This is a genomic window from Clostridium sp. AM22-11AC, assembly GCF_003473545.1.
Taxonomy (GTDB): domain Bacteria; phylum Bacillota; class Clostridia; order Lachnospirales; family Lachnospiraceae; genus Enterocloster.
This window is the reverse complement of sequence record NZ_QUCM01000003.1, coordinates 1472-59142: the sequence shown is the minus strand read 5'-3', so window position 1 is coordinate 59142 and position 57671 is coordinate 1472. Positions and strand designations below refer to the sequence as shown.

Here is a 57671-nt window from a genome sequence, read left to right as displayed (position 1 = left end):
TACCGGTACCTGCTGCCGCAGTTGTCTGGAAAAATGGCATCACATTCCAAAGGGAAGAGAACTGACAGAAACAGAGCAAAAATATGTGGTAGATGTGATCATGGAGTGGATCAAAAGGCAGATGCAGACCTTATAAGAGAGTTGTATGAAATGGTTACAAATCTGGATGTTTTGCAGCTTTCAGATGGAGAAAAATGCACACTGGCTTTATTTGGAGATATTGCACGACGCTTGGCGATTGCAAATCCGTCATTGGATGATCCACTTCAGGGAGATGGTGTGGTTCTAATCGATGAATTGGAACTTCATATGCACACTTCCTGGCAACGGAAAGTTATTTCCATGTTAAAGAAAACATTTCCTAATATTCAGTTTATCATTACTACTCATTCACCTCAGATCCTGGGGGAGGTAGATCACGATTTTAATGTTTATGCTTTATCCAGGAACGGATCGGATATTCAGGTGGTACAAACAACGGGGATGTTTGGTATGGATTCCAATTCTATTTTGGAAGACAAAATGGAAACAGATTCGGTAAGTGCGATCATTAAACAAAAAACAGAGGAAATGTATTCCTTGCTTGAATTGAAAGACTTTGATGGTGCGGAAAATATTGCAGATGAGATTGACGAATTGACTCAGAACAGAAATATAGATACAGTTCGTGCAAGGGTAATTATCAGAAGAGGTAGATACAAGAATAACGATTTATCTAATCCGTAACGATGAACAGAATATTTCGTTATGCGGGTGTGCATTTTTTATGCGATTTTATAGCTTGTTCATAATATCTAACAGGTGCTGATAGCTGTCCACACTGTCGTAAACCACATCTGCAGAGGAGAAATTGTGAAACAGCTTTCTGGCACAGTCGATTTTCGCTTTTTCAATAGGCTTCAAATTTAATGTTTCCATGGGAGCATACACCCAGCCCTCCGGATTTCAGAGAATCGGAGAGCTTAATATTATTGCGAGCCTGGATACGGTGAATATTATCCAAAAGCTGACCGTAATCGAGCTGTACCTTAGCGTTGGCAAAGCCCATGTACAGTTCTTCATCAGAAGGCATCCAGTTTGTCACATCTCGCTTGATTTCAACATCGCGGCGGTAGGTGAAGTGGTCGTTGAAAGGCTGACCAGCAAATACACCTACCACGCTGTCCACAGCCTCGGTCTGGTAAGGCTGTATGGTAAATTTGAATTTCATCTCAGCCATTACAGCACCTTCCTTTGCGTTCTCGGACTATAGGTTTCAAATATCTGCTCAAAGTTTGTGGCTACGCTGTCACTCGCCATACTGCTGTCACGGAATACGGCATAAACTGGCTGCTTCTGCGCAATGGCTTTGACGGTTTCTTCTGTAACATCCTTGTCAAAGCAGGCAATCAGATAACCATCCGCTACAGAGAACACCTTCTTGCCAGCAATTTCTGTTTCCTGAATGTCAGAGGAGAGCAAAATACCAAGGTCGAGCATTACCTGGAAGAGCAGATCTTCTGGTGTACGATCCGGTTTGATATTGTCAGCGAACAGTTCCATCTGTCCCTGATTGTAATCGGCAGGGCGGTAGTAGACATCTTCCATATTACTGCTGTCTATTTTGAAAACGCGGAAGCCGATATCAAGATTAGTAGTGGTAAGCGGATTTTCTTCCTTGATCTTCTTTCCAGCACGACGGATACGCTCTTCACCAATTTCACAAATATTACTATATTGTGCATTTTGAATAGTTTCTGGTAGTTGAACCATAATAAATTTTCTTGAACTGTTATCGGTTAGGTTCCAGGATTTGCCAACAATAAGTGCTGAACGTGATTTTTATTTGAGTTAGATACATTATTTAAAAAGAATGAGAATCCACAATATGGATGAATGTCATTTTTAGGTTTAAAGAAATTACTGGAAGAGGGAACTTGATAATGGCTAAAATTGCACATTTTCCCAAACAAAATCACCCTTAAAACCCCGCATAAACTCTGATTGTATGCACCAAAAAACAAACATTGTTTTTTCTTTAACACAAGATAAAATTTATCAAAAAATCACTTGCCTTTCTCCGAAAATATGATATCATTCGTGGTGAGTTAAGAAAAACTAACAATCGCGGAATACAAAAACAGGAGGAAGGAAATGTTTAACTACGAACAGTGGGACGGATTTGAAGGTCGTCTCTGGAAAGAAGAGATCAATACAAGAGATTTCATTCAGAAGAACTATACACCATATGACGGTGATGCATCATTCTTAGCAGGACCTACCGAAGCTACGGATAAGCTTTGGGGAATTCTGCAGGGACTTCAGAAGGAAGAGCGCGCTAAGGGCGGCGTTTTAGATATGGATACTGATATCGTATCCGGTATTACTTCTCATGGACCTGGATATATCAGTGAAGAGACCAAGGACTTAGAGCAGATCGTTGGTCTGCAGACAGACAAGCCATTAAAGAGAGCATTCATGCCTTACGGTGGTATCCGTATGGCAGAGGAAGCTTGCAAGAACTATGGCTACGAGCCAAGCCCGGAGCTTCACAAGATCTTCACTGAGTACTGCAGAACCCATAACCAGGGCGTATTTGATGCTTACACTCCAGAGATGAAGAAAGTTCGTCACAACAAGATCATTACCGGACTTCCAGATACTTATGGCCGTGGACGTATCGTAGGTGACTACCGCCGTGTAGCTCTGTACGGTATCGACCGCCTGATGGAAGAGAAGGCAAATGATTTTGCTAACTGCGGTGACGGAACTATGACTGATGACGTGATCCGTTTAAGAGAAGAGATCTCCAGACAGTATCAGGCATTAAAGGATATGAAGAAGATGGCAGCATCTTACGGATACGATATCTCCCAGCCTGCTAAGACTGCTAAGGAAGCTGTTCAGTGGTTATACTTCGGATACTTAGCTGCAGTTAAGACCCAGAACGGTGCTGCAATGAGTGTTGGCCGTATCTCTACTTTCCTTGATATCTACATCAAGAGAGATATGGATAAGGGCATCTTAACTGAGTCCCAGGCTCAGGAGCTGATCGATCACATGGTAATGAAGTTCCGTATGGTTAAGTTTGCAAGAATCCCATCTTACAACCAGCTGTTCTCCGGCGACCCAGTTTGGGCTACTCTGGAAGTTGGCGGTATCGGTGTAGACGGACGTTCTATGGTAACCAAGACAGATTATCGTTTCCTGCACACCTTAGAGAACATGGGACCATCCCCAGAGCCAAACATGACTGTTCTTTATTCTTCTGCACTGCCAGAGAACTTCAAGAAGTATGCAGCTAAGATCTCTATTGATACAAGCTCTGTACAGTATGAGAACGATGACGTAATGAAGCCAGAGTGGGGCGATGATTACTCCATCTGCTGCTGCGTATCTGCTACCCAGACCGGTAAGGAAATGCAGTTCTTCGGTGCCCGCGCAAACCTGGCTAAGTGCTTACTGTACGCTATGAACGGTGGACGTGATATGAAGTCCAAAGAGCAGGTTGGTCCAGAGTACACACCAATTACTTCTGAATACCTTGATTATGATGAAGTGATCCGTAAGTACGAGGTAATGATGGATTGGCTGGTAGGCGTATATGTAAATACCTTAAACCTGATCCAGTATATGCATGACAAGTACTTCTATGAGGCTGCTGAAATGGCTCTGATCGATACCGATGTCAGACGTACATTCGCTACCGGTATTGCTGGTTTCTCTCATGTAGTTGACTCCTTAAGTGCTATTAAGTACGCAAAGGTTAAGACTGTTCGTGATGAGACTGGCCTGATCGTTGACTTCGTAACTGAGGGAGACTTCCCAAGATACGGTAATGACGATGACAGAGCAGATGAGATTGCTGTATGGCTGTTAAAGACCTTCCTTGAGAAGTTAAAGAGACGTCACACCTACAGAAATTCTGAGCCTACAACTTCTATCCTGACCATTACTTCCAATGTAGTATATGGTAAGGCTACCGGAAGCATGCCAGATGGCAGAAGAGCAGGCGAGCCACTGTCCCCAGGTGCAAACCCAAGCTACGGCGCAGAGCAGAACGGCTTACTGGCTTCCTTAAACTCTGTAGCTAAGCTGCCTTACGAGTGGGCTCTGGATGGTATCTCCAATACCCAGACTATCAACCCAGATGCTTTAGGCCACAGCGAAGAAGAAAGAGTAGATAACCTGGTACAGGTATTAGACGGCTACTTCGATCAGGGCGCTCATCACCTGAATGTAAACGTATTTGGTAAGGAGAAGCTGATCGATGCTATGGAGCATCCGGAGAAGGAAGAGTATGCTAACTTCACTATCCGTGTATCTGGATACGCTGTTAAGTTCATCGACTTAACAAGAGAGCAGCAGCTGGACGTTATCTCCAGAACCTGCCATGCAACCATGTAATTTAATACAGGCTGCATTTAATGTAACTGAGAAATAAAATAGCATTCCGCTATTGATCAAAGATCCATATAATGATGTAACGGTTCAGGACATTATGTTCTGGACCGTTATAAATATTTATGGAATGCATTTTCAGAAAATAAGGAGAAGGACGTGGAAGGATTTGTTCATTCTATGGAGACCTTTGGACTGGTTGACGGTCCAGGTGTCCGTTTCGTTGTATTTCTTCAGGGCTGCCGCATGCGGTGCCGTTACTGCCATAACCCGGAGACATGGAAATTAGAGGGAGGTACTCCCTGGACTGCAGATAAATTATTTTCCCATGTATACCGGTATAAGAGCTACTGGAATAAAAAAGGACAGCCAAACGGCGGTATTACCGTCAGCGGAGGAGAACCTCTTCTCCAGATCGACTTTGTTACAGAGTTTTTTAAGAAAGCCAAGGAAAAAGGCGTTCACACAGCTCTGGATACAGCAGGCAATCCTTTTACACTGGAAGAACCATTTATCAGCAAATTTGAAGAACTGATGAAAGTAACGGATCTGGTGATCCTTGATTTTAAAGAGATCGACAACGAAAAACACAAAAAATTAACCGGATGTCCAAATGAAAATATCGTACAGATGGCAAGATGGCTGTCAGACCATGGAAAAGATATGTGGCTGCGCCATGTACTTGTGCCGGATCTGACCGATGATGAAGAAGGACTGATAAAGACCCGTGACCTGATCCGGGAATTAAAGACAGTAAAACGTGTAGAGGTACTTCCGTACCATACACTGGGACTGTTTAAATGGCAGAAACTGGGAATTCCCTATACTTTGGATGGTGTAAGAACGCCTACTGCAGAAGAAGTAAAGAAGGCAGAGGAGATCCTGGAAGTAAGTAAATATCAGTAATATGAAAAAGACAGAGGTAGCTATACAGGACAGACCTGTTGGTGCAGCTGTCTTTTTTATTATGCAGAAGCTCAAGGTTAGTATGTAAAAGAGGCAAACAGGATTTCTGTTTAAAATTTTGTACATGTTCTATATAAATTATTTCTTGGCATTTTAGGGTATTGGTAGTATAATATATGCATGTGATAATAAATTAACAAACTAATAATCTCAAAATAATGTGAAAAACAGGAGGTAATTATTATGGCAAGACTGAGAATGATGCGTGCACCGCAGAAATATGTACAGGGAAAGGATTCTCTGTTTAAATTCCATGAGGAAATGAAAGATCTTGGAAACAAATTCTTGTTTGTCTGTTCAAGAAGTGGATACAAAATGTGCCATGATAAGATTGAGAAGAGTTTTGAAGGAACAGAAGATATCCGCCAGTATGAGATTTTTGGTGGTGTATCCAGTGTTGGTGAGATTGAACGGATGAGAAAAATTGTCCGCGAAAATAGACTGAATGTAGTAGTAGGTGTTGGCGGTGGTTCAGCCATTGATACAGCAAAAGCTACTGCTCATTATGAAAAACTTCCGGTGGTAATTATCCCAACAGTCGTTGCGACAGATGCTCCATGTACAGGACTTTCTGTTATTTACAATGATGATGAGACATTTAACAGCTATTTATTTTATCCAAAGAACCCGGAAGCTGTTATTGTGGACAGTGATGTGATCGCAAAATCGCCTGTTAAATTTTTGGTAGCAGGTATGGGTGATGCTCTTGGAACTTATTTTGAAGCAAGAGCATGTCAGCGTACCGATGCGCCAAGCCTGGAATTTGGTGGTATTACAAGATCTGCAATGGCACTGTGCAAACTTTGCTATGAGACTTTAAAAGAGTATGGCGCAGCTGCAAAACATGCCTGTGAAAATCAGGTGGTTACTCCAGCGTTGGATGCTATCATCGAAGCCAATGTATACCTGTCTGGTGTAGGCGCTGATAATGGCGGTCTGGCTGTTGCCCATTCATTCTATAATGGTCTGACAGCTTTAGGCGGACACAGTGCACCACATGGAAACTGCGTTGCTTATGGTACTCTGGTACAGCTGATATTAGAGGGCGCTCCAAAGGCAGAGTTTAAAGAAGTTCAGGATTTCTGCCGGGAAGTAGGTCTTCCTGTTACTCTGGAAGAAATTGGTGTAACAACCAAGGAACAGGTAAAGGTCATTGCAGAGCATGCCTGTGTAGAAGGCGAATCCATACATAATATGGTAGCAGATGTAACTGCAGATCAGCTTTACGATGCAATCCTTGCTGCTGATTCTCTGGGGAAAGAGGTACTGGGAAAATAGTGCTGTATTTAAGCATTAAAGTATTCCTCAGCAAGCACAGTCTGTATAAAGGCCCGCACCTGAGGGAGTTCAAAATAATGGCTTTTATATAAAATATGAGAAGTACGTATAAAGGGAGATCCGTCCTGAAAGAAAAGGGGCGTGATGCTCCCTTTATAATTTTTTAAACAGATCTCCGGCAAAATAGACCAGCCAATACCATTTTCCACCATTTCCAGGCAGCTGGAAATATCATCGATCCAAAGCTGGGTGCGGCAGTTGGCGCACCCATTTTCCTGTTTCCACTGTTCAATGCGGTCGTAAAAAGGAGAGTCCGTATGACGTCCGATATAAGGGATATCCTTTAAGGAGAGTTCAGCCATTTCCTGATTTCGTACCAGACATACCGGTTCTCTAGAAAGGATAACATCCCCATCCTGCCAGTTAAAATTGCCACGGACCAATGCAATAGAGATCTCATTATCAGCCAGTGCACGGTATAACTGGGTACTTTGCATTGTAGTCACATAAATGTCTACTTTTGGATATTTTTTCATAAATGTTTTCAGTACAGCTGGAAGTTTATACCGGGCAATATTAACAGAAACACCGATCTTTAAAGAACCGCAGATCTCCCCCTGGAGCGAAAGGGCATAGGCCCGTATGTGTTCCATGGACTGGGAGATCTTTTCAATTTCCGGGAAGATCCCCTCAGCAGCGGGTGTAGGGAGAATGCCTTTGCGGGAACGGATAAAAAGCTGGCATCCCAGGTCCTGCTCCATTTTCTGGATTCGTTTGGTGAGAGAAGACTGGGTGGTATAAAGCTTCTTTGCTGTCTTTGTAATATTCTGTGTATCGATCAATGTTTTTAAAAGTTCAATATCCTGTTCATCCATAAATAAACCAACCTCCTGTCAGGCAAATTTCCATAAACATAAACCATTCCATAATGGAATGTAATATAATGAAATTATACAATTTTACAGAATGGATAGCAAGGCCTATAATACAGTTAAACAAAGAAAAACGTATAGAAATCAATATAAAGGAGGACTTGTTTTATGTATATGAAGAAATATCCCTGTGTTTACATGAGAGGCGGTACCAGCAAAGCCGTATTTTTCCATGAGAAGGATCTGCCGGAAGATCAGAGTCTCTGGGATGACATTTTTATGAAAGTCATGGGAACCCCGGATGTAAAACAGATCGATGGAATGGGCGGAACCGTATCATCTACAAGTAAGGTTGCCATTATTTCCAAATCCGACCGCCCGGATGTAGATGTAAATTATACATTCCGCCAGGTAGACATTATCATTCCAAGGGTAGATGGAAGCGCCAACTGCGGAAATATCTCATCTGCTGTAGGTCCATTTGCCATTGATGAGGGCCTGGTTCCGGCTGTAGAGCCAATCACAGTAGTTCGTATTTTAAATACCAATACCAACAAGATCATTGAAGAACATGTACGTGTAAAAGATGACCATGCAGATGTGTATGGGGATGAAGTGATCAAGGGTGTTCCTGGAACAGGTTCCCGTATTGATATGTATTTTGAAGATCCGGCAGGTTCTAAAACAGGAAAGCTCTTCCCCACAGGACAGAAAAAAGAGATTTTTGATGTACCGGGATATGGTCCGGCAGAGGTAACGGTTTTAGACTGCTCCAATCCTATGGTATTTATCAAGGCATCGGATCTGGGAATTAAAGGAACGGAACTGGTGGAATTAAACCAGAATGCAGATGTTATGGAACATATTGAACGGATCCGTGGAATGGCAGCTGTTAAGTGCGGGTTTGTGGAAAAATGGGAAGATGCCAGAACGAAATCTACTTCTGCACCAAAGGTATCCATTGTATCAGCGCCTCAGGATTACACAGATATGGACAAAAATCAAGTAAAGGCCGAAGATATGGATCTGTGTGTAAGAGCAATCTCCGTAGGTGCCCTGCATAAGGCATATCCTATGACAGTAGCTGTAGGAACAGGTGCTGCTGCAAGGATCCCTGGAACCATCGTTTATGAAACATTAAAAGCTCCATTAGAGGGTGATATCATCCGTCTGGGACATTCCAGCGGTATTACCGATGTAGATATTAAGATGGATGGAGAAAAGGTGTTAAAAGGCGGTGTTACAAGAACAGCAAGAAGGATCATGGATGGCTTTGTATACATAAGAGAATGATCTGAAGTAACTTCATAAAAATTAAGATAATTGGGGAAATGTTTTAACATTCAGGAGGAATTACATATGGGATTACAGGTATTGGCATTGGCCTGTCTGGTTGGCGCGATCATATTGGGATTTGTAAGAAAGATGAATGTAGGTATTGTCTGTTTTGGACTGGCACTGATCCTGGGAACTATAGGGGGAATGGCGTCAGGAAAGATCTATGGCGGCTTTCCGTATAAACTGTTTAGCACATTGTTGGGAACCATGTTATTTTTCAGTTTGCTGCAGCAAAACGGAACACTGGAAAAAGTTTCCAAAAAGCTGATCAGCTTCTGCGGAAATAATACATTCCTGGTTCCGGTCATTATTTATCTTGTAAGTTTTATCCTTTCCGCTGCAGGCCCTGGTGCTATCAGCGTACAGTCGGTAACCGTTATGTTTGCTGTATCACTGGCAGTACAGATGGATGCAAGCCCGGTACTTATGGGAGCAATGGCCATCCTTGGAGCAGTAGGAGGCACAGCATCACCTATTGCACTGACCGGTATCATTGTAAATGATCTTTTGGCACAAATGAATATGGAAGGCGTTGGAATGAACATGTTTATTGGAGTTTCCATTGCCAACTTTGCCTGTGCAGTTGTTACTTATATTGTTTTAGGCGGTTATAAACTGAGAAGAAGTGCCGGTGAAGCTGCTGCTGTGAAAGAACATTTTACAAAAGAACAGACCATCAGCCTAGTGGCATTACTGATCATGGTGGTTATGGTAGTTGGATTTTCTTATGATGTAGGACTGATCTGCTTTACTTTATCACTTGTTCTTATCCTTCTTAGAACTGCAGATGAGAAGAAAGCGATCAAGATGATCCCATGGAATGTATTGATTCTGATCGCAGGTGTCAGTGTGTTGATGAACATTACCCAGACAATGGGCGGTATTGAGTTGCTTTCTGATATCCTTGCATCTTTTATGAATTCTACTACAGCAGCGCCGCTTATGGGATTTACAGGCGGTCTGATGTCATGGTTTTCCAGTGCAAATGGAGTTGTATTCCCAACGCTGATCCCTACAGTTCCAGATATTTCAGCACAGGTAGGCGGTGCCTCTGTTATGCAGATGATCGTAGCCATCGTATGCAGCGCTACGGTAGCAGGTATCAGTCCTCTGTCTACAGGCGGAAGCCTGATCATGGCAAGTTACACCCAGGAATCTGGCTGTGATGAGAAAGAACAGCAGAAATTATTTGGACAGTTATTTATGCTTTCTGCTGGAATGGTAGCTTTGGTGTTTGTTTTGACTTTAGCCGGACTGCTTAAATTTCTTGGATAAATTTTAAGAAAACATAATACAGAAGGGAAAGATGAAAATGGAAAAATTTGCATATATTGGCTGCCGTACCACAAAAGAGCGAAAAGCCAGAGGAAAAGGGATCAGTGTATACAAGGTTGATGGAGATAACTGGGAGCTGGTACAGATCCTGGAAGGTCAGGTAAATCCTTCTTATCTCTGTCTGAATAAAGCACAGGACCGTCTGTACAGCATACATGGAGATTTTTGCCAGGTAAGCGCATTTAAGATCCGGGAAAATGGTACCTTAGAGTACCTTAATACAGTAAAAACATATGGGACCAATCCGGTGCATCTTACATTAGACCCAGAAGAAAGATGGCTTTATGTAGCCAATCTCCAGACGGGAAGCGTATCTGTGATCCCAGTCCTTGAAGATGGATCTTTGGGAAAACTTTATGACCTGGAATTTATTTCAGGAAATGGCGGTCCCGGCTATATTTCCCATCCTCACCAGACCATGAAAGACAGAAGCGGACGCTGGCTGGTGGTCCCTTCCCAGGGGCGACTGCAGGGAGTCGGGAAACTGACCGTGTTTGCCATTGACGAAGAACAGGGAAGTCTGAAAGAAACATTTATCCAGAAAGGCCGTACCGGTGCGGAACCAAGACACTGCGTGTTCCATCCGGGAAATAAATACTGTTACTGTGTAAATGAAAAAGACAGTACCGTAGCAGCTTATGATTTTGATGAAAAGACAGGTAAGCTGGCATTAAAACAGCTTCTTACCAGTCTGCCGGAAGATTATGCAGGAGATGGCTGGGCAAGTGCCATTGATATCCATCCGGAAGGTCATACACTGTATGTTTCCAACAGAAAACATGACAGCATTACGGTTTATCATCTGGATGAAGCAACAGGAAATATGACTTATATCCAGAATATCAAAACAGGCGGAGAGCAGCCAAGATTTATTACATTAAACCCGGAAGGCACCAGACTTTTGGCAGCAAATGAGCTTTCTGATACCATTACTGTTTTTGAGATCCTAAAAGATGGAACGTTGAAAGATACAGGAAGGAAGATCGCTACAGAAAGTCCGGTGTGCATTGCATGGAAAACCTGTTAGTACAAGATGTGGGAAAATTTCAGATCAGGACATGTTAATACATATAAATTATAGAAGAAAAGGAGAATGAGTATGGTCACTTTACACAGCGGAAAACAGATCATTATTGATAATAAGAGGATTGCATCAAAAGAAGAAGCAGCAGCTGTCTCACAGGAAGAGGCATTTAAAAATACACTGACTTACCAGGTGTTAAAGAAGCATAACCATTCTGATAATATGGAACATTTACAGATCCAGTTTGACTCCATGGGAGTATATGATAATACTTATGTAGGTATCCTTCAGACTGCTTATGCCAGCGGTTTAAAGGAATTTCCAATGCCCTGTGTATTTACCAACTGCCATAACTGCCTTTGTGCGGTAGGCGGCACTATTAATACCGATGTACATAAATATGCGGAGTCAGCCTGTAAAAAATCCGGCGGCATTTTTGTACCGCCTCATGAAGCGGTGATCCACCAGTATATGCGTGAAATGATCGTGAAGTCCGGGGATATGTCTATTGTATCTGACTCCCATACCCGCTATGGAACACAGGGATCTTTATCCATCGGTGAAGGCGGCCCGGAACTGGCAAAGGCAATGCTTGGAAAGTATTATGAGATCGATTATCCGGAAGTGATCGCTGTATTTTTAACAGGTGCTCCAAAGCCATGGGTAGGACCTATGGATGTAGCCTTAAGCATCATCGGAAAAGTATTCAAGAATAATTTCGTTAAGAATAAAGTCCTGGAATTTGTGGGACCTGGTGTAAGCAGCCTGTCCATGGATTTCAGAAATGGTATTGATACCATGACTACAGAGTCTGCCTGCCTTTCTTCTTTATGGTCCACCGATGAAAAGACAGAAGAGTATTTTAAGATCCATAACCGTCCAGATGATTATAAGAAAATGGTGCCGGGAAATGCAGCCCTTTATGACGGTATCGTAGAGATCGATCTGGATACCATTGTTCCTATGATCGCCCTTCCGTTCCACCCAAGCAATGCATATCCTCTGGCAGATGTGATCGCAGAGCCGGAAAAATACCTGTCTATGGTAGAAGAAGAGGCAAAGCGTGTATTTGAGAACAACCCGGATATCCATTTAGACCTGCTTTCCAAGATCCATGATGGAAAGATCAATGTTGACCAGGGCGCTATTGCCGGCTGTGCAGCAGGATCCTTTGAAAATATCTGTGCAGTAGATACCATTGCAAAGAAATTAAACAAAGGCTTGGGAACATTCCCACTTAATATTTATCCGGCTTCCCAGCCGATCATGTATGAGTTAAATAAAGCAGGTGTATTAAATGACCTGATGACTTACGGTGTAAGAGTGAAAACTGCTTTCTGCGGCCCTTGCTTTGGCGCTTCAGATGCTCCGGGAAATAATGATTTCTGCATCCGCCACAGTACCAGAAACTTCCCCAACCGTGAAGGCTCCAATCCGGCAACTGGCCAGATCGCTTCCGTTGCGCTTATGGACTCCAAGTCCATTGCAGCAACCGCATTTAACGGCGGTTATCTGACTTCCGCAGAAGATGTGCCGGTAGAATATTACACTCCAGAGTATCATTTTAACAGTGATATTTATAAGAATATTGTATACAACGGCTATAAAAATCCAAAGCCCGAGACAGAGATCGTTTATGGTCCTTCCATTAAAGATTGGCCAAAGATGGTTGCCCTTACAGACAACTTATTGCTTCAGGTAGCCAGTGTGATCCGTGATGAAGTAACTACTACTGATGAACTGATCCCTTCTGGTGAAACGGCATCCTATCGCTCTAATCCATATAAGATCTCTGAATTTACACTGATCCGCAAGGATCCTCATTATGTGGGAAATGCAAAAGCCATTCAGGAATATGAAACAGCCAGAAGAAACGGGGATGCAAAAAAGACGGCAGAAGTTTATGAAGTATTAAAAGCAGCAGGAGTAACAGCAGATACAGAGGAGCTGATGAAGACTACAGGAATTGGCTCTGTCCTTTATGCAAAACGCCCAGGTGACGGTTCTGCAAGAGAATATGCAGCCAGCTGCCAGAAGGTTCTTGGAGGACTTGCCAATATCTGTATTGAGTATGCAACCAAGCGTTACCGCAGCAACTGTGTAAACTGGGGCATTCTGCCATTTACCAATCCGGATAAGGAAATTGTTCTGGAACCAGGAGAATATGTATATCTTCCAGGCATCCGCAAAGCAGTAGAAGAAGGAGCCACAAAGGTAACAGCTACGGTGATCGGAACAGATGGAAGCACCAGACCAATGGAACTGGAACTTAAAAATGTAACAGAAGCAGAAAAGAAGGTACTTCTTGCAGGTTCTCTGATCAACTTTTATAAGGAAGAAAAATAATAAGAAGTAAAAGCAAGATGATATCCCAAAAAGATCCAAAGAGTAAGGGAATAGAAGGAGCATTTATGGAGAAAAGTGAGATGCGTAAACTGGCAGAGTTTATAGAAAAACTTAGCTGGGATGACCTGCCGGAAGAAGTAAAAACCACAGTATCTTTCCGGGTCCTGGATCTGATCAGCGCTGCTTTGGGAGCTGTGGATGATCCGCTGGTTAAAAAAGTAAAAGCTTCTTATTTAGAGAGAAATAACGGAACAGGCGGTAAGATCTGGGGAAGCGAAGGAGAAACGGATATTTCTACAGCTGCTTATATAAATGCCATGCTGGCCCATACTCTGGAACTGGATGATGTCCATCCGGCGTCAAAAACACATGGAAGCGCCAGCCTGATCCCGGCTGCATGGAGCTGTGCCCGGTATGTCCATGCTTCTGGAAAAGAATTTCTCACAGCAGTGGTATGTGGCTATGAAACCGTCAGCCGGATCGGTATGGCGTTGGGAGTAACAAGTCACAGAAAAAAGGGCTGGCATGCCACTGCTACCTGCGGAGGTTTTGGCTGCGCAGCTGCCTGCGGAAAGCTTCTGGGGCTGAATGCAGATGAGCTGGTATCGGCTCTTGGGATGGCAGGAACCCAGAGTTTTGGCAGATGGGCCTTTTTAGGGGATGGAAGCACCTGCAAAGTGCTCCACCCGGCCAGAGCGGTTGTAAATGGTCTGGATGCAGCATTTTTAGCAAAAGCCGGAATGACCGGACCGGAGCATATTTTGGAGGCAGAGGATGGCGGCTTACTGGCGGCTATGTCTGATACTGGTGATATAGCAAAAGTCAGTAAAGGTCTTGGTACAGATTGGGAGATCCTTCATATGGATATGAAGCCATATCCCTGCTGCCGCAGTGCCCATTGTGCTATAGATTGCAGTCTGAAATTAAGAGACAGTATTTTGGAAAAAATTGGAAAAGAGTACGATCATAAGACCTTAGAAGAAGAGAGAAAAAGGCTGACAGAAGCTATCAGGGAGATTGAGATCAAGACCTATGAAGTGGGATATAAGCAATGTGCAGTCAGTGATGGCTGTTTACATCCGCAAAATACCATGGATGCAAAGTTTTCCATTCCATTTTGTACAGCGGCAGCGTTCCTTTTTGGAAAAGTGACTATGAGCGAGTTTTCAGATCAGACAGTAGAAGATCCTTCTATGCAATGCCTTATAGAAAAAGTAACGGTGATGCCGGATGAAGCTTTTTCGGCTGTATATCCGGCTCATTGGGGATGTTCTATGAAGGTCATTTTAGAAAATGGTATTGTTCTGGAAACACAGGTATCTGATCCGTCAGGAGGAGAGAATTACCCTCTTACAAAAGCGCAGATACTTAAAAAGACAGAAAATCTTATTAAGATCTGCTATCCGGGAAAAGAAAAACAGATAGCAGAAAAATTGCTGGATCTGGCAGAGGCAGAGAGATTACCTGAATTATAAAACATACCAGGAAGTATAAGAAGTATAAAAAGTATAAGATCCAGTAAGACAGCCTGAAGAAAGTCGTGAAAAACGATGAACTTCAGGCTGTTTGCGTTGTCATGAACTTCATTTTCTGTTACAATAAAAGGTACGGAAACAACCAGAAAATGCAGAAAGCCTAAAATCAGGTGACAGAATTTGAATTATAATACAGATAATAAAACAGATACAATATATCAGCCAACCATCTATCAATATGCAAATATCATCATCGACATATCCCACGAAAGCGTAGATAAGACTTTCCAGTACCGCATCCCGGAGCACCTTTTAGGGCAGATCACTGCGGGACAGCAGGTGTATATTCCTTTTGGCGCAGGCAGCCATAAACGCAAAGGCTATGTGGTGGAGTTGACCAACCAGGCGGAATACGACATATCGAAAATAAAAAAAATCGACTCTCTGGTAGAAGGAAGCATTACCGCCCAGTCCCAGCTGATCCACCTGGCATGGTGGATGAAGGAACGGTATGGTTCTACTATGAACCAGGCATTAAAAACAGTGCTTCCAGTGAAGCAAAAGGTGCGGGAAGCGCCTAAGCGTAAGATCCATCTTCTGGTGGATGCGCTGACTCTGGAAGCTGCGATCCAGACAGCAGAGCGGAAAAAATACAAGGCCCGTCTGCGACTATTATATGCTTTAAAAGAAAATCCGGATCTTCCTTATGAAAATACCCTTCATAAGCTGAACCTGACGGCGGCAGCCATCCGGCCGCTGGAACAGGAGGGACTTCTTGCAGTCCAGGTGGTGAACCAGTACCGCAATCCCTTAGAGGAAATGCGCCGCCTTTTAACAGACGATTCTAAAGCTCAGTGGAAACCGCCTGTTCTAAATAAGGATCAGCAAAGGATCGCAGCTAATATCTGTGAAAAATATGACAATGGGGACCGAAAACCATGTCTTATCCACGGTATCACAGGCAGCGGAAAAACAGAAGTGTACATGGAACTGATCAGTCATGTGATCCGGGCTGGAAAGCAGGTCATCCTTCTGATCCCGGAGATCTCCCTTACCTGGCAGACAGTCATGCGTTTTTATCTTCGTTTCGGGGACCGGGTATCTGTACTAAATTCCCGGATGTCCGCAGGAGAGCGCTTTGACCAGTATGAACGGGCCAGAACCGGGGATATTGATATTATCATAGGTCCAAGATCCGCTCTTTTTGTGCCCTTTGAACGATTGGGAATGTTGATCATTGATGAGGAACATGAAAATTCCTATAAAAGTGAGCTTTCTCCCAGATATGACGCCAGGGAAGTGGCAAGAAAACGGGGAGAAATGGAAGGAGCCATGCTGGTCCTTGGCTCTGCAACGCCTTCTCTGGAAACCTATACCAGAGCAGTAAGAGGGGAATATGACCTTTATAAGCTGACCAGACGTGCCAAAGCAGATGCTGTTCTGCCTACGGTGGAGATCGCCGACCTGCGGGAAGAATTAAAAGCGGGCAACCGGTCTATTTTCAGCGAAAGATTAAAAGAACTGCTGGAGGACCGTCTGGAAAAAGGAGAACAGGCCATGCTGTTTATTAATAGACGGGGCTATGCCACCTTTGTGTCCTGCCGATCCTGTGGGGAAGCGGTAAAATGTCCTCACTGTGATGTGACGCTGACCTATCACAAAGACGGCCGGATGATGTGCCATTACTGCGGTTATACTATCCGTCAGCCGAAAACATGCCCCTCCTGTGGCTCCCCATATATTGCCCCTTTTGGTACGGGAACCCAGAAAATAGAAGAGATGGCCACGAAGATGTTTCCAAAAGCCCGGATCCTGCGCATGGACCTGGATACTACTTCTAAAAAGGGCGGTCATCAGCAGATCTTATCTGCTTTTGCAAGAGGAGAAGCAGATATCCTCATTGGCACCCAGATGATCGTCAAAGGCCACGATTTTCCAAAAGTCACTTTGGTAGGTGCTCTGGCAGCGGATCTTTCCCTCTATGCCAGTGATTACCGCTGCAGTGAGGAGACTTTTGATCTTCTGACTCAGGCAGCAGGAAGAGCAGGACGTGGAAATGCAGCTGGAAATGTGGTGATCCAGACCTACCAGCCGGATCATTACAGCATCCAGACAGCTGCGGCCCAGGACTATGAAGCCTTTTATACCCAGGAGATGAATTTCAGGAAACTTCTTGGATATCCGCCAGCAGTAGGGCTTTTAACCATCCAGATCGCAGATAAAAATGAGGGACGATTAGAACAGGCGGCAGCGTTATTGGAAGAGTGTCTGAAGCAGTGGATCGGGCAAAATGAGGATCTGTCAAAGGATGGAACGATCCAGTTTATAGGCCCTGTAAATGCTCCGGTGTTCAAAGTTAATGATATTTATAGAAAAATTTTATATATAAAGCAGGAAAACTATGATATACTGATACACATCAGGAAAATGGCGGAACAATGCTTAAAAGAAGCGCAAGGGCTTGAAAGTGTTGTTTTCCAGTCTGACCTGACTTAATTACGATATTTAAAGGAGAGATAAAAATGGCAGTTCGTCAGATCCGCGTTATTGGGGATGAAATTTTAAATAAGAAATGTAAACCGGTGAAAGAGATGACCGACCGTACAAAAGAGCTGATCGAAGATATGTTCGAGACAATGTATGAGGCAAACGGTGTAGGTCTTGCAGCACCACAGGTAGGTGTTTTAAAAAGAATTGTAGTAATTGATGTAGAAGACGGATATCAGTATGTACTGATCAACCCGGAAATTATTGAGCAGGACGGGGAGCAGACCGGTTATGAAGGCTGCTTAAGCGTTCCTGGAAAAACAGGCGTTGTTACAAGACCAAACCATGTAGTAGTAAGAGCGTTAGATGAGAACATGGATGAGATCGAAGTAGAAGGCGAAGGCTTACTTGCAAGAGCCATCTGCCATGAATGTGCCCATTTAGACGGTCAGCTTTATACTGAACTGGTAGAGGGCGAACTGATGGATACAGAAACTGAAAGTGAAGAAACGATCACAGAAGAGTAAACGCCGATTTTGAAAGGACTGAGAAATATACATGCGTATTGTATTTATGGGAACGCCGGATTTTTCCGTTCCGGCATTAAAAGCATTAGTTGAAGCGGGGCATCAGGTAACAGCTGTTGTGACCCAGCCGGATAAGCCTAAGGGCAGAGGAAAAGATGTCCAGATGACTCCGGTTAAGATCCAGGCTTTAGAATATGGCATTCCGGTATACCAGCCTGTAAAGGTAAAAACACCGGAATTTGTAGAAGTATTAAAGAAAGAAGCACCAGATGCCATTGTTGTTATCGCTTTTGGTCAGATCTTATCCAAAGAGATCCTGGATCTGCCAAAATATGGCTGTGTAAACATCCATGCATCCTTACTTCCAAAATACCGTGGTGCAGCACCGATCCAGTGGGCTGTGATCGACGGCGAAAAAGAGACCGGTGTTACGACCATGATGATGGATGTTGGCCTGGATACAGGTGACATCTTAGAGACAAAGGTGATCCCCTTAGATCCAAAGGAAACAAGCGGCAGCTTATTTGAGAAGTTAAGTGAAGCAGGCGGTCCATTGATTCTGTCTACCCTTGAAAAACTGGAAAAGGGAACTATTACAAGAACTCCTCAGGGCGAGTCAGGCACCAGCTATGCAAAGATGCTTACAAAGACTTTAGGCGATATCAACTGGACCATGTCAGCCACAGCCATTGAGCGTCTGATCCGCGGCTTAAATCCATGGCCAAGTGCTTATACTTTTTATAATGGAAAGACTTTAAAAATCTGGGATGCGGATGTATTAGAGGAAGCAGTTCCTACAGATGCAGTTCCGGGACAGGTCCTTCAGGCTGACAAACATGGATTTACAGTCGCAGCAGGAGAGGGAATTTTAAAGATCAATGAACTTCAGTTAGAAGGAAAGAAACGTATGGCAGCAGATGCACTGCTGCGTGGCTTTACTATTACACCGGGAGAGATCCTGGGACACCAGGAGTAAAGATCCTGTTGTGGGAAACACAACCATTACTGTATGGAATAGAAAGAGAGTGATCTTATGTACGGCTACATGCCTATGTATTATTTTGACCCAACTTATGTCCTGATCATCATCGGTGTGCTCCTTTCTATGGGAGCATCTGCAAAGTTAAATGCTACCTATGGCCGTTATTCTTCCGTAGCCAGCCGCTGCGGCATGACCGGTGCCCAGGCAGCACAGCGGATTTTACAGTCCCAGGGAATTTATGATGTGACGGTGCGCCATGTATCAGGAAGACTGACGGACCATTATGACCCAAGAAGCAAGACCGTCAACCTGTCTGATACGGTTTATGGTTCTACCTCTATTGCAGCTATTGGTGTGGCAGCCCATGAGTGTGGCCATGCTATTCAGGATGCAAGAGATTATGTGCCCTTAAGACTGCGTGCAGCCTTAGTTCCGGTAGCTAATTTCGGTTCCCAGATCTCATGGCTCCTGATCATCCTTGGTATCGTATTAGGAGGAACCGGACTGATCAATCTTGGCATCCTTATGTTTTCACTGGCTGTTCTGTTCCAGATCGTTACACTGCCTGTAGAGTACAATGCTTCTCACAGAGCAGTAGCGCTCCTTGACTCCATCGGTATTTTAGAGGGCCGGGAAGTAGGACAGACCAGACAGGTATTAAATGCAGCGGCACTGACGTATGTTGCCGCAGCCGCAGCATCCCTGCTGCAGCTTTTAAGACTTATGCTCCTGTTTGGAAACAGACGCAGAAATGACTAGAAAGGGGAACATGATATGGCAAAAGCCATAGACAGAGGCCTGGAAAACCGGGAGATTGTACTGGGTGTCCTGACAGAGGTACTGGATAAGGGCAATTTCGTCCATCTGGTGTTAAATCAGGCTTTAAGCAAATACCAGTATCTGGAAAAACCAGACCGGGCATTTATCACCAGGGTGACAGAAGGAACTCTGGAATATCTGCTTCAGATCGACTATATCATAAACAGTTATTCAAAAACAAAAACAGAAAAAATGAAACCGCTCATCCGTAATATCCTGCGGATGAGCGTCTACCAGCTCCTTTACATGGACCGTGTACCAGACAGTGCTGTTTGCAATGAAGCAGTCAAACTGGCCATACACCACCATTTTCAGGGGCTGAAAGGCTTTGTAAACGGAGTTTTGCGTACCATTGCAAGAAATAAGGAAGATCTGGATCTTTCCAGTCCGTATTTACGTTACAGCCTTCCGCAGTGGATGTATTCCATGTGGGAAAAAGACTGGGGAAAGGAAAATGCAGAAAAGATTGCAGAATCTTTCTTAAAGGAACGCCCTGTATGGGTGCGCTGTAATTTTAATCTGGATTCCAAAGAAGAGATCCTGGCTTCCCTGAAGGCACAGCAGGCTACAGCAAAACCGGTAGAAGGTTTTGAGGCGATGCTTGCATTATCTGATTATGACTATTTAGAAAGCCTGGAAGCTTTTCAGAAAGGCTGGATCCAGGTGCAGGATATCAGCTCTGCTTTAGTAGGAGAACTGGCTGCGCCGAAAAAAGACAGCTATGTTATGGATGTATGTGCAGCTCCTGGTGGAAAAAGCCTTCATATAGCAGATAAATTACAGGGGACCGGCTGTGTGGAAGCAAGGGATCTTACATACCAGAAGGTGGCTCTTATTGAAGAAAATGCCAGCCGTATGGGGGCAGTCAATGTAAAGGCTGTTCAGTGGGATGCAACAGAATATGATCCTGCAAGTGAAAATAAAGCGGACCTTGTGATTGCGGATCTGCCCTGCTCCGGTCTGGGAATTATTGGAAGAAAGCCGGATATTAAATATCACACCACAGAAGAAAACTTAAAAGAACTGGCAAAGCTGCAAAGAGAGATCCTTTCTGTTGTATGGAAATACGTAAAACCAGGCGGCCGTCTGATCTACAGCACCTGTACCATCAATAAAGAGGAAAATGCAGAAAATGCCCGTTGGATCACAGAAAATCTTCCTTTTAAGCCGGAAGATCTGACAGAAGCCTTTCCATTAAAAGGAGAAGCATTTGCGGGCTTGAAAGAGAACACATATCCGGGAGCAGACCTTAAAAATGGTCAGATCCAGATCCTTCCAGGCATTTCTCCTTTTGAAGACTTTGACGGCTTTTTCATCAGTGTTTTCAAGCGTACATTATAAGGAGTATTGAAATATATGTTAGACCTGATCGATACAAAAGGTAAAAAAGATATAAAGTCCATGACACTGGAAGAAGTGACAGCAGAGATGACAGCCCTGGGAGAGAAATCTTTCAGGGCAAAGCAGCTTTATGACTGGCTTCATGTAAAGCTGGCAGAAAGCTTTGATGATATGAGCACACTGTCCAAGGACCTGCGTCAGAAACTGAAGGAAAATTACAGTCTTACCGCTTTACAGGTAGCAGGAGAGCGCATTTCAGCTATTGACGGTACCAGAAAATACCTGTTCCGATTAGAAGATGGCAATGTGATCGAAAGCGTGTGGATGCAGTATCACCACGGGAATTCTGTATGTATTTCTTCCCAGGTGGGCTGTCGTATGGGCTGCCGCTTCTGTGCATCTACTCTGGATGGCATGGAGCGAAATTTACGTCCTTCTGAGATGCTGGACCAGATCTACCGTATCCAGACCATTACAGGAGAGCGGGTGTCCAATATCGTAGTCATGGGTTCCGGAGAACCGATGGATAATTATGATAATGTAGTCCGCTTTATCCGCCTGATCTCAAATGAGAAGGGCTTAAATATCAGCCAGAGAAACTTAACGATCTCAACCTGTGGCATTGTTCCTGGAATTAAAAAATTTGCAGAGGAAGGCCTTCAGGTCACACTGGCACTGTCCTTACATGCCCCAAATGACGAAGTGCGAAAGACATTAATGCCCATCGCAAACAGTTTTAAATTAAAGGATGTACTGGAAGCCTGCCATTATTATTTTGAAAAAACAGGAAGAAGACTTACCTTTGAATACAGTCTTGTAAAAGGGGTAAATGACAACCTGGAAGAGGCCAAGGCTCTTACAGAGCTGATCAAAGACCAGCATGGTCATGTAAATCTGATCCCGGTCAATCCGATCAAGGAACGTGATTATGTTCAGTCTGACCGGAAGGCTATTGAGCAGTTTAAAAATTATCTGGAAAAACATGGCATTAACGCAACGGTGCGCAGGGAAATGGGCCGTGATATCGGCGGTGCCTGCGGCCAGTTAAGAAAGAGCTATCTGGAGGAAGGAGAGATCTGATATGGAAGCATATGCACTGACAGACACAGGAAGAGTCCGTTCCATGAATCAGGATTATATCTACGCTTCCCCTGAAAAAGTAGGCTCCCTGCCGGATCTTTTCCTGGTAGCAGATGGAATGGGCGGTCATAAGGCGGGGGATTATGCTTCCCGTTTCATGGTGGAAAACCTGGTGGTATACTTAACCCACCGTCATGACGGTCCCTGTGTTACCCAGATAAAAGAGGGGATAAAAACAGTCAATAAAGCCCTTTACGATATGTCTTTAGAGAGAGAAGAATTTCAGGGAATGGGATGCACCTTAGTGGCTGCTGTGATCGAAGACGGTGTTCTGTATGCAGCCAATGTAGGAGACAGCCGTTTATATCTGATCCATGACGGCTCTATCCGCCAGATCACCCGGGATCATTCTTATGTAGAAGAAATGGTGGCAATGGGAATGATGCAGAGAGGAAGCGCGGATTACAACCGGAAAAAGAACATTATTACCCGGGCAGCAGGCATCCGTCCTGATATTGTGCCTGATTTCTTTGAGGAAGAACTAGAACGGGGGGATTATATCCTTCTGTGTTCCGATGGACTGAGCAATATGGTAGACAACGATACCCTGTGTTCCATTATCCTTTCTGAAGGGTCTTTAAAAGAAAAAGCGCAGCGTCTCATCGCTGAGGCCAATGAAAGAGGGGGAACAGATAACATAGCAGTTGTACTGGTAAAACCTGAGGAAGGAGGGATGGGATCATGTTAAATCCTGGAACCTATCTTCAGGACCGTTATGAGATATTGGGACGGATCGGTTCCGGTGGTATGTCTGTGGTTTATAAGGCAAAATGTCATACCTTAGACCGCCTGGTGGCCATTAAAGTGTTAAAAGAAGAGTTTGCCTCTGATGAAAATTTTGTCAGTAAATTTAAAATGGAAGCACAGGCAGCAGCCAGGCTGTCCCATCCCAATATTGTTAATGTTTATGATGTAGTGGACGAAGGTGACCTTCATTATATCGTCATGGAGCTGATCGAGGGTATTACCTTAAAGAACTATATCGAAAAGAAAGGTTTTCTTGAAAATAAAGAGGCCATTGGTATTGCCATCCAGGTGGCACAGGGAATTGCCGCTGCACATGAGCAGCATATCATCCATCGTGATATCAAGCCTCAGAATATGATCATTTCAAAAGATGGAACGGTCAAGGTAGCAGACTTTGGCATTGCAAGGGCTGTATCCAGCCAGACGATGAATGCGACAGCGGTAGGTTCTGTCCATTATATTTCGCCGGAGCAGGCAAGAGGCGGATACTGTGATGAGCGAAGTGATATTTATTCCTTTGGCATCACTCTTTATGAAATGGTCACCGGCAGAGTACCATTTGAAGGAGACAATACAGTTGCTGTTGCTCTTGCTCACTTAGAGGAGGCAGTTACACCTCCTTCCCGGTTAAATCCAATGGTAAGCCGCGGTTTAGAGGAGATCATTTTAAAATGTACCCAGAAAAAGCCGGATAGACGTTATCCTTCTATTGGGGATGTGATCACAGATCTTCGTCATGTAATGGTAGATCCGGATTATGATATTTATGGATCCGGACTGGAGACAGATGAGGAAAATGATCCGTCCATAACCCGGCCTATTTCCAGGGAAGAACTGGCACAGATCCAGGGACGGCGCAGAAGCCGCGTGGAAGAAGCAGCAGTGCAGGAAGTGGAACCGGAAGAAGATGAAACAGAAGAACCTGAGGATTTTTCGGATGAAGATGAATATGAGGAAAAATCTCAGCCAGAACAGCCTACGCACAAAAAGAGAACTGTAAAGAAAAAGGAAAAAGATGTAAGTACCCAGTTTGAACGGATCATTATGGTCATGGGAATTGTGGCGGCTATTTTAGTGGCAGTTGTGGTCATTTTTGTATTTTCCAGACTGACCGGGCTTTTCTGGTCCAAGACAGATCAGAACAAGGAAACAGAAGTGGTCACCAGCGAAGAACCAACAGAAAGTATCAATGTTTCCCTGGCAGATGACCAGACTTATATGCCAAATGTCCTGGGACTTCCAAAGGATATGGCAGAAGCAAAATTAAAAGAATACAACCTGGTGATGAGTGTGGAAGCAGAAGATTATTCTGATAATTACAAACCGGACCAGGTAATGCGCCAGGATGTTGCAGAAGGCGAAGTGGTTGAGAAGTGGAGCACCGTAGGCGTGACCATCAGCAAGGGCAGCGACAAGGTAGATCTTACATCTTTGGGATTGGAACAGCTTTCCGGTGAAGATGCCCAGAAGCTTCTTATAGAGAAAGAATTAAAAGTAACCTTAAAAGAAGAGTCAAATGATGGCGTTGATACAGGAAAGGTCATCCGCTACAGCCCGGAACAGGCCAAAGTGGGTGATACAGTAGAACTGGTAGTCAGCACAGGTCCAAAAACAGCCCAGGGCCAGGTGCCAAGATTATTAGGCAAAGATGAAGTAACTGCAGATGCCCTTTTAAAGGCAGCTGGCTTAAAAACAGGTACTGTGACCTATGATTATGATGCAGGAAAGCCGGAAGGTACAGTTCTGACCCAGTCTGCCCTTCCTGGAACAGTTCTTGAGCCTTCTTCCACGGTTGATTATGTGATCAATAAAATGGAAGAAGAGGGAAGCACCCAGGCACAGGCAGAAGAGAACCATTATTACATTGGTTCCATTGATACCACCTGCTCTTTAAGCAATTATATCGGACCTGCTTCCCAGACAAGCAGTGTAAAAATTTCTATCCGGTTAAAGCAGAAGGACGCAAGCGGGGCAGAAGTTTATACCCCTCTGATCAGTCCGAGACTGGTGGTAGGTTCCCAGGACATTCCTATTGTATTCCCAAGGATCCGTGGGGCATATGGTGTGGAAAATGGTACTGTAGAAGTGGTAGATGTAGAGAAGGATGCAGTGATCGCCTCTTATCCGGTCTCTTTCTTCCCGGTAGGTTAGGGTAATGTCCTCTCAGAGTTTTTCATGCACCTGCTTTTGCGGCCGATTTTCCGCCAGTCGCACTCGAATTTCATCAACGTACGCACCGCGTACGCCTCAGAAATTTGGGCACAACTGACAAAAAATCTTCTCACAAAATCAGACACAGAAAGACTCCGAGAGAACATTTAAGGTAAAAATTGCGAGGAGAAAGATAATGACAGGAAAGATAATCAAGGGAATTGCAGGATTTTATTACGTAAATAACGGTGAAAATAAAGTATACCAGTGCAAGGCAAAAGGTGTATTCAGAAACCGTAAGATCAAACCTCTGGTAGGGGATGATGTGGAGTTTTCCGTGCTGGATGAAGAGACAATGGAAGGAAATATTGATGAGATCCTTCCAAGAAAGAATGAGCTGATCCGTCCGGCAGCAGCCAATGTAGATCAGGCATTAGTCCTGTTTGCGCTGACCCATCCGGCACCGAACTTAAATTTACTGGACCGGTTTCTGGTCATGATGTCTATGGAAGATATCCCGGTAAAACTGTGTTTTAATAAGCAGGATCTGGGAGATGAGGCACTGATGGACCAGTACCGCAGTATTTATGAGGCTGCAGGTTATCCTGTATATTTTATCAGTGCCAGGGAAGAAACCGGTATTGAGCAGGTGAGAAGCCTTCTTCGCGGAAAGACCACTGTATTAGCAGGTCCTTCGGGCGTGGGAAAATCTTCTCTTACCAACCGGATCCAGCCGGAAGCGGATATGGAAACAGGAGATATCAGCCGCAAGATCGAGCGTGGAAAACATACCACCCGCCATTCACAGCTGTTTTTTGTGGAAAAAGATACTTATATGATGGACACACCGGGCTTCAGCTCCATGTTCACACCGGATATAGAGGCAAATGAGTTAAAGGATTATTTTCCGGAATTTGCCCAGTATGAAGATGACTGCAAGTTTTTAGGCTGTGTCCACATAGGAGAAAAAGTATGCGGCGTAAAAGACGCAGTGGCAGAGGGAAAGATCAGCAAAAGCCGCTATGACAATTACCGCCTGATGTATGAAGAACTGAAACAGAAAAGGAGATATTAACAATGGAGTACAAAGTAGCACCGTCATTACTGGCGGCAGATTTTACCAGACTGGGAGAACAGGTCCATGAAATCGAAGAAGCAGGAGCACCTTATCTGCACCTGGATGTAATGGATGGAGCCTTTGTCCCAAGTATTTCTTTTGGAATGCCTGTCCTTAAAAGCTTAAGAAAAGTTACCAATATGACTTTTGATGTTCATATGATGGTGGAAGAGCCGGGACGCTATGTAGAAGATATTAAAAAAGCAGGCGCAGACATCATTACTGTACACGCAGAAGCATGTACCCATTTGGACCGCGTTGTAAACCAGATCAAAGAAGCAGGCTGCAAGGCAGGCGTTGCTTTAAATCCTGCAACTCCTGTATCTGTTCTGGAATGTATCTTAGGACAGGTGGATATGGTTTTGATCATGACTGTAAACCCAGGTTTTGGCGGCCAGAAATTTATCCCATATACATTGGAAAAAGTAAAACAGGTACGTGCTATGTGTGATGCAAAAGGCCTTAATACCGATATCCAGGTAGATGGCGGCGTCAGCGCAGCTAACGTAAGAGAGGTACTGGAAGCAGGTGCCAATGTATTTGTAGCAGGTTCTGCTGTATTTGGTTCTGAACCGGCAGCAAGAGTAAAAGAATTTAATGAGATCTTTAAGGAATACGAGAAATGAAACGTTGTCTGATCTTAACCGGCGGGAAGCTTTCCCTTGCTTTCGCCGGTTCTTTTTTAAAAGAGCATAAATTTGAAAAGGTAGTGGCCGTAGACGGTGGTCTGGAGGCTGCAAAAGAGCTGGATATCATCCCGGATGTGATCGTAGGGGATTTTGATACGGTCCACCCGGAGATACTGGCCTATTACCGGAAAATGGAACACATCGTATGGGAAGTACATCAGCCGGAAAAGGATGATACAGACACAGAACTTGCCATTAAGCGGGCTCTTGCCATGAACTGCAGCCATATTACGTTATTAGGAGCTACAGGAGGAAGGTTAGATCATATGGTCGGAAATATCCATCTGCTGTTTCCGTGCCTGCAAAAAGGTACTTATGCAGAGATCGTAGACTCCCAGAACCGTCTGTATCTGATCGACGGGGAGCATACCTTCCGAAAGGGAGAGACCTGGGGAAAGTATATCTCTTTCCTGCCCCTTACAGAAGAAGTAAAGGGGATCACGTTAAGAGGCTTTAAATATCCATTAACGGACCGGGATATCTCCATAGGCACCAGCCTCTGCATCAGCAATGAACTGGTGGAAGAGGAGGGGACGATCACTTTTTCAGATGGTGTATTGATCACCGTGGAGTCTCATGACTGATAAGCTGTTGTAAACTGGACTGGTTTAAAATATACAAACTGGATATTTAACCCCATCCAGCAAAGTGCTAGTATACCTTCTAATGAAATGACCGGATAAATTTTTAACAGAAAACCGGTCTGAGGAGGAAAGTTATGAATACAGCACAGGCAGTACAGGAAAAACCAGAGGCAAAGAGCAATAAAGTTTATAAGATCGCTCTTACCGGACTTTTTGCGGCATTATCTTATGTCGTATTTACATTTTTACAGTTTAAGATCTATCTTCCAGGCGGAGATGCAACTTCCATCCATCTGGGAAATGCAGTCTGCGTTTTAGGCGCATTGCTTTTAGGCGGTTTTTACGGTGGTTTAGGCGGCGCCATTGGTATGACCATCGGCGATCTTTTTGATCCTAAGTATGTGTTTTATGCACCAAAGACCTTTGTCTTAAAGCTTTGCATCGGTCTGATCACCGGTCTGGTAGCACATCACATCGGACATATCAACGAAACAAAAGACAGCAGGAAAGTATTAAAATTTGCGATTGCTGCAGCAGTCAGCGGCCTGTTATTTAATGTGATCTTTGATCCGTTAGTAGGTTATTACTACAAATTATGGATCATGGGAAAACCTGCAGCAGAGTTGACACTTGCATGGAATGTAGCAGCAACTTCTATTAACGCAGTTACATCTACCATTGCATCTGTTGTGATCTATATGCCGGTAAGAACGGCTCTGATCCGTTCCGGATTGTTTGAAAAATTAAAATAAATATATCCTGGTGATACTGGGATATATAAGATCCAGGAGTATACAATGACACAATACCACCAGAAAAAAATCGCAATGATCAATGATCTTTCAGGTTACGGCCGCTGTTCTATTACAGCGGCTCTGCCTGTTTTAGCGGCACTGAAGATCCAGTGCTGTCCGGTACCTACCTCTGTGCTGTCCAATCACACAGGTTTTCCGGTTTATTTCTTTGATGATTATACGGATAAAATGGAACCTTATGTTGAAAAATGGAAAGAACTGGGATTATCTTTTGACGGCATTGTCTCCGGCTTTTTAGGCTCTGAACGTCAGATCCAGATCGTCAAAAACATGATCACGGAATTTAAGGGACCGGAAACAAAGGTGATCGTAGACCCGATCATGGGAGATCACGGGGAAGCCTATGCTACCTATACAGAAGCCATGTGCCGGAAAATGAAGGAACTGGCAGAAATGGCAGATGTTTTAACGCCAAATCTTACAGAAGCCTGTATTTTAACAGACCGTCCTTATAAAAAAGAAGGCTGGACCCGGAAAGAGATAGAAGAACTTGCGAAAGAACTTCTTGCTATGGGACCTTGTGGTGTTGTGATCACCGGTATGAGAGAAGGACAGTATCTGGTCAATGCAGTGGCTGAAAAAGGAAAAGCAATGACTTACATCCGCCGTAAAAAGATCGGTACAGAACGTCCTGGCACAGGGGATGTATTTTCTTCTGTTGTGGCAGGTGTGTGCGTCAGGGGCGGAAGCCTGACAGAAGGGGTTGCCCTTGCAGCAGACTTTGTAAAGGATTGTATCCGCCGTTCCGAGGAACTTCAGATCCCTGTTGAAAATGGAGTCTGTTTTGAAGAACTGATGGGGCAGCTGGTGCGTTATAAGGGAAAATAGAGCTTTTCAATGCTTTTAAACGTAAAAAAGGTCTTTTCAATCGTGACAAAATGTTATATACTCAATAACAGTTGGCGAAGAATGGAATATATTCCATATAAACGATCGCTATATAATAAGGAAATGAAGATCCAGGAGGAGCATCATGTTAGATTTAAAGTTTGTCAGAGAAAATCCAGACATCGTAAAGCAGAACATTAAGAATAAATTCCAGGACAGCAAGCTGCCGCTGGTAGATGAGGTTATTGCATTAGATGCAGAGAACCGCACCACCCAGAAGGAAGCAGATGATTTAAGAGCAAGCAGAAACAAATTGTCCAAGCAGATCGGTGCTCTTATGGGACAGGGCAAGAAGGAAGAAGCCGAAGAAGTTAAGAAGCAGGTTAGCGCTAACTCTGCAAGACTGACTGAATTAGAAGCAAAAGAAGCAGAACTTTCCGAGAAGATCTTAAAGATCATGATGACCATTCCTAACATCATCGATTCAAGCGTACCGATCGGTAAAGATGACAGCCAGAACGTAGAAATTGAGCGTTTCGGTGAGCCTGTAGTACCTGATTTTGAGATCCCATATCATACAGATATTATGGAAAGCTTCAACGGTATCGACTTAGATGCAGCAAGAAGAGTAGCAGGAAACGGTTTCTACTACTTAATGGGCGATATCGCAAGACTGCACTCCGCAGTGATCGCATATGCAAGAGATTTCATGATCAACCGTGGATTTACTTACTGCGTACCTCCTTTCATGATCCGCAGCAACGTAGTAACCGGCGTTATGAGCTTTGCTGAAATGGACGCTATGATGTACAAGATCGAAGGAGAGGACCTGTATCTGATCGGTACCAGCGAGCACTCCATGATCGGTAAGTTTATCGATACCATTACTCCGGAAACACAGCTGCCTCTGACACTGACCAGCTATTCTCCATGCTTCCGTAAGGAGAAAGGTGCTCACGGAATTGAGGAAAGAGGTGTATACCGTATCCATCAGTTTGAGAAGCAGGAAATGATCGTTGTCTGCAAGCCGGAAGAAAGCCCAATGTGGTATGACAAGCTGTGGCAGAACACGGTAGATCTGTTCCGTTCCATGGATATCCCGGTAAGAACCTTAGAGTGCTGCTCCGGTGACTTAGCTGACTTAAAGGTTAAGTCCTGCGACGTAGAAGCGTGGTCTCCAAGACAGAAGAAGTACTTTGAAGTAGGTAGCTGCTCCAACTTAGGTGATGCTCAGGCACGCCGCTTAAAGATCCGTGTTCAGGGTGAAGATGGTTCCAAGTATTTGGCTCACACCTTAAACAACACCGTAGTTGCTCCTCCACGTATGCTGATCGCATTCTTAGAGAACAACCTGCAGGCTGACGGTTCTGTACGTATCCCAGAGGTATTAAGACCTTACATGGGCGGTATGGAAGCTATGGTTCCAAAGAAGAATAAATAATAAGATGACATTACAAGTATATCCCCTGCATTTACAGGGGATATACTTATAAATACAGAAAGGTGTATGTTCAATGATCAAGTTTAATCACTTTAATTTTAATGTATTGGATCTTAATAAGAGCCTTGCTTTTTATAAAGAAGCATTAGGGTTAGAACCGGTAAGGGAAAAGGACGCTTCTGACGGCTCTTTTAAGCTGGTTTATTTAGGAGATGGAGTTTCCGACTTTACACTGGAACTGACCTGGTTAAAAGACCGTACAGAGCCTTATAACCTGGGTGAATGCGAGTTCCACCTGGCTTTTCATGTAGATGACTACGAAGGCATCCACAAAAAGCATGAAGAAATGGGCTGCATCTGCTACGAAAATCCGGCTATGGGCATTTATTTCATCACAGACCCGGACGGATACTGGATCGAGATCGTGCCAGAGCATAAATAAGGAAATGAAATAAGAGAGAAGATATGTAAAAAAGACCAGACGTTTTATCCTGATAAAAGGGATAAAACGTCTGGTCTTTTTTGTATAATAAAACAGAGTCACGCGCGTCAACGGCTGGGTGACATAAAAAATCCCCCACCGACAGGTGGGGGCAATTATATACCTTATTTGAAATCGCTGTACTTTTCTTCACAGTACTGGCAGCGGTATGTCTCTGTCTTCTCATCGCTGAGATAGAAGATATGAGGCAGTTCCTGCTCAATAGAGGTAATGCAGCGAGGATTTTTGCAGTGGATCACATTGGTGATCTTCTTAGGAAGCTTTAATGCTTTCTTTTCTGCAATGTGGTCATCCTTGATGATATTAACAGTGATAGTATGATCAATGTATCCTAAGATATCCAGATCAACCTTATCCAGTCCGCCTTCGATCTTGATGATGTCCTTGCGGCCCATTTTATTGCTTCGTGCATTCTTGATGATAGCTACCTGACAGTCTAATTTGTCAAGACCTAAGTGGTAGTAGATATCAAGGCTCTTTCCAGCCTCAATATGGTCAAGTACGATTCCTTCTTTTAATCCGCTGATATTTAACATGGCTTTTCTACCTCCAGTAATGTCATGATCAGAGCCATACGAACGTATACGCCGTACTGTGCCTGTCTGAAGTAAGCAGCTCTCGGGTCGTCATCTACTTCTACAGAGATCTCGTTTACTCTTGGAAGTGGATGGAGAACAAACATATCATCCTTTGCCATTGCCATTCTCTTCTTATCTAAGATATAGCAGTCTTTTAAGCGGATGTAATCTTCTTCGTTGAAGAAACGCTCTTTCTGTACACGGGTCATGTACAGGATATCCAGAGTACCGATGGAATCATCCAGGCTTCCGATCTCTTCAAATGGAATGTTGTTAGCGATCAGAACGTCCTCACGGATGCTGTCAGGGATACGAAGTTCAGGCGGGGAGATGAGAACAAATTTTACACCCGGATAACGTACCATAGCGTTGATCAGGGAGTGAACAGTACGGCCAAACTTTAAGTCGCCGCACAGGCCAATGGTTAAGTTGTCCAGACGACCCTTTAAGGAACGGATGGTCATAAGGTCGGTCAGAGTCTGTGTTGGATGCTGATGTCCGCCGTCACCTGCGTTGATAACAGGAATACGTGCCTTCTGTGCAGCTACATAAGCAGCACCTTCTTTTGGATGACGCATAGCGCAGATATCTGCATAGCAGGAAATCATGCGAATGGTATCAGCAACGCTTTCGCCCTTTGATGCAGAACTGGAATTAGCAGATGAAAAACCTAAAACATTACCGCCAAGGTTTAACATAGCAGCTTCAAAGCTTAAACGTGTACGGGTACTTGGCTCATAAAATAATGTAGCCAGTTTCTTGCCGTCGCAGACATGGGCATATTTTGGAAGGTTGCTTTCAATGTCCCTTGCCAGCGCCAGAAGATCATCAATCTCCTCCACAGAGAAGTCTAAGGGATTCAATAAGTGTCTCATGTGATTCTCCTTTGCCTTTTATATTCAATTACATGATTTTGGGAAATACTTCAGCACTGAACCAGTGCGACAGCTGATCTTAGCCAGAATGGCACTGATTTTGTGCCTCGACATATTCTTACACAAAACTCCTAGGAAGTCAAGCACAATTATGGAAAAATGTAAAATTTTATGAAATTGTCCCTGCGCATATGGTGCAGTACCCGGGCAATTACAGAGTAAGAAATATTTAAGGAACTTTCAAGGAAAAACAGAGAGCCTGAACGGGGATACTATGGTATAATGTGATGAGCAAAGGAGAAAAACAAGCGGCTGCGAAGGTTCCGCCTGCTGCCGCAGAAAGGAGTCTTTTCTTTCGTGAACACAGAACCCCCAAAAGAGCCGTCTGCGGTCATCCGCGTAAAAGACCTCTATAAGATATACCGCGTAGGCGAAACCAAAGTCCGGGCATTAAACGGAGTCAGTTTTGAGATCCCAAAAGGTGAATTTGTAGCTATCGTAGGAACCTCAGGTTCCGGTAAATCTACCCTTTTAAATATGCTTGCAGGACTGGAAAAGCCCACCAAAGGTGAGATCCTTATTGGAAATGTACATATAGAAAAATTGACAGAGAAACAGCTGGTAGCTTTCAGGCGGGAGAAGGTAGGTTTTATCTTTCAGTCCTACAACCTTTTAAATACCATGAATGCCATAGAAAATGTGGCACTTCCCCTGGCATTTCGAGGTGTCCCAAAGAAAGAACGGCTGAAAAAAGCAAGAGAGTACATGGAATTAGTAGGAGTAGACAAACAGGAAAAGCATATGCCAAACCAGATGTCCGGTGGACAGCAGCAGAGAGTGGGGATTGCCAGAGCCTTAGTGGTAAAGCCTCAGATCATCTTTGCGGACGAGCCTACAGGAAACCTGGACTCAAAAACAACCATGGAAGTATTGCAGTTGATGCAAAAAATTGTAAGGGAGCAAAATCAGACCCTTGTTATGGTCACACATGACAATAACCTGGCTTCCTATGCGGACCGCCGGATACGGATCGTAGACGGCAAGATCGTAAATATAGAAGTGGGTCAGAGGAGAGAGTGAGAATGAGAAACAGTGTATGGAAAAAAATGGCGCTTTTAGCCTTTATATGGGTATTTGCTGCCGCCAGCTGCCTGAGTGCCTATGCCGGTGATTTTAAGCTGGGGTATAACACCAATGCCAGCAGCAATGATTACATATTCACCACAAAGGCACCAAAGGGAAATATTGGTAAATCCATGAGCATCCCTTTCCGCATCCGTGCTACAGATGAGGATATGAACAACCTGCGTGTCAGTCTTCTTGAGACCAGTGATTTCCAGCAGATCGAAAGCAGCGGAGAAAATGATTATACCATTGACTATTATCCGTTTGAGATCATGGAGACTACATTTACTGCCAAACATGTGGGAAATATTAAGGCAGGAAATGTAAAAAGTGTTTCCCTTTCTGCCAGAGTACGCCGTGACGCAGGACAGGGCTATTACAGCATTCCCATCCAGTTGGAGTGGGATGGCGGTTCCGATGTAGATTACATTAATATCTGGATCTCCACCAGTGCTTCTTCCTCAGCAGATGATGAAGAAGACAAAAAAGAGGGAAATTATTTTGTAGTAGGCGAAAACCAGTCTACTCCAAGAGGTGTTTATCCCAATGTCCTTGATTTTGATGTAAATTTCCGCAACAAGCGTGAAACTACCGCCCAGGATATCACTATATCCATGGGCTTATCGGAAGATAATACCAAGTTCCCCTTTGAAATCAACGATGGCAACTATGACCGCACCTACGACCGGATCCAGCCGGGAGAAAGCGTTTCTGCCCACTACAGCATGGCTATCCGAAAAGACTCTTATACCGGGTATTATCCTATTAAATTTACCATTACTTTCCGCTTAAGTTCTGAAGGTGATCTTCACACAGAAGAAAATACATTTTTCGTCCATGTGGTATCCAAGGACAAAGAAGATGATCTCCGTGACTTTGATGCCAATGACCGTACCAAAGCCCGTGTGATCGTAGACAGCTACCGCACAGAACCGGCGGATGTGTATGCAGGAGAAGAATTCGACCTTATTTTAAGCATGAAAAATGCCTCCTCTGCAGTACCTGCCAGCAATATTTTATTTAATCTGGAGTCAGAAAAGGTTTCTGACAGCGCTGTATTTACCACAGAAAGCGGAACTGCTTCCAAAGTAGTCAATTCCCTGGCACCAGGAGAAAGTACAGAGGTCCGGGCCCGTTTTACAGCCAAAGCAGGTGTTGACCAGCGTTCCTATGGCATTACAGTAAAAGAAAAATATGACAGCCCGGAATTTAAGAACGCAGAAGAGAGCATTATCGTGGATATCCCGGTAAAGCAGTATGCAAGACTGAGCACCAGCAATATGGATGTAATGCCTGACTCCATGACCGTAGGTTCTGAGTCCAATGTTATGTTCGGCATTAACAATACAGGAAAAGTAGTCCTTTATAATGTGACTGTCAATTTTGAAGCTGACTCCATTAAACCGACCGATTATTATGTAGGAAATATCAAACCAGGTGAAACAGGAAATGTAGATACCATGCTTTCCGGTATCGCCGCAACGGCAGATGATGGTACAGTCCATGTGATCATCAACTATGAAGATGAAAATGGACAGCCTGCAGAGCCGGTGGAAAAAGAGCTGACTCTTCTGGTAGAGGAAGAGGTCCAGGAAGACTGGAATATGGATGTGCCGGAAGATATGGATGTTTCCGGACAGCCTGCTTCCGGGGCAAACAATAAGCTTCTTTTAGCGGGAGGCGGTGTGGCTTTTGTGGCTGTCATTGCAGCAATCGTATTTGCAGTGAAGTTCATCAAAAAGCGCAAAGAAGCAAAACAGCAAAAGGATGATGAAAATGAGATTTCCTGATCTTCTGATGATGAGCGTCAATAACCTGCGCAGACGAAAATTAAGGACATTTCTTACAGTTTTAGGTGTTATTATAGGAACGGCTTCGATCGTAGTCATGGTTTCCCTGGGAATTGGTTTAAATGAGATGACCATGGAACAGATCGCTTCCTGGGGCAGTCTGACTACCGTAGAGGTGTATGCAAATGATAATGGAAACTCTGTAAGGATCCTGGGAGGTTCCGGCTCTTCATCCTCATCTAAAAGCAGTGAGCCATCTTATATTACGGATGATGTGATTGATGAGTTTTCCAGGATCCCCTATGTAACAGGTGTATCTCCGGTCCTGGAAATGAATGTGCTGATGCGCCAGGGGGCTTATGAGGCTCAGTATATCAGCCTTACCGGTGTCAGCCAGTCCTATTTAAAGCAGCTGAATTTAGGAGAAGGCCGTATCCCGGCACCCGGTGAAATGGGAATGGTCTTTGGAAATGGTGTTCTCCAGCGTTTTACCAACGCGAAAACAGGAAAAGGCTACTGGGATACGGGAGAACTGCCGGATGTGGATCTTATGGGAAAGCCGATCTTTGTGGTTTTTGATATGGATGCTTATTATCAAAGCCAGGGAGGCGGCACGGGAGATGATGGAAACAGTGTGAAACCGCCGAAGAAATATATGATCCCTGTAACAGGACTGATCGCAGGCGGCATCGATGACTGGAATAATTATTCCTGGTCTGTATATACAGATATTGACGGCTTAAAAGAACAGCTGAAAAAGGCTTTTAAAAAGGGAACCGTGATCCCGGGACAGCCTACGAATAAAAAAGGAAAGCCATTAAATTATATTGTATACAACAGTGCAGAAGTCTTTGCAGATGATATGGAACATGTGGCCCAGGTGCAGAAGATCCTGGCAGATAAGGGCTATCAGGTCAACAGCCAGATGGACTGGCTGGAAAGCTCCAGACAGCAGTCCAATATGGTACAGGCAGTTCTTGGGGGCATTGGAGCTGTGTCTCTGTTTGTAGCAGCTATCGGTATTGCAAACACCATGATGATGTCCATTTATGAGAGGACCAAAGAGATCGGTGTTATGAAGGTTTTAGGCTGTGATATGGGAAATATCCGCAGTATGTTTTTGATCGAGTCCGGTTTCATCGGTTTTATGGGCGGCGTGCTGGGAGCACTGTTAAGCTATGGTGTGTCCATTATCGTCAACCGTTTTGTAAGCATGTCTGATATGATGGGGATGAGCGGAAATTTATCCAGGATCCCTTTATGGCTGGCATTTGCAGCTATAGGCTTTGCTATTTTTGTGGGAATGGCAGCCGGTTTCATGCCTGCTATGCGTGCTATGAAATTAAGCCCCTTAGCTGCGATCCGCAATGAATAAATTATAAGAAAAACTAATAAGTAAAACTTCTAAAAAGCACTTGCATTATTAGTAAAAACCATATATATTAAAAACAGTTAGAAAGCACAGCGTGTGACTGGCGGAAAGTGGATCAACCACAGGGAGCACGCAGGAAGTGAGAGCCGTCCGCCTGGGCACGAAATAGTTTATTCGTGTGCAGGTGGGCGGTTTTTTGAATGCTATAGCTGATCTGTTTCCTGCTTTGGCGGGAATACATACACCTTACACCTTATAGAAATCAGGAGGATCATACCATGTATATGAAAAATCTGGAACAGGAATTAAAAGAGAATGCATACCCGGGCCGTGGAATTGTCATTGGCGAAAGCAGGGACGGCAAGACAGCAGTTACCGCTTATTTTATCATGGGACGCAGCTCCAACAGCCGCAACCGTGTATTTGTAGAAGATGGAAACGGGATCCGCACCCAGGCATTTGATCCTGCAAAGTTAGAGGATCCAAGCCTGATCATCTACGCTCCGGTGCGTGTACTGGGAAATAAGACCATTGTTACAAACGGTGACCAGACGGATACCATTTATGAGGGAATGGATCATCAGCTTACCTTTGAGCAGTCCCTGCGCAGCCGTGAATTTGAACCGGATGCACCAAACTACACACCACGTATTTCCGGCGTTCTCCATGTGGAAAATCAGAAATACAGCTATGCCATGTCCATTTTAAAGAGCAACCAGGGAAATCCTGACTCCTGCCTGCGTTTTACCTTCGCATATGAGAATCCGGTTCCTGGAATGGGCCATTTCATCCATACTTATATGCACGACGGCAATCCCCTTCCAAGTTTTGAAGGTGAGCCAAAGCCTGTAGAGATCGAGGGCAATATTGATGAATTTACAGATAAGGTATGGAACAGTTTAAACGAGGACAATAAGGTATCTCTGTTTGTCCGTTTTATTGATATTGAAACCGGAAAATGGGAGTCCCGTATTGTAAACAAGAATAAGTAAAGCTCAATACAGATCAGTAGATTTAGAAAGAACCTGCAAAAAAGACTTTGAAAATACATTTGGTATAAAAAGGAGAATTTCACATGAAAGAACTGGAATTAAAATACGGATGCAATCCAAATCAGAAACCTGCAAAGATCTTCATGAATGACAATAAAGACCTGCCAGTCACCGTTTTAAGCGGCCGCCCAGGCTATATCAACTTCTTAGACGCATTAAACGGCTGGCAGCTGGTAAAAGAATTAAAAGAAGCAACCGGACTTGCGGCAGCAACTTCTTTTAAACATGTATCACCTGCAGGTGCAGCAGTAGGTCTGCCACTTGACGATGTTTTACGCAAGATCTACTGGGTAGACGATCAGGGAGAACTTTCCCCGCTGGCAAGTGCCTATGCAAGAGCCAGAGGAGCAGACCGTATGTCTTCTTTTGGAGATTTTATCTCATTATCGGATGTGTGTGACGTTGCTACTGCAAAGCTGATCAAGCGTGAGGTTTCCGATGGCGTGATCGCTCCCGGATATGAACCGGAAGCACTGGAGATCTTAAAATCCAAGAAGAATGGCAACTACAATGTGATCCAGATCGATCCTGACTATGTACCGGAAGAATTAGAGCGTAAGCAGGTATTTGGTGTTGTATTTGAGCAGGGCCATAATAATTTAAAGATCGACAAAGAAATGCTTAAAAATATTGTTACAGAAAATAAGGATCTGACCGAAGAAGCAGCTATGGATCTGGTGATTTCTCTGATCACTTTAAAATACACCCAGTCCAACTCCGTATGCTTTGTAAAGGGTGGACAGGCTATTGGTATCGGTGCAGGACAGCAGTCCAGAGTACATTGTACCAGACTGGCAGGCAGCAAGGCAGATAACTGGTATTTACGTCAGAACCCAAAGGTATTAAACCTGCCATTTATTGACGGCATCCGCAGAGCAGACCGTGACAATGCCATTGACTTATACATTGGTGAAGATTATATGGATGTTCTGGCTGACGGAAGATGGGAGAAGATCTTTAAGGAAAAACCGGAAGTATTTACAAGAGAAGAAAAGAGAGCATGGTTAGACGGCCTTACAGACGTAGCTTTAGGTTCTGATGCCTTCTTCCCATTTGGAGATAACATTGACAGAGCACATAAAAGCGGTGTAAAATATGTGGCACAGCCAGGCGGCTCCGTAAGAGATGATCAGGTTATTGATACCTGCAACCAGTACGGCATGGTAATGGCATTTACCGGTATCCGTCTGTTCCATCACTAGAAACTGCTTTGATCAGGATGATCAGAAACTGACCACAGGCAGAAATACCCCTGGCTGAGATCAAGGGGGACGAATACTTATGATGAAAGATCTTACCAGAGAGCATCCGGATAAAATTTTATGGCGCTTTCTGCTGCCTATGTTAGTCAGCGTAATGTTTCAGCAGATCTATAATATTGCGGACAGCTGTATTGCCGGCCGCTTTGCAGGAGAGGACGCCCTGGCTGCAGTCGGGGCGTCTTATCCCATTACAGTTATATTTATGGCGTTTGCCGTAGGGACCAACCTGGGAGCCTCTGTTGTGGTTTCCAGGCTTTTTGGCGCTAAGGATATGGCAAGGATGAAATCCGCGGTAAGTACGGCTTTTGTTGCCTGCGCTTTTATGAGCTTTTTCCTCACACTCATCGGCTATTTCTTCTGCGGCAGTATGATGAGGGCTGTCCACACACCGGAAAATATCTTTGCAGACGGACAGTTATACTTAAAGATTTATGTTTACGGCATCACATTTTTACTTCTGTATAATGTATGTACCGGTATTTTCACAGCATTGGGAGACTCAAAAACACCCCTGTATTTCCTGATCGGTTCATCTGTGGGAAATATCATCCTGGATTATTATTTTGTAGCCTGTGTAGGACTGGGGGTAGCAGGTGTTGCCTGGGCTACTTTTATTGCCCAGGGTATTTCTGCTATTTTAGCACTTACATTTCTGGCAATGCGCCTGAAAAAGATAAACTGTGAGGGAACTTTTCAGTGGCTGGACCTTGTACTGTTAGCCCAGATCGCTGCCATTGCCATTCCAAGCATTATGCAGCAAAGCGTTTTATCCATTGGAAATATGTTTGTCCAGGAGATCGTAAACCGCTATGGTTCCGCGGTGATCGCAGGTTATTCCGGTGCTATCAAGTTAAATACTTTTGCTATCAATTCATTTATGGCTCTTGGAAGCTGTCTTTCCAGCTATACGGCCCAGAACCTGGGAGCAGGAAAGAAAGAACGGCTGCCTTTGGGATTTCGTACCGGTATCCGTTTATCAGTAATTGCTTCCCTTCCTTTTATAGTCCTTTATTTCTTTGCCAGCAGACAGATGATGGGGCTGTTTTTAAATGACTCCAGTATCGATGCCATCAATGCAGGACAGAAATTTTTACATATTGTAAGTCCTATGTATTTTATGATATCTATTAAGTTAATGACAGACGGCATTATCCGCGGGGCAGGGGCCATGCATTATTTTGTAATGGCTACAGTACCGGATCTGATCCTGCGTATCCTGGTAGCATTGCTTTTGACACAGTATTTTGGAAGTACAGGCATCTGGATGGCATGGCCTTTTGGATGGATCGCAGCAACGGTCCTGACGATCATTTTCTACAGACGCATTATCACAGGCAAGTATGTGATACGCCTGTAGCAGCTTTGCCATATAGTACCCGGTTGTAATAGGATTGGACAGATCCGTTCAGATTGATTCTTGAAAGTGGTTACAAACTGTGTTAAAATTTTTAATAGTATGCAAAAAAGTATGCGAGAAATGATATCCCAGATAAGTGGCGATACAGGAAGAGAAGGATAGACGCCGGTGGCAGAAGAGACAAGAAATTCAGAGAATACAACTGCAGAGAGTACAACCACAAAAGAAGAAACCGTAAAAAAAGAAAATATCATCTGGAAACTATGTAAATATATGATAAAAGGCACAGGCTATCTGTGTCTTTTTCTTGTTCCCTGTTTATCTTATTATCTATTTGAGTATGTAACGGGAAATCTGGAAAATATTTCCATTTTTATGGCGGCTTTGAATATATGCTGGGCTTATGTATTGTACCTTGTACTTACCGGTATTACAGGAACCACAAGGATATCTGTGCCGGTCGTGTCCATTGCTCTGCTGATCCTTTCTTTTGCGGAAACCTTTGTAGTAGATTTTCGTGACCGGCCGATCATGATCTGGGATGTGCTGGCAGTTCGCACTGCCATGACTGTGTCGGGAAATTATGAATTTGATGTTACAAAGCAGATGATACAGGCAGCCAAAGCTGTGATCGGAGCCAATATGATCCTCTGGTTCTTCCCGGTCCACGTAAAAGGCCTCAAAAAACGGCTGGTCTTTGGCGGCACCTGTATAGGAACAGCAGCAGCTTTTGTATTTGGCTTCTTTCACAGTGTAGTTCCTGCCCATCAGATGGGGATCAATATGTGGGCGGTCAACGACACCTATGACTCCTGCGGTTATATTTTATCTACGGCTATGTCCCTTCAGTATGTGGTGAAAAAACCTCCTGTAGAATACAGCCATGGAAAACTGGAAGCCATTTATAAAGAATTAACGGAGAAAGAAGAGCAGGAAAAGGAAACAAAGGCCGAAGGCACACAGAAAACGGGAGCCGGGGAAGAGACGGTGCAGCCTGTAAATCTGATCTGTATTATGAATGAAAGCCTTTCTGACCTGCGGGTGGTTGGAGATTTTTCCACAAACCAGGAATATTTTCCTTTTATCAACAGCCTGACAGAAAATACAGTAAAGGGCAGTCTTTGTATGCCTGTGTTTGGTTCTATGACCAGCAATTCTGAATTCGAGTTTTTAACGGGGGATTCTGTTGCTATGCTTCCGTCTAACTCCATTGCTTATCAGTTTAATGTAAAACCAGATGCATGGACTATGGTAAGTACAGTGAAGGATCAGGGATACCGTACAGTAGCCATGCATCCATATCCGGGAGAAAACTGGAACAGAAATACCTGTTATACCAATATGGGATTTGATGAGTTTTTAGATGGTGATTATTATGAGGGCAGCGAACAGCTGCGTTACTATACCAGTGACCAGGCAGATTTTGAAAAGCTGATCCAGGTAGTAGAAGAGAAAAAGGATCCACAGGAAAAACTGTTCTTATTTAATGTTACCATGCAAAATCACGGTGGTTATGAGGGAACGTTTGATGAGTTTGACCAGACAGTATGGCTGACGGGAGATATGGAAGGGAAGTATCCAAAAGCAGATCAGTATCTGTCTCTAGTAAAGCGTTCCGATGATGCATTTGCCTATTTACTGGATTATTTCAGTCACAGCGATGAACCGACTATGATTGTTATGTTCGGTGATCACCAGCCAAGTGTGGAAGATGAGTTCTTTGATGAAGTATACGGCACGCCAAGTTATGAGGTGCCGGTAAAAGACAGGTTGATGTGGTATGAGACTCCATTTATTATCTGGACCAATTATGAACAGCCGTCTGAAGATATGGGAAAGCTGGGGGCAGTGTATCTGTCTTCTTATGTATTAAAACTGGCAGGTCTTGATATGACACCCTATAACCGTTTTCTGTTAGAATTGTCTGAGACTTATCCGGTCCTTCATTTCCTGGGATTTTATGATAATGAGGGAAATTATCAGTCCTGGGCAGAAACAGAGAATGAGGAAAATCCTCATAGAAAACAGGTTTTAGACTACGAGGCCATGGCTTATAACCACAGCATAGACAGCCGCAAATACGAGCCTTTGTTTACATTAGGAGAAGAAAATAACGCAGCTGAAGAATGAGATAGATGAGATACGTATGGGATCCAGGCTGTTCATGACAATTTTTACATTGACAGTGAGATCATGTTCCAAAAACCGGATCTTATGGACAACCTGTGGCTTGGAAGCAACCGCTTTGGACTGGTGTTCATTGAAAATGTAAGACCAGGTGAATATGATGCGATCCTTATGGATATCCAGATGCCTCATATGAACGGTTATGAAGCTACAAAAGCGATCCGCAGGAGTAAAATCTGCTGGGACGTACCATACCGATCATTGCAATGATTGCCAATGCTTTCTCCGATGATGTGCAGAACAGTCTTGCAGCCGGTATGAATGCCCATGTGTCAAAGCCTATTTGGACCAGATGAGGATGAATAGAAAAATAGCACCGGGCAAGCCGCCTTCGCATAATATGTTAGTAAGAACATGCGGGGTGGCTTTTTTTGAAGACTTTTCCGAAACCACTATCCCACGGAGAAGAAAAGCTGTACCTGAAACGCTGCAAAGAAGGCGACCAGACCGCCAGAAATATGCTGATCGAACATAACATGCGCCTGGTGGCTCATGTGGTAAAAAAATATCAATGTCAGGACTATGATACAGAAGATCTCCTTTCTGCGGGAACCATCGGACTGATCAAGGCAGTAAATACATTTGATGTAGATAAAGGTTCCAGACTGGCTACTTATGCGGCCAGATGTGTGGAAAATGAGATTCTCATGCTCCTTCGGGCAGGAAAAAAGCGGGCAAAAGAAGTATCTTTATTTGAACCGATCGGCACAGATAAAGATGGGGAAACAGTCAGCCTGGTGGATGTGATCGAAATGGAAAATCCAAAGACCATTGATCAGCTGATCCTGGATCAGGATATAAAAGAACTGTATCAGGCCTTTGACCAGAAACTTACGGAAAATGAAAAACAGGTCATCTCCATGCGCTATGGACTGTTTAAGGGAAAAGAGCACACCCAGCGGGAAGTAGCAGGAGTTTTAGGCATTTCCAGGTCCTATGTAAGCCGGATCGAAAAAAAGGCAATTGGGAAATTGAGGGAAGAATTTGAAAAAATCCAATAAAAACACATAAAAAAGAGAAAAAATATGCATTGTTATTATTGAGGTTTCAGGCTATACTATTACAAAAGGACAAAATTTGTTCCTGGGAAGAAAGAGATAAGAAACGAGGAGGATAATACGATGGCTATTTTAGTAACCGGAGGTGCCGGATATATAGGCAGTCATACCTGTGTGGAGTTGTTAAATGCAGGATATGATGTAGTAGTAGCAGATAATCTTTATAACTCCAGCAAAAAGGCAGTGGACAGAGTAGAACAGATCACAGGAAAGAAACTGAAATTCTATGAAGTTGATCTTTTAGACCAGCCAAAAGTAAAAGAAATTTTTGATAAAGAAGAGATCGAGGCAGTGATCCATTTTGCAGGCTTAAAGGCAGTTGGGGAATCTGTACATAAACCTCTTGAATATTATAACAACAATATTACCGGAACTTTGATCCTCTGTGATGAAATGAGAAAACACGGAGTTAAAAATATTGTATTCAGTTCTTCTGCAACTGTTTACGGTGATCCGGCACAGATCCCGATCACAGAAAAGTGCCCGAAGGGAGAGATCACCAATCCTTACGGACGCACCAAGGGAATGTTAGAGCAGATCCTTACTGACCTGCATACAGCAGATCCTGAATGGAATGTAATGCTGCTGCGTTACTTTAACCCAATCGGCGCTCATGAAAGCGGACTGATCGGTGAAGATCCTAAGGGTATTCCAAACAACCTGGTACCTTATATCGCACAGGTTGCCATTGGAAAACTGGATCATTTGAATGTATTCGGAAATGATTATGATACTCCGGACGGAACCGGTGTAAGAGATTATATCCATGTAGTAGACCTGGCAAAGGGTCATGTAAAAGCCATGAAGAAGCTGGAAGCAAAAGAAGGTGTCAGCATCTACAACCTGGGAACCGGTGTTGGATACAGCGTTTTAGATGTACTCCATGCCTATGAAAAGGCTTGCGGAAAGACCTTAAAATATGAGATCCAGCCTCGCAGAGACGGAGATATCGCTACCTGCTATTCTGACTGTACAAAGGCAAAGGAAGAACTTGGCTGGGTAGCAGAAAAGGGAATTGAAGAAATGTGTGCAGATTCCTGGAGATGGCAGAGTATGAATCCAAACGGCTACAGAGATTAGTTTTAAGCATTCATAGATCGTAGCACTTTATATGGCAGTACAGAGAAACTTTTCTGTGCTGCTATATTTTTACCTAAAAGCAGGAACAAATGTTCGGTTTTTCCATTGCATTTCTCTGACCCATGTGATAAAATAAGAAAACAAACAAATGTTCGGGCGGTGATGAGAAGTTGATCATACAGGAAAATCTTACAATACAGGAAAAACTGAAAATACTGACAGATGCGGCAAAATATGACGTGGCATGTACATCCAGTGGTGTACAGCGCCGTGGAAAGAAAGGTCATCTGGGAAATTCTTCTGAGGCAGGTATCTGTCACAGTTTCGCAGCAGACGGACGCTGTATTTCCCTGCTGAAGATCCTTTTTACCAATCAGTGTATTTATGACTGTAAATACTGTGTAAACCGCTGTACCAATGATACAGTGCGTACTGCATTTACTCCAGATGAAGTCTGCCAGCTGACGATGGAATTTTACAGAAGAAATTATATTGAAGGACTGTTTTTAAGTTCCGGTATCCTTTCTACTGCAGATCATACCATGGAGCTGATCTATGAGACCCTTTATAAGCTGCGCAATATTTACTGTTTTAATGGATATATCCACGTAAAATCCATTCCCGGAGCTTCCAGGGAACTGGTAGAGAAAACCGGATTTCTGGCAGACCGTATGAGTATCAATCTGGAACTGCCTACAGCTGCAGGATTAAGAGAACTGGCACCTGGAAAAACAAGGGAAAAGATACTTGCACCTATGCGTCAGGTACAGCAGGGGATTGCTTTGTCCGGACGTCTGTTAGGGTATGACAGGGGATACAGGAAAATGTTCCCTTCTGACAGGGCTGGTTTTGCAGGAGGAGCATCTCTGATACAGCCTGAATTAACAGGGAAAGATCTTCTTATGCCTTTTGGCAAAGCAGACAGTCCGGCACTGGCATTAAAAGAGCGCCATTATGGGACAAAAGCCTTTGTGCCTGCAGGACAGAGTACACAGATGATCGTAGGCGCTACACCGGAAAATGATTTTCAGATGCTTTCCGTGACACAGGCCCTTTATCACAATTTTGGACTAAAGCGTGTTTTTTATTCTGCCTATGTTCCGGTTAATGAAGACAGCCATCTGCCGTCTCTTCCGGGGGGACCGCCCCTTTTGAGGGAGCACAGGCTTTATCAGGCTGACTGGCTTTTACGTTTTTACGGATTTAAGGCAGAGGAACTTCTTTCCGAGAAGAAACCGAATTTTAACCTGTTACTGGATCCAAAATGCGACTGGGCGCTGCAAAATCTGAAAGAGTTCCCGGTAGAAGTAAACAAAGCTTCTTATGAACAGCTTCTTCGCGTGCCGGGAGTGGGCGTAAAATCAGCCAGACGGATCATTGCTGCCAGAAAACAGGGAAAACTGGATTTTGATGGCTTAAAACGGATCGGTGTGGTTTTAAAAAGAGCCCGTTATTTTATCACCTGTTCCGGGAAAATGGAAGTCTCCTGCAGCCTGGATGAAGATCATATAACCAGTGCCCTTATAGGAGATGAAAGACGGAAGATATGGGACATTGAAAACAGGAACAGCTACAGGCAGCTTTCCCTGTTTGATGATATGCATCTGGAAGAAGAGAAAAACTCTCTTTTAAAGGATCAGCTGGTAAAGGAAGCAGCGGGAAGTGCTGCCTTTGGACAGTTATGAGAAAATACAGGAGAAACGAACATGACGATCTTTTTGTGCGAACCTGGTTATACAGGGATCTTAAGTGGTATCTATGATGCGGGAATCAGTAAGATACCACAGGATGAACTGCGGCTGGAGATAAAAAACAGTGGGCAAAATGTAGAGCTTTTTGCTGTATACAGGGAATGCAGTCCATCAGAAGAAAAAGGGAAAAAGGTATTGGAGACAGTACGTCAGCGATTGAATTCCCATATTCAGGAGCAGTTATATGTGGCCAGTCTCAGCGAGGATGTTTTGCGGGCGGATAAAATGTACCGGTATCTGAAAGTGCTGTTTTTGCGGGGGGCATCGGCCGCAGACCAGCTGCAGATCCCTGCAGTCCATGAGATATTTAAGCTGTGTCGCAGTGTGTATAATGAAAAACATCAGTTTATTGAATTTTTGCGGTTTTCGCAGATGGAGGGAGGCTTTCTTGCCGGAAAGATACAGCCGAAAAATGATGTGTTAGAACTGATCGCACCTTATTTTGCAGACCGGCTGGGAGAAGAAAACTGGCTGATCTGTGATATAGGAAGAAAAAAGGCAGTAATACATGAAAGAGGGAGAAAATGGCTTTTGGCTGAACTTTCATCTGATGAGATGGAACGCCTGCAAAGGGAAGGAACAGAGGAAAACTGGGTCAAACTTTGGAAGACTTTTTTTACAGCGATCGCTATTGAAGAGAGAAAAAATCCAAACTGCCAGAGAAATCACCTGCCTTTACGGTTCAGGGATCTTATGACGGAGTTTCAGTGATAAATTTGTTGCAGATTTGTTGCAGTTCGTAAAAATAGGCTTGCAATTTCTTCTTTTGTTGGATACACTGGTGATGTCACCCTCAGGTGATATATACGTCTGGTATCTTTAATTATTCTAAAGTATCTATTATTTTTACTTTTACTAATTCTATTTTAATCCCAAAATAAACAGGGAAGGGCAGGGGAAAGTGTATCCATTTGTCGAAAAAACAAAAGAAGGGAGCGTTGCGCATGTTTACACAGATAAGCAGTGCCGGGATCCGGGGAATGGAAGGATTTCTGGTATCTGTAGAAGCAGATGTATCCAATGGACTGCCTGGGTTTTCTATTTCCGGGCAGCTGGCACTGGAAGTAAGAGAGGCTCAGGAACGGGTGAGGACGGCGCTGAAAAATTCAGATTTTCAGCTTCCGGCAAAGAAAATAACGGTAAATCTGTCACCGGCCGGAAGACGAAAGGAGGGAACAGTCTTTGATCTTCCTATTGCAGCCGCTGTTTTAGGGGCGTTTGAACTGTTATCAGCAGAAAAACTAAAAGATGCCCTGCTGATCGGGGAGCTAGGATTAGACGGCAGTGTCAAACCTGTAAGGGGTGTGCTGGTCCTGGTATCGGCTGCAAAAAAGATGGGATTTAGGCGGTGCCTTTTACCGGTGGCGAATGTATCAGAGGGAACTCTGGTAGAAGGGATACAGATCATAGGGATACAGTCCCTTCGTCATTTACAGGAAGTTTTATCACAGGATAACTGGGAAGATATGGATCTGGAAATATCTGGGAATATAAACAGACGGACTTTTAAACCAGAGTATCTATTTGATTTTAAAGAAATATGTGGTCAGAGTGTTTTGCGCCGGGCTGCAGAAGTAGCAGCAGCCGGAAGACATGGGCTTTTGATGTGCGGAAGCGCAGGAACAGGAAAATCCATGGTGGCAAAGCGTATTCCTACGATCCTGCCAGCTCTTTCCTGGGAAGAAAATATAGAAATATCAAAGATTTACAGTCTTTGCGGATTACTTCCCAAGGGACAGCCATTGCTTTCCCAAAGACCTTTCCGCTGTCCACATCATACGATTTCACCCCAGGGCCTTACAGGCGGCGGAAAAGTGCCTAAACCAGGGGAATTATCCCTTGCTTCCGGAGGTGTGCTGTTTTTAGATGAACTGCCTCATTTCAGCAAAGGGGCCATAGAGGCTTTAAGAGAACCTTTGGAAGATCACCGTATTACAGTAAGCCGTGTAGCAGGAAGCTACGAATTCCCGGCAGACTTTCTGATCCTTGGAGCCATGAATCCCTGTCCCTGCGGGTTCTTTCCAGACAGAAGCAGGTGCAGTTGTACACCGATGCAGATACAAAATTATTTAAACCGGCTTTCAAGACCGATCTTAGAACGCTTTGATATCTGTGTGGAAGCAGCGCCGGTTTCATTTTTGGAATTGGAAGACCAGACCATGGCAAATGAAGACTCCGCTACGATCCGCAGCCGGGTGGAAAAGGCAGTGAAGATACAAAATTATCGCTTCCAGGGAACGGATATCCACAGCAACAGCCGCATGGGCCAGAAGGAGATCCAGCGTTTTTGTCAGTTAAAAGAAGCAGAGCGCCGGTTTGCAAGAAAAGTATATGAGGCAAGGGGGATAAGTGCCAGAGGATACCACAGGGTATTAAAAACAGCCAGGACCATTGCAGATCTGGCAGGAGAAGAATGGATACAGAAAGAACATTTATCAGAAGCCTTTGGCTATCGTGCATTGGAGGAACGGATATGGGGGCAGAAGCATTAGAAAAAGTATCTTTGTACTGGCTTTGTCATCTGCCGGAAGCAGGGGCTTTGCAGATACGTCGGATCGGAGAGCTGGCAGGCAGTTTCAGAGAAGCATATTATATAGAAGGAACACAATTATGGAAAAAAGGAATTTTAAAAAAAGAAGAAAATGCCTATCGTTTTGATAACTGGAAAAGAGAATTTTCCAGACTGGAAGAGGAATATTACAGGCTAAGTGAAAAGGGGATCCGTTTTATTACACCTTTAGATGCAGACTATCCTAAAAGACTGTATTCTGTATACGACTATCCCATGGGGCTTTATATAAAAGGAGAACTTCCCGCAGAGGACAGGGCTACAGCGGCTGTGATCGGGGCCAGAAACTGTACTGCCTATGGAAGAGAGACTGCTGACTATATGGGACGGGAACTGGCAGCTGCCGGTGTGCAGGTCATCAGCGGTATGGCACTGGGAATTGACGGCGCAGGTCATGAGGGTGCTTTAGCTGGGGGAGGTAAGACTTATGCAGTCCTTGGCTGTGGTGTAGATCAGTGCTATCCCAGAAGTAACTATGAACTGTATGAGAGCATTCCTTTTCATGGAGGACTGATCTCAGAGTACAGTTTAAAAACTCCTCCTGTTCCCAGAAACTTTCCTGTTCGCAACCGGATCATCAGTGGATTGTCAGATGTTATTCTGGTGATAGAAGCAAAAGAAAAAAGTGGATCCCTTATTACTGCTCAGGCAGGTTTAGAGCAGGGAAAGGAGATCTATGCACTTCCGGGACGGATCACAGACGCTTTAAGTACAGGCTGTAATCAGTTGATCTCAGAAGGGGCCCAGGTCCTTTTTTCGCCGGAAACGGTACTGGAAAATCTGGGAATTTTTGTAAAAGAAAAAGAAAAGCTTTCTGAAAAAAAGCAGAAGGGACTTGCAAAGAAAGAAAAAATGGTGTATAGTTGCTTGGATTTCGAACCGCGTCATATAGAGGAAATAGCATTGAGGACAGGATTGTCAGTAAGTCAGTCCATGGATGCACTTTTGGAATTAGAACTGGGTGGATATGCTGTGAGGACAGCAGGACTTTATTATACAAAAAGATTATTTTAAAGGACTGTCACGGTTTCCGGATGCATATCTGTCTAATAGGACACTCCCGTGAAAGCTTCCGGGAGGATTTGATGATTGGGGATATGGCGCATAAATATAGGAACAGGAATAAGGAGTTTACAATGGCGAATCATCTGGTAATCGTAGAGTCACCTGCAAAAGTGAAGACTATAAAAAAATTTTTGGGAAGCAATTATGAAGTAGATGCATCCGGCGGTCATGTAAGAGACCTTCCAAAGAGCCAGCTGGGCTTTGATCCGGAACACGACTATGAACCAAAATATATTACGATCAGAGGAAAGGGAGATGTGCTTGCAAAGCTTCGCAAAGAAGTAAAAAAGGCAGATAAGATCTATCTGGCAACGGACCCTGACCGTGAGGGAGAGGCAATCTCCTGGCATCTGATGAAAGCCCTGAAACTGGATGAGCTTAAAAATAAACAGGTATATCGTATCAGTTTTAATGAAATCACAAAAAATGCTGTAAAAGCGTCTTTAAAGTCTCCAAGAGATCTGGATATCAATCTGGTCAATGCACAGCAGACCAGACGTATGTTAGACCGTATGGTTGGTTACCGTATCAGTCCGCTTCTCTGGGCAAAAGTAAAAAGAGGTTTAAGTGCAGGCCGTGTCCAGTCTGTAGCCCTTCGTATGATCTGTGACAGAGAAGATGAGATCAATGCATTTATCCCGGAGGAATACTGGAATCTGGATGCTATGTTAAATGTAGCAGGAAGCAAAAAGCCTCTGGATGCCAAGTACTACGGCCTGGCAAATGAGGAAGGCGCAAAGGGAAGCAAGTCTGCGATCCACAGTAAAGAAGAACTGGATGTGATCTTAAAAGATTTGGAAGGTGTCAGCTATGTGGCAGACGAGGTAAAGAAGGGAGAGCGTATCAAAAAGGCGCCCATCCCATTTACAACCAGTACCTTACAGCAGGAAGCTTCCAAGGCATTAAACTTCTCTACCCAGAAGACCATGCGTATTGCCCAGCAGCTGTATGAAGGTGTTGAGGTAAAGGGTCATGGAACCATCGGTCTGATCACCTATCTGCGTACAGATTCTACCCGTGTAGCAGATGAGGCAGATGCAGCAGCACGTTCTTTTGTGAAAGAACATTATGGCGAAAATTACGCAGCAGCAGGAGAAGCTTCTGCAAAGAATACAGGAAAGATCCAGGATGCACATGAAGCCATCCGTCCTACTGACATTACACTGACACCGGTTATGGTAAAGGAGTCTCTTCCAAGAGATCTTTTCCGTCTGTATCAGCTGATCTGGAAGCGTTTTACAGCCAGCCGTATGGCTCCTGCTGTATATGAGACTACTTCTGTAAAGATCCGTGCCGGAAAACATATGTTTACAACTTCTGCATCCCGTCTTTCCTTTGACGGTTTCATGTCTGTTTATGTAGCTTCTGATGATGAAGAAGAGAAAAAACAGGTGATCGGAGCCATTGAAAGCGGAATGGAGTTAAAACTGGCAGATCTTCAGCCAAGCCAGCACTTTACACAGCCACCTGCACATTATACAGAGGCATCTTTAGTAAAGGCAATGGAAGAGCAGGGGATCGGACGTCCAAGTACCTATGCACCTACGATCACTACCATTATTGCAAGACGTTATGTGGCAAAGGAAAATAAAAACCTTTATGTAACAGAACTGGGAGAGGTCGTAAACCGTATTATGAAAAAGTCCTTCCCAAGTATCGTGGACTTAAGTTTTACTGCAAACATGGAAACACTGTTAGACCGTGTTGCAGATGGTACAGTTGCATGGAAGACTATTATCCGTAACTTCTATCCGGATCTGGATGAGGCAGTAAATATTGCCCAGAAGGAACTGGAGTCTGTAAAGATCGAAGATGAGGTGACAGATGAGGTATGTGATCTGTGTGGCCGCAACATGGTAGTAAAATACGGTCCTCATGGAAAATTCCTTGCATGCCCCGGATTTCCGGAATGCAAAAACACAAAACCATATCTGGAAAAGATTGGTGTACCTTGTCCTAAATGCGGAAAAGAAGTAGTGCGCAAGAAGACCAAGAAAGGTCGTCTGTACTATGGCTGCGAGGCAAATCCGGACTGTGATTTTATGTCCTGGCAGAAGCCTTCCACTGAAAAGTGTCCGAAGTGCGGTTCTTATATGGTAGAGAAGGGAAATAAGCTTCTCTGTGCAAATGAAACCTGCGGATACCGTATGGATAAACCGGCGGAAGAGCAGAAATAAATTTTTTCTTCTTGTTTTCGGAAAAACATGAAATCTTCAAAAAACTATTGTTATTGGACAAAAATTGTGCTAAAATTCAATTATTAGTAAAGCATATTTGTGGAACGTACATTAGAGATAAGGAGGGTTTCAGTCATGAGCGTTCAGTTGTTGGACAAAACAAGAAAAATCAACAAGCTATTGCATAACAACAATTCCCATAAAGTTGTTTTCAATGACATCTGCAAAGTGTTAAGTGAAATTTTGTTATCCAATATCCTTGTTATCAGCAAGAAGGGCAAAGTACTTGGTGTAAGTATCTGGCCTGGGGTGGATGAGATTGAGGAGCTGATCGAAGATCAGGTGGGCGGTTATGTAGATAAAATGTTGAATGAACGTCTGCTCAGTGTATTGTCTACAAAGGAAAATGTAAACCTGGCAACTCTTGGATTTGCAGAAGAGAATGTTAAAAAATACCAGGCGATCATTACACCTATCGACATTGCAGGTGAGAGACTGGGAACATTATTTATTTACAAATCAGACAGCCAGTATGATATCGATGACATTATCTTAAGTGAATATGGTACTACAGTTGTAGGCCTGGAGATGATGCGTTCTGTAAATGAAGAGAATGCAGAAGAGACACGTAAGGTACAGATCGTTAAATCTGCTATCAGCACACTTTCTTTCTCTGAACTGGAAGCCATCATCCATATTTTTGAAGAACTGGATGGAAATGAGGGCATCCTGGTTGCAAGCAAGATTGCTGACCGTGTAGGGATTACCCGCTCCGTTATTGTCAATGCACTGCGCAAATTTGAAAGCGCAGGTGTTATTGAGTCACGTTCTTCCGGTATGAAGGGAACCTACATTAAGGTTCTGAATGACGTGGTATTTGACGAATTAAAGGCGATCAAGGCTTCTAATTCCAATTTGAAATAAGTTAAAAATATTTCAGATCAGTAAAAACAGAATAATCAGAATAAAATATAAGGATAGTTTGCAAAAAACACTTGCAGACTGTCCTTTTTTATGTTATAGTTACACAGTTGATAAAAAACACGTCTGTGGATTCTACGGAAAGGTGCCTGTAAAACAGGTCTTCCGGGAAGCATGAGAAGCAGGCGGATGCGACCGGTTTAAGCTCAATAAACCGGCTAAAAACCAAACGGAGGTAAAGAACATGAGCGTTATTTCAATGAAGCAGTTACTGGAAGCTGGTGTACACTTCGGTCACCAGACAAGAAGATGGAACCCTAAGATGGCTCCATACATCTACACAGAGAGAAATGGCATCTACATCATCGACTTACAGAAGTCTGTAGGTAAAGTAGATGAGGCTTACAAGGCTGTATCTGACATCGCAGCTGAGGGCGGAAACATTCTGTTCGTAGGTACCAAGAAGCAGGCTCAGGAAGCTATCAAGACTGAAGCAGAGCGTTGCGGTATGTACTATGTAAACGAGAGATGGTTAGGTGGTATGCTGACCAACTTCAAGACCATCCAGAGCCGTATTGCAAGACTGAAAGAGATCGAGGCTATGTCTCAGGACGGTACTTTCGATGTTCTTCCTAAGAAGGAAGTTATCGAGTTAAAGAAAGAATGGGATAAGTTAGAGAAGAACCTGGGCGGTATCAAGGATATGAAGAAGCTCCCAGACGCAATCTTCATCGTAGATCCTAAGAAAGAGCACATCTGCGTACAGGAAGCTCATACTCTGGGCATTCCGCTGATCGGTATCGTAGATACCAACTGTGATCCAGAAGAACTTGATTATGTGATCCCAGGCAACGATGACGCTATCAGAGCCGTTAAGCTGATCGTTTCCAAGATGGCTGACGCTGTTATCGAAGCAAAGCAGGGTGAAGTTTTAGAAGGCGCAATGGAGATCGAAGTTCCAGCTGATTTCGCAGCAGAGAGCACAGAAGCGTAATCAAAAAACTTTAAATTAATATTTGGAGGATGACAAAATGGCAGTAACCGCAGCAATGGTAAAAGAGTTAAGAGAAACAACCGGTGCCGGAATGATGGACTGCAAGAAGGCTCTTGCAGCTACTGACGGTGATATGGAAAAGGCTGTAGAGTTCTTAAGAGAAAAAGGACTTGCAGGTGCAGCTAAGAAGGCTGGACGTATTGCAGCTGAGGGTATCGTTGATACTGCAATGTCCGCTGATGAGAAGACTGCTGTAGTAGTAGAAGTAAATGCTGAAACAGACTTCGTTGCTAAGAACGCTAAGTTCCAGGCATACGTAGCAGATGTAGCTGCTCAGGCACTGGCTTCTTCTGCAGCTGATATGGACAGCTTCATGGCTGAAAAGTGGGCAAAAGACACTACTCTGACTGTAAAAGAGGCTCTGTCTTCCCAGATCTCTATCATCGGTGAGAACATGAACATCCGCCGTTTTGAGAAAGTAACAGAAGAGAATGGTTTTGTTGCTTCCTACATCCATGCAGGCGGAAAGATCGGTGTTTTAGTTGACGTTGAAACTGATGTTATCAATGACGCTGTTAAGGAAATGGCTAGAAACGTAGCAATGCAGGCAGCTGCATTAAAGCCAACCTTTACAAACCGTGACGAAGTTAGCCCGGAATTCATCGAGCATGAGAAAGCAATCCTGATCGCTCAGATCCAGAACGATCCTAAGGAAGCTTCCAAGCCAGAGAAAGTTATCCAGGGCATGATTCAGGGACGTATTAACAAAGAATTAAAAGAATTCTGTCTGATGGATCAGGTTTACGTTAAGGCAGAAGATGGCAAGCAGAGCGTATCCCAGTACGTTGCTTCCGTAGCTAAGGCTAACAACGCAAACATCACAATCAAGAAGTTCGTTCGTTTCGAGACCGGCGAAGGCATGGAGAAAAAAGAAGAGAACTTTGCAGAAGAAGTTGCAAAGCAAATGGGTAAATAATCTGACAGTTGCATGAAACTTCTTTTAAAAATTGACATCATGGTATAGACTGATAATGAATGATATAAGTCCGAAAACTGCGCAGGAATGCGGGTTTCCGGACTTTTTCTTTGTTTATTCTATTGTTATATGTGTTATAGATTAAATATCACAAGTTAGCAGGGAATATTGCGGGTAAATATTTGAAATTGTGTATTGGTTGTGTAGAAGTTGTGTAGTGGTTTTGAAGGTGAGTTTTTCGATTTCTTCTCTTGTCACTGACCTGCTCTTGTTATTGTCTTCCATCTGTTACTGGAAGCCGGGGCACATGCCCCGGCCAGAACCTACCCGTTGATGAGTTCATGATCTGCAACATATTTCACCATGTAATCATCAATCAGGCGGTTTTGCTTTTGAAAAGCATACATGAGCGTCTTTTCGCAAACACGGTTGATCATTCTTGGGATACCGGTTGAAATGCGATAGATCTCATCAAGTGCTTTCTCAGTAAATATCGTTTGCGAACATCCTGCATACTCCAGATGGCTGTTTACGTACTGTTCTGTTTCACCGCCTGTACTTTGTATTCATGGTCATATTGTCTGTTTCCTGCCATTTTGTCCACTCTCCTTATCCTCTTGATTATATCTCAAATCCTTGAGAATGGGGTGTCATCTTTTTTTATACCACATCAGATTATATTTGGGAGTAAATCCGCACAAAAAGTAAGCGGACTGTTAAAGAAATATGAGATAAAAAAATGTCTGCTTGTTACAGGACATCACGTTGTCAGACATTCTATTACCCAAAATGTAATAAAAGCTCTTTCTGTTGAGGGTATTCACTGTGATGTATGCCTGCGGCTGCAACAGTATGTGGTGGAATAGATGCTTTAGCACATACAATAGAAATTCTTGTAGGAACTGCTAATAATGAATATACAAATCAGATTCTGTTTCTTTGCTTGAATAAAATATGGAGATGGCTGCCTGTCGCAGTAAAAGAACCTGAGAATCTGGAAGCAAGAGAACAAATGTCATGGGCTGCACACAATGCACTGGCGAATGGCGGAGTTCCAAATGGACATGCGGTTGCCCATGCAATTGGTTCTTTATATCATATTACACATGGAAATGCCTGTGCGATGGTGCTTCCTACAGTGGTTCGTCATTTTGCACTTTATGCTCAGAAAAATATTCAAAAAATGGCAGAAATCATGGGAATAAATGTTACCGGAGATGCACTAAAAGATGCTGATGCAGTTGCAAATGCAATTCATGTATTTTGTCAGGAACTTGGTTTGGATACATTGCAGAAAATATTTGCAGAAAAAGGATATTGCGATAATTGTCGGGAATTTACTGAAAAAATGCTTCCACTGGTTATGGATGATTTTAAATCACGGGAATAGATGCCTCCAATTCATACGGGGAACTATAAAGAAAAAATAGGAAAAATATGTGAAGCAATATATGCAGAAAAATAGTCAGGATGTATAAGTTAAAAAAATGAGAAAAAAGATTTTAGGAACAGACCTGAAAGTTTCCGCAATAGGACTTGGATGCATGGGAATGAACCATGCGTATGGTGCATCGGTAGATAAGACGGAAATGATAAATCTGATTGCACAGGCAGTGGATATAGTCTGCCCGGTAACAGCAATACAAAACCGCTATTCCATGATGGCGAGATGGCATGAAAAATTATTCCCGGTACTGGAAGAATTAAATATAGGATTTGTGGCGTTTTCACCACTGGCAAATGGATTTTTGTCTGGTAAATACAATGCACAATCTGTTTTTGAGAAAAATATAGACTACCGTTCAATTATGCCGCAATTCCAAAAAGATTCTTACGAGAAAAATCAGGAGTTTTTAGCGTGGATACAGGCATTTGCAGAAGAAAAGAATGCGACAGTTGCCCAGATTTCTCTGGCATGGTTGGTTGATAAAAAGCCATATCTTGTTCCGATTCCGGGGACAAGAAAACTGGAACGTTTGAAAGAAAATGCGGGTGCATCTGATATTTTATTGACACCAGAAGAAGTGAAAAAAACAGATGATATGCTTGAAAGAATTCCTATGTCGGAGGTGTTCGGCGGAACTAAGGTTACAAAGTAGAGGCTAATATTAGCAGCGTGAATCTTCTGCATCTACCCACATCTGTAAATTCCCATCAAGATATAATTTTACATATTCAAGTGGTTCATCGACAGCAAGAGACGTTAATGCACATTCTGATCCGGGAGTAGTTATTAAATTCTTTCAGCGAGAGTATGAGAAAATCTCTGTAAATAAGATTCTTCTATGATAATTAAGA

Annotated in this window: 50 protein-coding genes, 2 pseudogenes and 1 riboswitch (1 of these 53 cut by a window edge); of the genes and pseudogenes, 45 read left to right on the top strand and 7 right to left on the bottom strand. The window is 43.7% G+C overall.

From position 1 onward, the window contains the following. Both DW251_RS04235 and DW251_RS04230 read left to right on the top strand, forming a co-directional pair. Positions 1–136, top strand: the end of a protein-coding gene (locus tag DW251_RS04235; protein ID WP_118300342.1) for an ATP-dependent RecD-like DNA helicase. The gene continues 2519 nt to the left of window position 1, outside the view; only the last 136 of its 2655 coding nucleotides appear in the window; the start codon falls outside the window, past its left edge; it ends in the stop codon at positions 134–136. Further along, positions 34–726 (top strand): AAA family ATPase, encoded by a 693-nt coding sequence (locus tag DW251_RS04230; protein ID WP_118300341.1) that lies wholly within the window; start codon positions 34–36, stop codon positions 724–726. Before DW251_RS04235 ends, DW251_RS04230 begins: the two co-directional genes overlap by 103 nt. Positions 727–774: 48 nt before the next feature. Here DW251_RS04230 and DW251_RS17870 read toward each other — a convergent pair whose 3' ends face one another. The 3 genes from DW251_RS17870 to DW251_RS04220 are packed head-to-tail and all read right to left on the bottom strand — an operon-like array spanning position 775 to position 1752. Further along, positions 775–918 (bottom strand): hypothetical protein, encoded by a 144-nt coding sequence (locus tag DW251_RS17870; protein WP_182433574.1) that lies wholly within the window; start codon positions 916–918, stop codon positions 775–777. After that, positions 890–1219 carry a hypothetical protein gene (locus DW251_RS04225; protein ID WP_021870719.1) on the bottom strand — a complete coding sequence of 110 codons (330 nt, stop codon included), beginning with the start codon at positions 1217–1219 and terminating at the stop codon, positions 890–892. The genes DW251_RS17870 and DW251_RS04225 overlap by 29 nt, the downstream gene beginning before the upstream one ends. Next, complete coding sequence (locus tag DW251_RS04220) at positions 1219–1752, bottom strand: hypothetical protein (RefSeq protein WP_243034878.1); 534 nt, start codon at positions 1750–1752, stop codon at positions 1219–1221. The genes DW251_RS04225 and DW251_RS04220 overlap by 1 nt, the downstream gene beginning before the upstream one ends. Positions 1753–2133: 381 nt before the next feature. Between DW251_RS04220 and pflB the strand changes: the two genes are divergently transcribed. The 3 genes from pflB to DW251_RS04205 all read left to right on the top strand — a co-directional run bounded on the left by pflB (position 2134) and on the right by DW251_RS04205 (position 6624). After that, complete coding sequence (gene pflB / locus DW251_RS04215; RefSeq protein ID WP_118300340.1) at positions 2134–4386, top strand: formate C-acetyltransferase; 2253 nt, start codon at positions 2134–2136, stop codon at positions 4384–4386. 174 nt (positions 4387–4560) lie between these two features. Next, entirely contained in the window at positions 4561–5286 is a 726-nt protein-coding gene (gene pflA / locus DW251_RS04210) for a pyruvate formate-lyase-activating protein (RefSeq protein ID WP_118300413.1), read from the top strand. A gap of 243 nt (positions 5287–5529) precedes the next feature. Beyond that, positions 5530–6624: a glycerol dehydrogenase gene (locus tag DW251_RS04205; protein ID WP_021870715.1), complete on the top strand. Its 1095-nt coding sequence runs from the start codon at positions 5530–5532 to the stop codon at positions 6622–6624. 8 nt (positions 6625–6632) lie between these two features. On the opposite strand, the gene DW251_RS04200 is transcribed toward DW251_RS04205, so the two are convergent. Then, positions 6633–7499, bottom strand: coding sequence for a LysR family transcriptional regulator (locus tag DW251_RS04200; protein ID WP_118300339.1), 867 nt, complete (start codon positions 7497–7499; stop codon positions 6633–6635). A 165-nt stretch (positions 7500–7664) separates the two neighbouring features. Here DW251_RS04200 and DW251_RS04195 point away from each other — a divergent pair, with 165 nt between their 5' ends. The 20 genes from DW251_RS04195 to DW251_RS04095 all read left to right on the top strand — a co-directional run bounded on the left by DW251_RS04195 (position 7665) and on the right by DW251_RS04095 (position 31124). Beyond that, positions 7665–8789 (top strand): PrpF domain-containing protein, encoded by a 1125-nt coding sequence (locus DW251_RS04195; protein WP_118300338.1) that lies wholly within the window; start codon positions 7665–7667, stop codon positions 8787–8789. A 66-nt stretch (positions 8790–8855) separates the two neighbouring features. Next, complete coding sequence (locus DW251_RS04190) at positions 8856–10109, top strand: SLC13 family permease (RefSeq protein WP_118300337.1); 1254 nt, start codon at positions 8856–8858, stop codon at positions 10107–10109. A gap of 37 nt (positions 10110–10146) precedes the next feature. Continuing rightward, complete coding sequence (locus tag DW251_RS04185; protein WP_118300412.1) at positions 10147–11196, top strand: lactonase family protein; 1050 nt, start codon at positions 10147–10149, stop codon at positions 11194–11196. Positions 11197–11268: 72 nt separating this feature from the next. Beyond that, the gene (locus DW251_RS04180; RefSeq protein WP_118300336.1) at positions 11269–13539 is read left to right on the top strand and encodes a hydratase; all 2271 of its coding nucleotides are present in this window, start codon (positions 11269–11271) and stop codon (positions 13537–13539) included. Between the two features lie 65 nt (positions 13540–13604). After that, positions 13605–15014, top strand: a complete 1410-nt coding sequence (locus tag DW251_RS04175; protein ID WP_118300411.1) for an MmgE/PrpD family protein — start codon at positions 13605–13607, stop codon at positions 15012–15014. Positions 15015–15194: 180 nt separating this feature from the next. Then, the gene (priA, locus tag DW251_RS04170; protein WP_243034876.1) at positions 15195–17510 is read left to right on the top strand and encodes a primosomal protein N'; all 2316 of its coding nucleotides are present in this window, start codon (positions 15195–15197) and stop codon (positions 17508–17510) included. Between the two features lie 26 nt (positions 17511–17536). Continuing rightward, positions 17537–18028 carry a peptide deformylase gene (gene def / locus DW251_RS04165; protein ID WP_118300335.1) on the top strand — a complete coding sequence of 164 codons (492 nt, stop codon included), beginning with the start codon at positions 17537–17539 and terminating at the stop codon, positions 18026–18028. A 31-nt stretch (positions 18029–18059) separates the two neighbouring features. Continuing rightward, positions 18060–19004, top strand: coding sequence for a methionyl-tRNA formyltransferase (fmt, locus tag DW251_RS04160; protein WP_118300334.1), 945 nt, complete (start codon positions 18060–18062; stop codon positions 19002–19004). Between the two features lie 57 nt (positions 19005–19061). Then, positions 19062–19769 carry a zinc metallopeptidase gene (locus tag DW251_RS04155; RefSeq protein ID WP_021870705.1) on the top strand — a complete coding sequence of 236 codons (708 nt, stop codon included), beginning with the start codon at positions 19062–19064 and terminating at the stop codon, positions 19767–19769. A 15-nt stretch (positions 19770–19784) separates the two neighbouring features. After that, entirely contained in the window at positions 19785–21170 is a 1386-nt protein-coding gene (rsmB, locus tag DW251_RS04150) for a 16S rRNA (cytosine(967)-C(5))-methyltransferase RsmB (protein ID WP_118300333.1), read from the top strand. A 15-nt stretch (positions 21171–21185) separates the two neighbouring features. Beyond that, complete coding sequence (rlmN, locus tag DW251_RS04145) at positions 21186–22250, top strand: 23S rRNA (adenine(2503)-C(2))-methyltransferase RlmN (RefSeq protein WP_021870703.1); 1065 nt, start codon at positions 21186–21188, stop codon at positions 22248–22250. 1 nt (position 22251) lies between these two features. Beyond that, a complete protein-coding gene (locus DW251_RS04140) occupies positions 22252–22998 on the top strand; it encodes a Stp1/IreP family PP2C-type Ser/Thr phosphatase (RefSeq protein ID WP_021870702.1) in 747 nt (248 codons plus the stop codon). After that, positions 22992–25208, top strand: coding sequence for a Stk1 family PASTA domain-containing Ser/Thr kinase (gene pknB / locus DW251_RS04135; protein WP_118300332.1), 2217 nt, complete (start codon positions 22992–22994; stop codon positions 25206–25208). The genes DW251_RS04140 and pknB overlap by 7 nt, the downstream gene beginning before the upstream one ends. Positions 25209–25404: 196 nt before the next feature. Next, positions 25405–26283 carry a ribosome small subunit-dependent GTPase A gene (gene rsgA / locus DW251_RS04125; protein WP_021870700.1) on the top strand — a complete coding sequence of 293 codons (879 nt, stop codon included), beginning with the start codon at positions 25405–25407 and terminating at the stop codon, positions 26281–26283. A gap of 2 nt (positions 26284–26285) precedes the next feature. Further along, complete coding sequence (rpe, locus tag DW251_RS04120; protein WP_118300331.1) at positions 26286–26951, top strand: ribulose-phosphate 3-epimerase; 666 nt, start codon at positions 26286–26288, stop codon at positions 26949–26951. Beyond that, a complete protein-coding gene (locus DW251_RS04115) occupies positions 26948–27598 on the top strand; it encodes a thiamine diphosphokinase (protein WP_118300330.1) in 651 nt (216 codons plus the stop codon). Before rpe ends, DW251_RS04115 begins: the two co-directional genes overlap by 4 nt. 134 nt (positions 27599–27732) lie before the next feature. Beyond that, positions 27733–28350, top strand: coding sequence for an ECF transporter S component (locus DW251_RS04110; protein ID WP_118300329.1), 618 nt, complete (start codon positions 27733–27735; stop codon positions 28348–28350). Positions 28351–28395: 45 nt separating this feature from the next. Next, positions 28396–29241, top strand: coding sequence for a pyridoxamine kinase (locus tag DW251_RS04105; RefSeq protein WP_021870696.1), 846 nt, complete (start codon positions 28396–28398; stop codon positions 29239–29241). A 145-nt stretch (positions 29242–29386) separates the two neighbouring features. After that, positions 29387–30682, top strand: coding sequence for a serine--tRNA ligase (gene serS, locus DW251_RS04100; RefSeq protein ID WP_118300328.1), 1296 nt, complete (start codon positions 29387–29389; stop codon positions 30680–30682). A 73-nt stretch (positions 30683–30755) separates the two neighbouring features. Continuing rightward, positions 30756–31124, top strand: coding sequence for a VOC family protein (locus DW251_RS04095; protein ID WP_021870694.1), 369 nt, complete (start codon positions 30756–30758; stop codon positions 31122–31124). Between the two features lie 164 nt (positions 31125–31288). Here DW251_RS04095 and DW251_RS04090 read toward each other — a convergent pair whose 3' ends face one another. Together DW251_RS04090 and pyrB are read right to left on the bottom strand one after the other, a co-directional pair. Then, a complete protein-coding gene (locus DW251_RS04090) occupies positions 31289–31720 on the bottom strand; it encodes an aspartate carbamoyltransferase regulatory subunit (RefSeq protein WP_021870693.1) in 432 nt (143 codons plus the stop codon). Then, positions 31714–32637: an aspartate carbamoyltransferase gene (gene pyrB / locus DW251_RS04085; RefSeq protein ID WP_021870692.1), complete on the bottom strand. Its 924-nt coding sequence runs from the start codon at positions 32635–32637 to the stop codon at positions 31714–31716. The genes DW251_RS04090 and pyrB overlap by 7 nt, the downstream gene beginning before the upstream one ends. 357 nt (positions 32638–32994) lie before the next feature. Between pyrB and DW251_RS04080 the strand changes: the two genes are divergently transcribed. From DW251_RS04080 to DW251_RS03980, 20 genes and pseudogenes are all read left to right on the top strand, one after another. Next, positions 32995–33717 carry an ABC transporter ATP-binding protein gene (locus tag DW251_RS04080; RefSeq protein WP_021870691.1) on the top strand — a complete coding sequence of 241 codons (723 nt, stop codon included), beginning with the start codon at positions 32995–32997 and terminating at the stop codon, positions 33715–33717. Between the two features lie 2 nt (positions 33718–33719). Continuing rightward, the gene (locus tag DW251_RS04075) at positions 33720–35552 is read left to right on the top strand and encodes a CARDB domain-containing protein (protein WP_118300326.1); all 1833 of its coding nucleotides are present in this window, start codon (positions 33720–33722) and stop codon (positions 35550–35552) included. Then, complete coding sequence (locus tag DW251_RS04070; RefSeq protein ID WP_118300325.1) at positions 35539–36927, top strand: ABC transporter permease; 1389 nt, start codon at positions 35539–35541, stop codon at positions 36925–36927. The genes DW251_RS04075 and DW251_RS04070 overlap by 14 nt, the downstream gene beginning before the upstream one ends. 83 nt (positions 36928–37010) lie before the next feature. Next, a riboswitch (ZMP/ZTP riboswitch) is annotated at positions 37011–37091 on the top strand. Between the two features lie 111 nt (positions 37092–37202). Beyond that, positions 37203–37916 (top strand): IMP cyclohydrolase, encoded by a 714-nt coding sequence (locus DW251_RS04065; RefSeq protein WP_021870688.1) that lies wholly within the window; start codon positions 37203–37205, stop codon positions 37914–37916. 83 nt (positions 37917–37999) lie between these two features. Beyond that, positions 38000–39178, top strand: a complete 1179-nt coding sequence (locus tag DW251_RS04060; protein WP_021870687.1) for a phosphoribosylaminoimidazolecarboxamide formyltransferase — start codon at positions 38000–38002, stop codon at positions 39176–39178. A gap of 79 nt (positions 39179–39257) precedes the next feature. After that, positions 39258–40595 carry an MATE family efflux transporter gene (locus tag DW251_RS04055; RefSeq protein ID WP_021870686.1) on the top strand — a complete coding sequence of 446 codons (1338 nt, stop codon included), beginning with the start codon at positions 39258–39260 and terminating at the stop codon, positions 40593–40595. A 168-nt stretch (positions 40596–40763) separates the two neighbouring features. Next, positions 40764–42725 carry an LTA synthase family protein gene (locus DW251_RS04050; protein WP_347474617.1) on the top strand — a complete coding sequence of 654 codons (1962 nt, stop codon included), beginning with the start codon at positions 40764–40766 and terminating at the stop codon, positions 42723–42725. Positions 42726–42872: 147 nt separating this feature from the next. Further along, positions 42873–43078: pseudogene (locus DW251_RS04045) on the top strand (response regulator); the annotation flags it as partial. 75 nt (positions 43079–43153) lie between these two features. After that, positions 43154–43783, top strand: a complete 630-nt coding sequence (gene sigK, locus DW251_RS04040) for an RNA polymerase sporulation sigma factor SigK (RefSeq protein WP_021870684.1) — start codon at positions 43154–43156, stop codon at positions 43781–43783. 120 nt (positions 43784–43903) lie between these two features. Then, positions 43904–44920: a UDP-glucose 4-epimerase GalE gene (galE, locus tag DW251_RS04035; RefSeq protein ID WP_021870683.1), complete on the top strand. Its 1017-nt coding sequence runs from the start codon at positions 43904–43906 to the stop codon at positions 44918–44920. 170 nt (positions 44921–45090) lie between these two features. Continuing rightward, the gene (locus DW251_RS04030; protein WP_118300324.1) at positions 45091–46605 is read left to right on the top strand and encodes a putative DNA modification/repair radical SAM protein; all 1515 of its coding nucleotides are present in this window, start codon (positions 45091–45093) and stop codon (positions 46603–46605) included. A 21-nt stretch (positions 46606–46626) separates the two neighbouring features. Continuing rightward, positions 46627–47382 (top strand): TIGR03915 family putative DNA repair protein, encoded by a 756-nt coding sequence (locus DW251_RS04025; protein WP_118300323.1) that lies wholly within the window; start codon positions 46627–46629, stop codon positions 47380–47382. A 233-nt stretch (positions 47383–47615) separates the two neighbouring features. Further along, a complete protein-coding gene (locus tag DW251_RS04020; RefSeq protein ID WP_118300322.1) occupies positions 47616–49163 on the top strand; it encodes a YifB family Mg chelatase-like AAA ATPase in 1548 nt (515 codons plus the stop codon). Further along, positions 49145–50254 carry a DNA-processing protein DprA gene (gene dprA / locus DW251_RS04015; protein ID WP_118300321.1) on the top strand — a complete coding sequence of 370 codons (1110 nt, stop codon included), beginning with the start codon at positions 49145–49147 and terminating at the stop codon, positions 50252–50254. Before DW251_RS04020 ends, dprA begins: the two co-directional genes overlap by 19 nt. A 122-nt stretch (positions 50255–50376) precedes the next feature. Beyond that, complete coding sequence (gene topA / locus DW251_RS04010) at positions 50377–52482, top strand: type I DNA topoisomerase (RefSeq protein ID WP_118300320.1); 2106 nt, start codon at positions 50377–50379, stop codon at positions 52480–52482. A 135-nt stretch (positions 52483–52617) separates the two neighbouring features. After that, positions 52618–53406, top strand: a complete 789-nt coding sequence (gene codY, locus DW251_RS04005) for a GTP-sensing pleiotropic transcriptional regulator CodY (protein WP_021870677.1) — start codon at positions 52618–52620, stop codon at positions 53404–53406. A 241-nt stretch (positions 53407–53647) separates the two neighbouring features. Continuing rightward, the gene (gene rpsB, locus DW251_RS04000; protein ID WP_021870676.1) at positions 53648–54397 is read left to right on the top strand and encodes a 30S ribosomal protein S2; all 750 of its coding nucleotides are present in this window, start codon (positions 53648–53650) and stop codon (positions 54395–54397) included. A gap of 37 nt (positions 54398–54434) precedes the next feature. Then, positions 54435–55373 (top strand): translation elongation factor Ts, encoded by a 939-nt coding sequence (tsf, locus tag DW251_RS03995; RefSeq protein ID WP_021870675.1) that lies wholly within the window; start codon positions 54435–54437, stop codon positions 55371–55373. An 832-nt stretch (positions 55374–56205) separates the two neighbouring features. After that, positions 56206–56763 carry an iron-containing alcohol dehydrogenase gene (locus DW251_RS03985; RefSeq protein ID WP_118300318.1) on the top strand — a complete coding sequence of 186 codons (558 nt, stop codon included), beginning with the start codon at positions 56206–56208 and terminating at the stop codon, positions 56761–56763. 97 nt (positions 56764–56860) lie between these two features. Then, a complete protein-coding gene (locus DW251_RS03980) occupies positions 56861–57472 on the top strand; it encodes an aldo/keto reductase (RefSeq protein WP_118300317.1) in 612 nt (203 codons plus the stop codon). A gap of 9 nt (positions 57473–57481) precedes the next feature. On the opposite strand, the pseudogene DW251_RS03975 reads toward DW251_RS03980, so the two are convergent. Continuing rightward, a pseudogene (locus tag DW251_RS03975) lies at positions 57482–57616 on the bottom strand (toxin-antitoxin system protein); the annotation flags it as partial. Positions 57617–57671 lie beyond the last annotated feature (55 nt).

Bases quoted from the DNA above. Each gene is read 5' to 3' on its own strand.
- DW251_RS04060 (WP_021870687.1), top strand. From the start codon at position 38,000: ATGAAAGAACTGGAATTAAAATACGGATGCAATCCAAATCAGAAACCT.
- DW251_RS03985 (WP_118300318.1), top strand. From the start codon at position 56,206: ATGCCTGCGGCTGCAACAGTATGTGGTGGAATAGATGCTTTAGCACAT.
- DW251_RS04070 (WP_118300325.1), top strand. From the start codon at position 35,539: ATGAGATTTCCTGATCTTCTGATGATGAGCGTCAATAACCTGCGCAGA.
- DW251_RS04220 (WP_243034878.1), bottom strand. From the start codon at position 1,752: ATGGTTCAACTACCAGAAACTATTCAAAATGCACAATATAGTAATATT.
- DW251_RS04095 (WP_021870694.1), top strand. From the start codon at position 30,756: ATGATCAAGTTTAATCACTTTAATTTTAATGTATTGGATCTTAATAAG.
- DW251_RS04200 (WP_118300339.1), bottom strand. From the start codon at position 7,499: ATGGATGAACAGGATATTGAACTTTTAAAAACATTGATCGATACACAG.
- DW251_RS04065 (WP_021870688.1), top strand. From the start codon at position 37,203: ATGTATATGAAAAATCTGGAACAGGAATTAAAAGAGAATGCATACCCG.
- DW251_RS04140 (WP_021870702.1), top strand. From the start codon at position 22,252: ATGGAAGCATATGCACTGACAGACACAGGAAGAGTCCGTTCCATGAAT.
- DW251_RS04105 (WP_021870696.1), top strand. From the start codon at position 28,396: ATGACACAATACCACCAGAAAAAAATCGCAATGATCAATGATCTTTCA.
- DW251_RS03980 (WP_118300317.1), top strand. From the start codon at position 56,861: ATGAGAAAAAAGATTTTAGGAACAGACCTGAAAGTTTCCGCAATAGGA.
- pyrB (WP_021870692.1), bottom strand. From the start codon at position 32,637: ATGAGACACTTATTGAATCCCTTAGACTTCTCTGTGGAGGAGATTGAT.
- DW251_RS04190 (WP_118300337.1), top strand. From the start codon at position 8,856: ATGGGATTACAGGTATTGGCATTGGCCTGTCTGGTTGGCGCGATCATA.
- DW251_RS04020 (WP_118300322.1), top strand. From the start codon at position 47,616: ATGTTTACACAGATAAGCAGTGCCGGGATCCGGGGAATGGAAGGATTT.
- rsgA (WP_021870700.1), top strand. From the start codon at position 25,405: ATGACAGGAAAGATAATCAAGGGAATTGCAGGATTTTATTACGTAAAT.
- DW251_RS04115 (WP_118300330.1), top strand. From the start codon at position 26,948: ATGAAACGTTGTCTGATCTTAACCGGCGGGAAGCTTTCCCTTGCTTTC.
- tsf (WP_021870675.1), top strand. From the start codon at position 54,435: ATGGCAGTAACCGCAGCAATGGTAAAAGAGTTAAGAGAAACAACCGGT.
- def (WP_118300335.1), top strand. From the start codon at position 17,537: ATGGCAGTTCGTCAGATCCGCGTTATTGGGGATGAAATTTTAAATAAG.
- DW251_RS04185 (WP_118300412.1), top strand. From the start codon at position 10,147: ATGGAAAAATTTGCATATATTGGCTGCCGTACCACAAAAGAGCGAAAA.
- DW251_RS04155 (WP_021870705.1), top strand. From the start codon at position 19,062: ATGTACGGCTACATGCCTATGTATTATTTTGACCCAACTTATGTCCTG.
- rsmB (WP_118300333.1), top strand. From the start codon at position 19,785: ATGGCAAAAGCCATAGACAGAGGCCTGGAAAACCGGGAGATTGTACTG.
- DW251_RS04225 (WP_021870719.1), bottom strand. From the start codon at position 1,219: ATGGCTGAGATGAAATTCAAATTTACCATACAGCCTTACCAGACCGAG.
- rpsB (WP_021870676.1), top strand. From the start codon at position 53,648: ATGAGCGTTATTTCAATGAAGCAGTTACTGGAAGCTGGTGTACACTTC.
- pflB (WP_118300340.1), top strand. From the start codon at position 2,134: ATGTTTAACTACGAACAGTGGGACGGATTTGAAGGTCGTCTCTGGAAA.
- rlmN (WP_021870703.1), top strand. From the start codon at position 21,186: ATGTTAGACCTGATCGATACAAAAGGTAAAAAAGATATAAAGTCCATG.
- pknB (WP_118300332.1), top strand. From the start codon at position 22,992: ATGTTAAATCCTGGAACCTATCTTCAGGACCGTTATGAGATATTGGGA.
- DW251_RS04205 (WP_021870715.1), top strand. From the start codon at position 5,530: ATGGCAAGACTGAGAATGATGCGTGCACCGCAGAAATATGTACAGGGA.
- rpe (WP_118300331.1), top strand. From the start codon at position 26,286: ATGGAGTACAAAGTAGCACCGTCATTACTGGCGGCAGATTTTACCAGA.
- pflA (WP_118300413.1), top strand. From the start codon at position 4,561: ATGGAGACCTTTGGACTGGTTGACGGTCCAGGTGTCCGTTTCGTTGTA.
- topA (WP_118300320.1), top strand. From the start codon at position 50,377: ATGGCGAATCATCTGGTAATCGTAGAGTCACCTGCAAAAGTGAAGACT.
- DW251_RS04230 (WP_118300341.1), top strand. From the start codon at position 34: ATGGCATCACATTCCAAAGGGAAGAGAACTGACAGAAACAGAGCAAAA.
- DW251_RS04090 (WP_021870693.1), bottom strand. From the start codon at position 31,720: ATGTTAAATATCAGCGGATTAAAAGAAGGAATCGTACTTGACCATATT.
- DW251_RS04075 (WP_118300326.1), top strand. From the start codon at position 33,720: ATGAGAAACAGTGTATGGAAAAAAATGGCGCTTTTAGCCTTTATATGG.
- DW251_RS17870 (WP_182433574.1), bottom strand. From the start codon at position 918: ATGGAAACATTAAATTTGAAGCCTATTGAAAAAGCGAAAATCGACTGT.
- DW251_RS04025 (WP_118300323.1), top strand. From the start codon at position 46,627: ATGACGATCTTTTTGTGCGAACCTGGTTATACAGGGATCTTAAGTGGT.
- galE (WP_021870683.1), top strand. From the start codon at position 43,904: ATGGCTATTTTAGTAACCGGAGGTGCCGGATATATAGGCAGTCATACC.
- dprA (WP_118300321.1), top strand. From the start codon at position 49,145: ATGGGGGCAGAAGCATTAGAAAAAGTATCTTTGTACTGGCTTTGTCAT.
- DW251_RS04055 (WP_021870686.1), top strand. From the start codon at position 39,258: ATGATGAAAGATCTTACCAGAGAGCATCCGGATAAAATTTTATGGCGC.
- DW251_RS04110 (WP_118300329.1), top strand. From the start codon at position 27,733: ATGAATACAGCACAGGCAGTACAGGAAAAACCAGAGGCAAAGAGCAAT.
- DW251_RS04180 (WP_118300336.1), top strand. From the start codon at position 11,269: ATGGTCACTTTACACAGCGGAAAACAGATCATTATTGATAATAAGAGG.
- DW251_RS04195 (WP_118300338.1), top strand. From the start codon at position 7,665: ATGTATATGAAGAAATATCCCTGTGTTTACATGAGAGGCGGTACCAGC.
- fmt (WP_118300334.1), top strand. From the start codon at position 18,060: ATGCGTATTGTATTTATGGGAACGCCGGATTTTTCCGTTCCGGCATTA.
- codY (WP_021870677.1), top strand. From the start codon at position 52,618: ATGAGCGTTCAGTTGTTGGACAAAACAAGAAAAATCAACAAGCTATTG.
- DW251_RS04175 (WP_118300411.1), top strand. From the start codon at position 13,605: ATGGAGAAAAGTGAGATGCGTAAACTGGCAGAGTTTATAGAAAAACTT.
- serS (WP_118300328.1), top strand. From the start codon at position 29,387: ATGTTAGATTTAAAGTTTGTCAGAGAAAATCCAGACATCGTAAAGCAG.